We start from the raw sequence: 55,393 nt of genomic DNA on the forward strand, positions 1-55,393 counted from the left end.
CCTCGCGCTCGCGGCCTGCGGTGGCGGTACGACCGCGCGGAACGCCGAATGGGAGGTGCAGGGTGAGCTCGACCATTCGTCGTCGACCGTGCCGATCCGGTTCGAGTACGGGCCGGCCTGCGAGCAGGTCGAGGGGATCGACGTCGAGGAGGACGAGGAGCGGGTGGAGATCACCGTGCGACTGGTCTTCGAGGAGCCGGACGAGGGCTCTGCGTGCGTTGACATCGGAGGCTCGATGTTGACGGATGTGGAGCTCGACCAGCCGCTCGGCGATCGCGAGCTGACCGGCCCCGGCTTCACGGGCTGACTCGCCTCACCCGGAAGGACGACGCCCGACAGATCGCCGGATGTGCGTCGTCATCCTGAGCCCGGACGGACGACACCACGCTCGAACGCCCACACGACGAGCTGCACGCGGTCGCGCGCGCCGGTCTTCGTCATCGCGCGGCTCAGGTGGGACTTCACGGTGCTCGGCTCGAGGAACAGCGCCGTGGCGATCTCGGCGTTCGACGACCCGCGGCACAGCAGCTCGACGATGTCGTGCTCGCGCGGCGTGAGGAGGGCGGCCGCGCCCTCGTCGCGCGCCGCGGGCGAGCGGCGGCGCGAGAACTCGTCGATCACGCGCCGCGTGAGCGACTGGTCGACGAGGCCGTCGCCCGACGCGACCCGCCGGACGGCATCGACGAGGACGTCCGGCTCGGCGTCCTTGAGCAGGAACCCGCTCGCCCCGGCCTCGAGCGCCCCGAACACGTAGTCGTCCAGGTCGAACGTGCTCACCACGAGCACGGGCACCGGGTCGACGACGCCCGGACCGGCGAGCGCGCGCGTCGCCGTGATCCCGTCCCCGCCGGGCATGCGCACGTCCATGCACACGACGTCCGGCCGCTCGCGGCGTGCGACGCGCACGGCGTCGGCCCCGTTCGACGCCTCGCCGACGACCTCGATCCCCTCGCTCTGCAGGATCACCGCGAACCCGGCACGGACGACCGCCTGGTCGTCCACCAGCACCACGCGCGTCACGCGACCTCCTCGTTCTCGACGGCGGGCTCCGGCCGGAGCGTCCCCGGCTCGCGCCCGTCCCGACCCGGGGCGCGCGGGACCACGAGACGCACGAGCCACGCGCCGTCGGGCATGCGGCGTGCCTCGACCGCGCCGCCCAGCATCGCTGCTCGCTCACGCATCCCGACGAGGCCGTGCCCGGGGCGAGCAGGGTCGGGAGCCGGGGTCACGGAGGTCGCCGAGGGGTTGCGCACCGTGAGGGTGAGCTCCGCCGGCGTCCACGCGAACCGCACCGCGACGGGCCGGCCGGGAGCGTGCCGACGCGCGTTGGCGAGCGACTCCTGGAGCACGCGGTAGACCGCGATCTGGGTGCTCGGCGCGGCGTCCCACGGGTCGCCCGTCGTCTCGACCGTCACGGTCGTGCCCGCGGCACGGGCGGTGTCGACGAGCGCGGGAACGTCCGCGAGGGTCGGCTGCGGGTCCTCCCGACGGTCACCGCGATCCGCGTCGTCGCTGCCGCGCAGGATTCCGACGACGAGGCGCAGGTCGTCGAGCGTGTCCTTGCCCTGGGCGCGGATCCAGCGCAGGGATTCCTTGGCGCGCGCCGGGTCGGCGTCGACGAGGCGCTCGGCGGCCGACGCCTGCACGACGATGCCGGACAGGTGGTGCGCGGCGACGTCGTGCAGCTCGCGCGCCATGCGACCCCGTTCTTCGAGCACGGCCTGGGCGGCGAGCGCCTCGCGCTCGCGCTCGGCCCGCTCGACCCGGTCGCGCAGCTGGGCCACGAGCTCGCGCCGGGTGGCGACGTAGGACCCGACGAGCGCGGACCCGAGGTACGCGAGGAGCGCGGAGAGCAGGGTCCCGCCGACCTGCAGGGCGTGCTGCGCGGGGCTCGCGCCGGTCGGGATCCCGAGACCGCCGAGGGCGAAGACGAGGAGCACCTGGACCACGGCCGCGCCCGAGGGGGCGGCGAGCCGCGCCCGCCGGAGCCCGTAGGCGCCGACCGAGTACGCCGCGACGAGGGTCGCGGGCGCCTGGAACTGGACGTACGGGGGCAGGAGCGCCGCGATCGCGACCTGGCCCGCGACGGTCAGGGCCAGGCACGTCAGCGGGGCCTTGCGCCGCAGCGCGAGCGCGAGCGCCTGGACGACCACGAGCGCGAGGACCGCCGCACGGACCGGTGGCGGGACGACGACGGTCCCGGGCCCGAGGCCGAACGTCGTGCCGACGTCGGTCGCGAGCGCCCGCTCGATGCCGAGGAACAGCACGACGGTCACGATCCCCAGAACGGCGCCGAGCACGGCGTCACGCCCGGTGGCGGTGCGCACGCCGACGGCGGCGAGCGCGCGGCGCAGGGCGGCGGTCACGACGAGACCTCCTCGGGGTTGCGGGGACGAGCGGGGGACGAGCGGGGAAAGGGCGGGGACCGCGGCGGGGCGCCGGGCCCGACCACCCTAGGTGACCGGGCCCGACGCCGTCGGACGAGGTGGGGCGACCTCACACGAGGTCACGCCGCTGCAGGCTCACGGCCCCGCCGCCGAGGAGCACGGCCGCCCAGGCCGCGAGGCCCGCGAGGGCGGCGAGTGCACCGAGCGGCGCGGACTGACCGAGGAGCGCGGCGCCGGACTGCCCGGTCGACGCGAGGGCGCCGAGGCCGAGCGGGAGCCACTCGGCCGCCGAGGACTCGCCGCCGGACAGGAGCGTCACCGCGCCGCGCACGATCGGCTCGGCGAGGGCGAGCGCGCCGATCGTCACGACCGCCGCGACCTGGCCGCGCACGAGCGTCCCGAGGCCGAGCCCGAGCCAGCTCAGGAGGACGAGGACGGCGAGACCGCGCACCCAGATCCCGAGCACGTCGAGCGCGCCGAGCGCGAGGCCGGCGCCAGGGGTCGTGACGATCGCGACGAGCAGCCCGGCCGCCCCGAGCACGGCGAGGACGGCGCCGACGGCGAGCGCGACCGTCGCCGTCGCCCCCGCCTTCGCCGCGAGGACGCGCAGGCGGGCGGGCTGGACGAGCGCGGTCGGCACGATGCCGCCCGTGCGGAAGTCGGTGGTCACGGCGAGCACGCCCAGCAGGAGCATGCAGACCGTCGCGACGCCGACCGACCCGGACCCGCCCATCCCGTTGCCGAGCAGGTCCAGCATGCTGCGCTGGAACGCCGGGAGCGAGACGTCCGTGAGCGCGCCGAGGTCGGGAGCGAGCTCGGAGACCATCTCGGGCGGCGCCTGGATCCCGACGGTCGTGCCGCCGCCCAGCGCCTCGGTGCTGCGCAGGATCGTCGGCAGCAGGAGCGTGAACACCTGGACGACGAGCATCCCGGCGACGGCGACGGCCGCGACGATCCACGTCGCGCGGGTCGTGCGGAGCTTGAGCATCTCGGCGCGGTACATCAGCGCACTCCTTCGGTGGTGGCGGTCAGGTCGAGGTAGAAGTCCTCGAGGGACTCCCCGCGCAGCAGGTCGTCGAGCGGTCCGTCGGCGACGACGCGCCCCTGCCCGACGACGACCAGGTCGTCCGCGACCTGGCGCACCTCGGACAGGACGTGGCTCGCGAGCAGGACGGTGCCGCCGTCGTCGGCGAACGCGCGCACGAGGTCGCGCAGCCAGCGCATCCCGGCCGGGTCCAGACCGTTGGCCGGCTCGTCGAGGACGAGCACCTCGGGGTCGCCGAGCAGCGCGGCGGCGATCCCGATGCGCTGGCGCATGCCGAGCGAGTACGTGCGGACGCGCCGGTCGGCGGCGGGCGTCATGCCGACGAGCGCGAGCACCTCGTCGACGCGGCGCGCCGGGAGCCGGCCCGCGGAGGCGAGCACGCGCAGGTGGTCGCGGCCCGTGCGCCCGGGGTGCAGCCCGCCCGCGTCGAGCAGCGCGCCGACCGTGCGCGCCGGGTGCGGCAGGTCGGCGAACACACGGCCGTCGACCGTCGCCGTGCCCGCGGTCGCGGCCGCGAGGCCGAGCAGGACGTGGAGCGTCGTCGACTTTCCGGCGCCGTTCGGGCCGAGCAGCCCGACGACGCGGCCTGGGCGGGCGGTGAACGTCACGTCGTGCACGGCGTCGAACGCGCCGTACGACTTGCGCAGCCCGGTCACCTCGATGGTGGCCATGGCAACCCCTCTCGTGTGGTGTCCCGCACGGCGTTCCGAGCGGATGACTCCAGGCTTCCGTCCGGGACCCTGCCCCGTCTTGCGGCGCAGGACGGAACCGGGCCTGCGACCTCCGTCGGAGGTCGCAGCACCGCGACGGCGTCCGGGGGAGGTGCCGACCGTGCCGTGCCCGCTCCGTCACCCGCGTGCCGCGTCGCGTCGTCCCAGGTGGGGGAGCGGGCGTGACAGACCGCCGCGCGATGGGGCAGTGTGGGTCACCCACCCGACCCGCTCGGTGTGCTGCGTGCTGCGCGGTCCGCCGGTCCCGAGACGCCGGAAGGAGGCGACGTGCGCCGCCGATCAGATCCCCTCGCCAGCACCGCCGACCCGCCGACGACCGGACGGCCCCCGGCCGCCGCGGGCGGGCAACGCTCCTCCCTGCCGTGGATCTCCGTCGCGGCCGGCGCCGGAGCCGTGACGCTCGTCGTGGCCGTCGCCGGGATGGTCGGTGCCGCGACGGGCGGGGGCGAGGCCGTCGTCGTCGCGGGCAGCGCGGCGGAAGGTCACACCGAGACGGAGTCGGGGGTCCCGTCCGTGACACCCCGCCGGGACGAGCCGCGTCCCACCGTGACGCGCATCCCTGCGCCGGGTACGACGCCCGACGGCACCCAGAGCGCGGAGAACGACCGGTCGACCGACGAGCCCGACGGCGCCGCGGCGCCCCCGCCCGGGCCGGTCGCCGCTCCGGGCGTCCCCTCCGCCCCGGCGGCGACCCAACCGGCGCCCGCGCCGTCGAGCCCGACCGCACCCGCCCCCGCCCCGGACCCGTCGCCGACGGACGAGCCGACCGACGCCGCGGACGAGGCGTCCGTGGCGTGGGTGCAGGAGCGCCTGCTCGTGCACGGCGCGACGATCGACGTGACCGGGGTGCTCGACGACGCGACCGTCGCCGCCCTGCGCGCGTTCCAGGAGTCGCACGGCCTGGCGGTGACCGGGACGGTGACGGCCGAGACCGGCGCGGCGCTCGCGGCGGCACCCGGCTCGGGCGGCGAGGAGTCCGGCGAGGACCCGGGCGGGACGGTCCCCGCCGAGCCCACCCCGCCGCCGGCGCCCGCGCCCGACGAGCCGACGTCAGCGCCCGCCCCGACGAGCGCCGCGACCCCCACCGGCGACGCCACCGCGGCCGACTGACGCGGTACGCCCGGACGCCGCGACCGCGACGCTCGTGGCCCGACCGGTGGTCCGGTCGGTAGGGTTCTGGGTCCGACGACGGACGGAGCAGAGGATGACGAGCGCGGCCATCGGCGCGGGTCGTGACGGCGACGTGCGCCGCCGGGGGACGGCTGCCGCGGGAGATCCCGGGCGCGGGTACGCGAAGGGGCGTGCCAAGCGGAACGAGATCCTCCAGGCGGCGATCGGCCTGTTCGGCGAGGTCGGCTTCCACGCGGCGTCGTTGCGCGAGCTCGCCTCGCGCGTCGGCATGTCGCACCCCGGGCTGTTGCACCACTTCCCCACGAAGGTGGCCCTGCTCGAGGCGGTGCTCGAGTACCGGGACGCCGCCGACCAGGACGACCTCGAGCAGGAGCTCGCCCGGGGGACCGACTTCTTCGGTGCCCTCGTGCACCTCGTCGAGCGCAACGCGCTCCGCCGCCCCGTCGTCGAGGTCTTCACCGCCCTCGCTGCTGAGGCGACATCACCGGACCACCCGGCGCACGCGTTCTTCGTCCGCCGCTACGAGTCGACGCTCGCGCGGATCGAGGAGCACCTCGCCCGGTGCGCGCGATCAGGCCGGCTGCGCGCCGACGTCGACCCCGGCGCGGCGGCGCGCCAGCTCGTCGCGCTCATGGACGGGCTCCAGGTCCAGTGGCTGCTCTCGCTCGACAAGCCGAAGGCGCAGCGCGTCGACATGGCGGCCGACCTGCGCGCCTATCTCCGCCTGATCCTCGCTGCCTGACGCGGCCCGTCACCCGCTCCGGCGGGCTCAGCCCAGGAGGTCGACCGGGAGCGGGGTGTCGCTCGCGACGAGGCACAGCCCCGTGCGGTCGCCGTCGCGCCAGGACGCCTCCGTCGGTGACCACACGACGAACGTGACGCCGTCGGGCGCGTCCGGCCCGAGCACGCCGGCCGTGCAGACCCGGGCGACGCGGCGGTCCACGGCCTGCTGGCCCGGCCATATCTCGTCGGCCCCGAAGTCGGTCCGGGCGACGACCTGCGCGCGGTGGTCGTCCGCGCACGGGACGACGCGGACGTCGTTCACCTCGCCGTCGGGCGGGAGCTCGTCGAGGCACAACCCGAGCACGAGCTGGCGTGCCGAGACGGTCCGGGGCGCGTCGACGTCGCCCGCGAGCGGGGTGCGGGCCTTCTCGCCCTGCCACCACACGAACGCGCCGAGGCCCCACCCGACCGTGACCAGCGCGCCCAGCACCATCCCCGCGACCGCGAGCCCGCGGCCCCGCGTGCCGCGCGCCCGCACGCGCGACAGCGCCGCGCCACCGAGGCCGATCCCCACCGGCCCGAGGACGACGCCCGCCGGCACGCTCGCCACGGCGAGCGGCTCGACGCGCGGCGCCTGCGGCTGCCAGCCCGGCGCGTAGTACGTCCCGGCGGCGAACCCCGGGTCCGCGGGGCCCGCGCCGTCCGGCGTCGGTGGGTTCGGCGGAGTCGGCGGCACGGCGCCCGGCGTGGGCGACGACGCGCGCGTCGTGCCCTGGGCGCCCGGTGGTGGCGGCGGGGGCGTCGGCGGTCGGGAACCGGTCGGGCCGCCGGGCGGGGCGAAGAGGTCGTCGGCCATGGTCAGCTCGTCGTCGCGGCGACGACGATGAGCATCGCGAACGCGGTGCAGACCGCGCCGACGACGATGCCGGTGACCGCGAAACCGCGGCCGCGCGTCCCGTCGCGCATCACCTGGTTGAGCGCCACGATCCCGAGCACCAGCCCGACGACGCCGGGGAACCCCGCGCACAGCACGAGGCTCGCGATCGACACGATCATCGACGCCAGCGCGAGCCCGTTGGTGCGCGGCGGCGGCGTGTACCCGTAGACGCCGGGGTACCCCGGCGCTGCGTAGGGCGACCCGTACGGCGCCGGGGCGGCGGGGCCATACGGCGAGGCCGGCGGCCCGAAGCCCGCGGGCGACCCGTACGCGGGCGGCGCGCCCGGCCCGGGCGGCGGGGTGGACGCCGCGTCGGAGGGCAGGTCGTACGGCGTGAGCGGCGGCTGGTGGGGCCGCGGTGCGGCGTAGGGGTCCGACGGCTCGTCGGGCGACCCGTACGGCGGGACGGGGGGCGTGGTCATGCACACACCGTAGCGACGCCGCGCGGGTCAGTCGGCCAGGTCCACGACCACCGGCACGTGGTCGGACGCGCCCTGGCCCTTGCGCTCGTCGCGGTCGATCGTCACGTGTGCGACCCGCTCGCGCGCGGCCGGGGAGAGGTAGGCGAAGTCGATCCGCATGCCCTGGTTCCGCGGGAACCGCAGGCGCTGGTAGTCCCAGTACGTGTACGTGTGCTCGGCCGGGATCGCCTCACGCGTCACCTCGGTGTACCCGGCCGCGCCGAACGCGGCGAACGCGTCGCGCTCGGCCGGGGTCACGTGCGTCTTGCCGGCGAAGTACGCGACGTCCCACACGTCGGTGTCGAGGGGCGCGACGTTCCAGTCGCCGACGAGCGCGACCTGCGCCGTCGGGTCGTCGGCGAGCCTGCCCGCGGCCTGCGCGCGCAGCGCGTCGAGCCACGCCAGCTTGTACGTGTAGTGCGGGTCGCCGACGTGACGCCCGTGCGGGACGTACAGGCTCCACACGCGCACGCCGCCGCACGTCGCGCCGAGCGCGCGGGCCTCGACGCGGCCGTCGAAGGCGGGCTGGCCGGGGAAGGACGTCGCGACGTCGTGCAGGCCGACGCGCGACACGACCGCGACGCCGTTCCACTGGTTCACCCCGACGTGCGCGACCTCGTAGCCCGCCGCCTCGAACGGCGCGACGGGGAACTGCGCGTCGGTGCACTTGGTCTCCTGGAGCGCGAGGACGTCGGTCCCGGACCGCTCCAGGAAGTCGAGGGCCCGGTCGACCCGGGCGCGGACGGAGTTGATGTTCCAGGTCGCGAGGCGCACGGGCCCAGCCTAGGTCGTGGCGCGCCCGCCCCGCCGGGTCGTGCGACGGCCGGCGAACCGTAGGCTGTGGCCATGGCGACAGCACTCATCACCGGCGCGAGCGCCGGCCTGGGCCTGGAGTTCGCGTGGCAGCTCGCCACCGCCCGGCACGACCTCGTGCTCGTCGCGCGCGACGAGGCACGTCTCGAGGACGTCGCCCGGCAGATCCGGGCTGCCGCGGGCGTCCGGGTCCAGGTCCTGCCCGCGGACCTCTCCGCGCCCGACGACGTCGCGCGCGTCGCGGCTCGCCTCGCCTCGACCGGGGGCCCGGACGGGCGTCCCGTCGGGCTGCTCGTCAACAACGCGGGGTTCGCGACGCACCAGCGGTTCGTCGGCGGCGACCTCGGCGTCGAGCTCTCCGCGCTCGACGTCATGGTCCGCGCGGTCATGGTCCTGTCGCACGCGGCAGCCGGTCAGATGACGGCCCGCGGGCGGGGTGCGATCCTCAACGTCGCGTCCGTCGCGGCGCTCACCGCCGGCGGCACGTACGCCGCCGCGAAGGCCTGGGTGCGGTCGTTCACGGAGGGCCTCGCGGTCGAGCTCGCGGGCACCGGCGTCACGGCCACGGTGCTGTGCCCGGGGTTCACCCACACCGAGTTCCACGAGCGCGCGGGCATCGACAAGTCCACGCTGCCCGACGTCGCCTGGCTCGACGCCGACCGTGTCGTCGCCGCGGCGCTCGCGGACGTGCGGCGCGGAGTCGTCATCTCGACGCCGTCGGTGCGCTACCGCGTCGCGTCCGCCGCGCTGCGGGCGATGCCCCGATCCGCCGTCCGCGCCATCGGCCGCTACCGCTGACGCCGGGGACGCACCGCGTGCGCGCGGAGCGTCCCGGCGTGGACTCGGCTCCCGCCGCCGGCGCGGCCCGCTAGGGTGGCCGGCGGTGCGGGGGCACCTGACCCCTGACCGACGAGAGGGGCAGGTCGTGGGTCCAGATGCGGGGTTCGGCCAGATGTCGAGCATGTTCACGTTCGTCCCGTTGTTCATCGGCGCGGTGCTCGTGTTCGTCGTCGTATCCACGGTCGTGCGGCTCGTGCGCGCCGCGACCGGGCGGACGGGCGGTACCAGGGACGCAGGGGCACCCGTCGCTCTCCAGGCCCCGGACCCGGGCTGGCAGCGCACCGCGCGCGACGACTCGCTCGTCGACCGGTTCCGCGGCGGCCCGTTCGACGAGGACGGCTTCGAGCGCGGCGCCGTCGACGTCCTCCGCACGACGGTCGACGGCTACCCGGTCACGGCGTTCACGTACGTATGGCACACCAAGGAGTACGAGACGGTGCACGGCACCGGGGCGACGGGGTCGCGCCGGCGCTCGTACGTCGCGCGGCACGACCTGCCGATCATCGCCGTGGAGACGGCCGGCGCCGGCGTCCTGCCGCGGCTCGACCTCAAGCCGGAGGGGTTCCTCGGACCGATCCTCAATCGCCTGAGCGGGGAGGAGATCGAGATCGGCGACGCCGAGGTCGACCGGGCGTGGTCGATCCGGGGCATCGACGGCGAGCGCACCCGGCAGTTCCTCGGCCCGGACGTACGAGGGCTGCTCATGAGCCCTTCCCTGCGGGGGGAACGCATCCTCCTCAGCGCGAACTACGCGTTCGTGTGGAGCTCCACCGACGTCGCGCGCGTCTCGCGCGACCTCGTCTCCCTCGTCCGGAGCGGCCTGGCGGCCGTGGACGGGACGCAGCGTCCAGCGCCGGGGCGGACGCCGGGCGGGTCCCAGACCCCGGACGCGCCCGACTGGGGCACGCCCGGGGGTCGCTGAGCCAGAGCCCGTGCGCGCGACGCTCCCGCACCGGCCGTCGCGGCCGATACCCTGGCGGTCGTGACCAACGACTCCGCATCGACCCTCTCCCCGACGCCCCGCGAGCAGCTGCTCGACCTCATCCGCGAGCTCGCCGTCGTGCACGGCAGGGTGACGCTGTCCTCGGGCAAGGAGGCGGACTACTACGTCGACCTGCGCCGCGTGACGCTGCACCACCGCGCCGCGCCGCTCATCGGGCACCAGCTGCTCGACCTGCTGGAGGAGCGCGGTCTCGGCACCGCCGAGATCGACGCCGTCGGCGGTCTGACGCTCGGCGCCGACCCCATCGCGACAGCGCTCCTGCACGCCGCGGCGTCGCGCGGGCAGGACCTCGACGCGTTCGTCGTGCGCAAGGCGGCCAAGGCGCACGGCATGCAGCGGCAGATCGAGGGCCCGGACGTCGCGGGCCGCAAGGTCGTCATCGTCGAGGACACGACGACGACCGGCGGGTCGCCGATCACGGCGATCGAGGCCGTGCGCGCAGCGGGCGGCGAGGTCGTCGGCGTCGCGACGATCGTGGACCGCGCGACGGGCGCAGGCGAGAAGATCGAGGCGCTCGGCGTGCCCTACCACTTCCTCTTCAGCCTGGACGACCTCGGCCTGTCCTGACGTCAGACCAGGTCGACGAGGTCTGCGACCGAGTCGACGACCTTGCTCGGCCGGAACGGGAAGCGGTCCACCTCGGAGGCGCGCGTCGACCCCGTCATGACCAGGTAGGTGTACAGGCCCGCCTCGATGCCCGCGACGACGTCGGTGTCCATGCGGTCGCCGACCATCGCCGTCTTCTCGGAGTGCGCGTCGATGCGGTTGAGCGCCGACCGGAACATCATCGGGTTGGGCTTGCCCACGAAGTAGGGCTTGCGGCCCGTCGCCGCGGTGATCATCGCCGCGACTGCCCCGGTCGCCGGCAGCGGGCCCTCCTGGGACGGCCCCGTCGTGTCCGGGTTCGTGCAGATGAAGCGCGAGCCGCCGCGGATGAGCCGGACGGCCTTCGTGATCGCCTCGAACGAGTAGGTGCGCGTCTCGCCGAGCACCACGTAGTCGGGGTCGGACTCCGTGAGCGTGTACCCCGCCTCGTAGAGCGCCGTCGTCAGCCCTGCCTCGCCGATCGCGTACGCGCTGCCACCCGGTACCTGGTCGCGCAGGAACTGCGCGGTCGCGAGCGCCGAGGTCCAGATCGCCTCCTCGGGCACGTCGATGCCCGACGTCGCGAGCCGGGCGCGCAGGTCCCGGGCGGTGAAGATCGAGTTGTTCGTGAGGATGAGGAACGGGCGCCCCTTGTCGCGCAGCGCGCGCACGAACTCCGGCGCGCCGGGGATCGCGCGCCCCTCGTGGACGAGCACGCCGTCCATGTCGGTGAGCCACGACTCGATGGTCCGCTCGGTCACGCTGCGCTCCTTCTCCCGTGGACGATGCCGCTGCCAGCGTACTGGGACCACCGGCTACCCTTCGCGGGTGACGACCACGCCGCCCGACCAGCACGCGCCCGACGAGCACCCCGCCCACCTGTCCCGCCCGCGCACCTCCTGGCGGTCCGCGCCCGCCTCTGCGCTCCGCGGCGGGCTCGTCGGCGCCGCCGAGTCGGTACCGGGCATCTCGGGCGGGACGATCGCACTCGTCGTCGGGCTCTACGACGACCTGATCGACGCCGCCGGACAGCTCCTGCACGCCGGCCGTGAGCTCGTCTCGGGGCTCGTCCGCCGTCGCGGGGTCGGCCCGGCCGTGCGGGCGCTGCGGGCAGTGGACTGGGGCCTCCTCGTCCCGGTGCTCGTCGGCATGGTCGTGGTGCTGCTCCTGTCGTTGCAGCTCGTCGCGCCGCTGCTCGAGTCGCACCCGGTCCCGGTCCGCTCGGTGTTCTTCGGCATGATCGTGGTGTCCGTGGCCGTCCCGCTGCGCCTGATGCCCGGCCGCTTCAGGCCGCTCGACGGCGTCCTGCTCGCGCTCGCGGCCGTCGCGGGCTTCCTGCTGACGAGCCTGCCTCCCGGGCAGGTCGACGACCCGTCCGCGTGGTTCGTCTTCCTCGGCGCCGCCGTCGCGATCAACGCGCTGGTGCTCCCCGGTGTCTCGGGCTCGTTCGTCCTGCTCGCGATGGGTCTCTACGTCCCGGTGCAGGAGGCCGTGTCCGACCGCGACCTGGCGTTCGTCGGGGTCTTCGTGCTCGGTGCGGCCGTCGGGCTCGGCTCGTTCGTCAAGCTCCTCCAGTGGCTCCTGCATCACCGCAGGCAGGCGACCATGGCGGTCCTCGCCGGCCTCATGATCGGGTCGCTGCGGGCCCTGTGGCCCTGGCAGGAGGAGGACGGCACGCTGCTGGCGCCGACCGGGTCCGTCCTCGTCCCCGTGCTGCTCGCGCTCGCCGGGGCGGCGGTCGTCGCCGTCGCGATGCTGTGGGAGGCGCGGGCCGCGCGTCGTACGCCGGTCCGAGCGTGACCCGCGACGACGACCGCGGCGAGGCGCGACCCGTGACGCGCGAGGTCGGGGTAGGGCCCTGGCCGGGCGGACGCGAGGCCTGGCCGCGCGTGCCCGACCCGGCCGGTCCTCCGGGGGCCACGCGTCTCGATCCCCGGTACGACCCGGAGCTGCTCGCCCACGGCGACCGCCGCAACGTCGTCGACGCGTACCGGTACTGGACCGTCGAGGCGGTCGTCGCGGACCTCGACGCCCGGCGCGACCCTGCGCGCTCGCTCCACGTCGCGATCGAGAACTGGGCGCACGACCTCAACATCGGCTCCGTCGTGCGCACGGCGAACGCGTTCAACGCGGCGGGCGTGCACGTCGTCGGCCGGCGGCGCTGGAACCGGCGCGGCGCGATGGTCACCGACCGCTACCTGCACGTGCAGCACCACGCCTCCGTCGCGGAGCTGGCTGCGTGGGCGGCCGGCGCGGGCCTGCCCCTGCTCGGCGTCGACAACCTCCCGGGCTCGGTGCCGATCGAGGGGTACGCGCTCCCGCCGTCGTGCGTGCTGCTGCTCGGCCAGGAGTCGTCCGGCCTGACGCCGGAGGCGGTCGAGGCGTGCGAGGCCGTCCTGCACATCACCCAGCACGGCTCGACCCGCTCGATCAACGCGGGCGCCGCCGGCGCGATCGCGATGCACGCGTGGGCCGCTGAGCACCTCGGGCCGCACGGCACCGCGAGGTAGAGGCGTGGTCGTCCGGAGACCACGGGTCGAACGGCCCTGACGGCCTCGCGGCCATCCGTGCCAGACTTTGCCTGACATCAACCACCCCGCACGACTCCCCAGGAGCTCCGCATGCCCATCGCAACCCCCGAGGTCTACGCCGACATGATCGACCGGGCGAAGGCAGGCAAGTTCGCCTACCCGGCCGTCAACATCACGTCGTCGCAGACCATCACCGCCGCGCTCCAGGGCTTCGCCGAGGCGGAGTCCGACGGCATCATCCAGGTCTCGGTGGGTGGCGCCGAGTACGCGTCGGGCTCGACGGTCAAGGACCGCATCTCCGGCTCGCTCGCCCTCGCGGCGTACGCGGCCGAGGTCGCGAAGAGCTACCCCGTGCAGATCGCGATCCACACGGACCACTGCGTGAAGAAGAACCTCGACTCCTGGGTGCGCCCGCTGCTCCAGATCGAGGCCGAGCAGGTCAAGAACGGTGGCCTGCCGACGTTCCAGTCGCACATGTTCGACGGTTCCGACATCCCCCTGGACGAGAACCTCGTCATCGCGGCGGAGCTCCTCGAGCTCTCGCAGGCGGCCCGCACGATCCTCGAGATCGAGGTCGGCGTCGTCGGCGGCGAGGAGGACGGCCACGAGGCCGAGATCAACGAGAAGCTGTACACGACGGCCGAGGACGGCCTCGCGACGGTCCGCGCGCTCGGCGCCGGCGAGAAGGGTCGCTACCTCACGGCCCTCACGTTCGGCAACGTGCACGGCGTGTACAAGCCGGGCGCCGTCAAGCTGCGCCCGTCGATCCTCGCCGAGATCCAGAAGACCGTCGGCGCGGAGATCGGCAAGGAGAACCCGTTCGACCTCGTGTTCCACGGCGGCTCCGGCTCGACGGCCGAGGAGATCTCCGAGGCGGTCGACAACGGCGTCATCAAGATGAACATCGACACGGACACGCAGTACGCGTTCACCCGTCCCGTCGTCGCCCACATGTTCTCGAACTACGACGGCGTGCTGAAGATCGACGGCGAGGTCGGCAACAAGAAGGCGTACGACCCGCGCGCCTGGGGCAAGCTGGCCGAGGCCGGCATGGCCGCCCGCATCGTCGAGGCGTCGCAGCAGCTGCGCTCGGCGGGCAACAAGCTCCGCTGACGCTCGCGGTCTGAGCCGGCGCCCGGCGTCGGCCCCGCTCGCGCAAAGGCCCGGTCCTGTCGGACCGGGCCTTCGTCGTCTCGTGAGGAGCGCGACGGGCCGCCAGACGGCGGTGTGTCAGCCCGGCGCGGGCGTGCCGTCGCCGGGCCGTTCCTCGATGTCGAAGCCGGGGTCGACGTCGACGATGTCGAGGAGCTCGCCGATGCGGGTGACCTCGAGCAGGAACCGGACGGTCGGTGGCGCGCGCAGGACCCGCACGCGGTGGGGGCCGCGCGACGCGAGCCGTGCGAGGAACGCCACGCCGGACGAGTCCATGAACGTGACGTGGTGCGCGTCGATCTCGACGGGCAGACCGGAGTCCTCCGCCGCGGCGGTCGCCTCCTGCAGGTCGGCGCCCAGGTCGGCGTCGATCTCGCCCGAGAGCACGATGCGAGCGCGCGACGTCCCCACGATGACGTGCACGCTGGCCGGGTCGCCCGCTCGTGCGGGCTCGCCGGCGATGCCGACCGGACGGTCGGCGGCCGAGGATGTTCCTTCGCGCACCGGCTCTCCTTTCCGCGGATCCGGACCGGTTCCGGTCTCGGGAAACACCAATCTACGGTTGAATGTCCAGTCGGGACAGTAACGCGACCGATGCGTGGGAAGCCAGACCGCCCGCGCACGAACTGCCGGAGGTGACGATGGGCGGCTCGCCGGGACTCGGCACCGACCTGCCCCCGCACGTCCAGGAGCTCTGCACGCGTGCGATGGAGGGCGCCGGCGTCGCGATGTTCGTCACCGGTCCGCGGTCGGCCGAGATGCCGATCGTCTGGGTGAACCGCGCGTTCGAGCGGCAGACGGGATTCTCCTCGGCGGAGCTCGTCGGACGCAGCCCGCACGTCCTCGAGGCGCTCCTCACCGAGCCCGTGGACGCGGAGTCGCTGCGGGCGGCGATCGTGGAGGGGCGGATGGTCACGCACACGGTGCGCGCGCTGCGGCGCGACGGCACGCCGGTGTGGACCCAGCTGTCGCTCGCACCCCTGACGGACCAGAGCGGTGAGGTCACCCACTGGGTCGGCGTGCAGGTGGACGTGTCCGAGCACCTCGAGCGCTACGCCGACCAGGTCGCCTCCCTCGCGCACGAGCGGCGCGAGCGGGCCGTGCTCGACGTCGTCGCGCGCACCTCGGACCTCCTGGCCGACCTCGACCAGCCCTACGCGCTGCGCGACATCACGGCACTCCTCACGGGGTACGTCGTCGACTGGGCCGGCTTCTACCTCAACGACGACGGCCTCCGGTTCGCCGAGGGCGTGGACACCGCGGCACCGCCGAGCGGCCGTGGCCAGCGTCACGGCCGGTACACGCCCGGGGCGCACCCGTCCATGGCGGGCGTCCAGGACACCGACGCCCTCGGGGACTCCGCGACGGAGAGCGCGTCGACGTCCCGTGCGCGCCTCGTCGACGTCCCCGACCGGGTGCAGGACGTCCTCGACGGTCGGATCGAAGGGCCGGTGACGCTCGACCTGTCCTCGGCCTACCCCCAGTGGTCCGCCTCGGGCTGGCTCCAGCGCGACCTGCAGCACCGGTTGGGGGGACTCGGGCGACGGCCCGAGGTCGTGACGGTCTCGGCGGTCCCCGGCCGGCGGCGCATCCTCGGGCTCCTCGTCACGGGCGACCCCCCGGGTGCGCCGGTTGGCCCGCTGGGCGCGGAGGCGGAGGGGCGGGACGGGGTCCGCACGCTCCTGCAGATCATCGCGCGACGGGCGGGCGTGGCCATCGACAACGTGCGCCTGTACGCCCGCGAGCACCGGCTGGCGGAGACGTTGCAGCGCGCGATGCTCCCCGAGCAGGCCGACGTGGCCGGGCTCGACGTGTGGACGTACTACGCGCCGAACTCCGAGCACGCGCAGGTGGGCGGTGACTGGTACGACGTCCTGCAGATCGCGCCGGACGTCGTCGGGCTCGTCATCGGGGACGTCGTGGGGCACGACGTCGAGGCGGCGGCCGCGATGGGTCAGCTGCGCTCGGTCGTGCGCTCGTACGCGTACGAGCTGACGACGCCCGGCCCCGTGCTGGAGCGCGTCGACCAGCTCGTGCAGGGCATGCGCATCCCGCGCTCCGCGAGCCTCGTCTACGCCGCCCTCACGCAGCCCGACGCCGAGGAGCCGACCGACTCGTGGCGCATCGAGTACTCGCGCGCCGGGCACCTGCCGCCGCTCCTGCTGCGCGTGGGCACGGTGACCCAGCTCGACGACGCGGGCGGCGCGCTCGTCGGGTTCGGAGGCCGGAGCCGGTCGACCGGCGTCGCGACCCTGCAGCCGGGCGACACGCTCGTGTTCTACACCGACGGGCTGATCGAGCGCCGCGACCGCGCGCTGCGGGTGGGGCTCGACGCCCTCGTCGCGGCGACCGCGGCCGTCACGGCCGTCGACGCGGCGGGCGTGGGCGAGGAGCTGCTGTCACGCCTGGCCGACGCGCCCGAGGACGACGTCGCGCTCGTCGTCGTGCGCATCCCCGATCCGGTGCACGACCCGTCGGCGGTCGTGCTCAGCCCGCGCAGCCGCCGCTGGCTCCTGCCGAGCGAGCCGGCGTCGATCGGGCGCGCGCGGCACGCCGTCGTGCGCACGTGCCAGGCGTGGGGCGTCCAGGACAGCGCGAACGCGGAGCTCGTCGTCTCGGAGCTGGTGGCGAACGGCGTGCTGCACGGGTGGGGCCACCTCGCGCTGCGCCTGTTCGACACGGGCGACGGCATCCGCGTCGAGGTCGAGGACTCCAACCCCGCGCCGCCCGTGCCCACGGACGGTCACGCCAACCGCATGGGCGGGTTCGGCATGCAGATCGTCGAGCGGCTGGCCGACTGGGGCTGGCGCCCGACGGCGTCCGGCAAGCTCGTGTGGGCGACGCTGCGGCCGTCCGCGCGGTAGCGCCGTCTCCGGTCGGCCGGGCCGGGGTCAGGCCGGGGGCTCGATCTTGGCGAAGCCGGACGGCGGCGTCGCGGGCTCGCAACGGTGGTCGGCGTCGATCCGGAACAGCTCGAGCGCGCCGCAGACCTCGAGCACGAAGAGGTCGCGGTCGTCGCAGCCGCGCAGGACCGTCGCGCCGCCGCGCTTGCGACCGGAGTCGGCGAGCGAGATGAGGAACGCCGCACCCGTCGAGTCCATGAACGTCACGCGGCACATGTCGATGACGAGGAGCTGACGGCGCAGGCCCACCACCCGGGCGGCGATCTCGGGGAACTGGTCCCGCTCGGCGAGGTCGAGATCACCCGCGATGACGAGGGTCGTCGTCGCGGGGGACGTGGCGATCTCGATCATGCGGTCGACTCTAATCGGCGCCCGGGTGGGCCGCCCGTCCGGGCCGGGCGTGCGCGCGTCAGCGCAGGGCGCGCACCTCGTCGGCCGAGGTGCCGGAGTCGCGCAGGAACTTCTCGCACCGCTCGGCCTCGTCGACCTCGCCGATGTAGGCGGCGCACTCCGCGAGCGCGAGGAGCGCGCGCAGGAAACCCTGGTTCGGGACGTGGTCGGCGGGGATCGGTCCCTGTCCGCGCCACCCGGCACGGCGCAGCGAGTCGAGGCCGCGGTGGTACCCGGTCCGGGCGAAGGCGTACGCCGTCACGGCGCCCTTCGAGCCGTTCTCGTGGAGGACGTCCTCCGCGAGGTGGGCCCACGCGAGCGAGCTCGACGGGTACCGCCCGGCGATCTCGTACGGGTCGCCGTCGGCGGCGATCTCCTCGCGGGCGGCCGCGAAGGCGTCGGGGAGGCGGACGGGTGCGGGGCCGTCGAGGAGGTTCGCGTGGGAGTCGCTCATGGAACCCATTGTGCCGGAAGGTCAATATCCGTCATCCGACCGGTAAACTCGGCGCCGGTCCCCGGGTGACTGCCGCCCGGGCGACTCCTCGGTCCCGCGGGAGCTGCGCCGTCGGGCACTGCTCCGCCGGTGCCGACGCGCACCCGGCGCGCGCACGACATGACCGGCCCGAGGAACAGGCAGTGCGAAAGTGGGGATTCCATGCCAGGCGTGGTGCTCGTCGGTGCCCAGTGGGGCGATGAGGGCAAGGGCAAGGCGACCGACCTGCTCGGCTCCCGGGTCGACTACGTGGTCAAGTTCAACGGCGGCAACAACGCCGGCCACACGGTCGTCATCGGGGACGAGAAGTACGCGCTCCACCTGCTGCCGTCGGGCATCCTGTCGCCGGGCGTGACGCCGGTCATCGCGAACGGCGTGGTCGTGGACATCGAGGTCCTCTTCCAGGAGCTGGACGACCTGATCTCCCGAGGCGTCGACGTCTCGCGGCTGCTGGTCTCGGGCTCCGCGCACGTCATCGCGGGCTACCACCGCACGACCGACAAGGTGAGCGAGCGGTTCCTCGGCAAGCGCCGCATCGGCACGACCGGGCGCGGCATCGGCCCGGCGTACGCGGACAAGATCAACCGCGTCGGCATCCGCATCTGGGACCTGTTCGACGAGAAGATCCTCGCGGAGAAGATCGAGGGCTCGCTCGACCAGAAGAACCACCTGCTGGTCAAGGTCTACAACCGGCGCGCGATCACGGTCGACGAGACCGTCGCCGAGCTGCTCGAGTACGCCGAGCGCCTCAAGCCGATGGTCGCCGACACGGCGCTCGAGCTGAACAAGGCGCTCGACGCCGGCAAGAACGTCCTGTTCGAGGGCGGCCAGGCGACGATGCTCGACGTCGACCACGGCACGTACCCGTTCGTCACGTCGTCCAACGCGACGGCGGGCGGCGCGCTCACGGGCTCGGGCGTCGGGCCGACGCGCATCAGCTCCGTCATCGGCGTCATCAAGGCCTACACGACGCGCGTGGGCGAGGGCCCGTTCCCGACCGAGCTGTTCGACGCGAACGGCGAGTACCTGCTCAAGCAGGGCGGCGAGTACGGCGTGACGACCGGTCGCGCGCGCCGCTGCGGCTGGTACGACTCGGTCATCGCGCGCTACGCGACGCGCGTCAACGGCATCACGGACATGGTGCTCACCAAGCTCGACATCCTCACCGGGTTCGAGAAGGTGCCGGTGTGCGTCGCGTACGACGTCGACGGCGTCCGCCACGACGAGATGCCCCTCGACCAGACGGCGTTCCACCACGCGAAGCCGATCTACGAGGAGCTCGACGGCTGGTGGGAGGACATCTCCGGCGCCCGCACGTTCGAGGACCTGCCCGTCAACGCGCAGCGCTACGTGCTCGCGCTCGAGGAGATGTCGGGCACGCGGATCTCGGCCATCGGCGTCGGGCCGAGCCGCGACGCGATCATCCCGCGCCACGACCTCATCCACTGAGGTCCCGCGACCTGTCAGCGCCCCACGTGTCCCCGGAACCGTGGGGCGCTGACAACTCTGCGGGCCGGGAACCTGTCAGCGGTGCACGGATCCCTGGGTCGTCGAGACGCTGACAGGTCGCCGAGGGTGTCTCGGTAGACTCGGCGCCCGTGAAGATCCTCGTCGTCGGGACCGGTGCCCGCGAGCACGCCATCGTCCACTCCCTCGCGCACGAGGCCGACCGCACGGGCGCGGACCCGCACGAGCTGCACGCCGCTCCCGGCAACCCCGGGATCGGGGACCTCGCGACTCTGCATCCGGTGAACCAGAACGACGGCGCCGCGGTCGCCGCGCTCGCGACCGGCCTCGGCGTCGACCTCGTCGTCGTCGGACCGGAGGCGCCGCTCGTCGCGGGCGTCGGGGACGCGGTGCGCGAGGCCGGCATCCCGGTGTTCGGGCCGAGCGCCGAGGCCGCCCGCCTCGAGGGCTCCAAGGCCTTCGCGAAGGACGTGATGGCGTCCGCGTCCGTCCCGACGGCGCTCGCGCACGTGTGCACGGACGTCGACGAGGTCGCCGCCGCGGTCGACGCGTTCGGCCCGCCCTACGTCATCAAGGACGACGGACTCGCCGCCGGAAAGGGCGTCGTCGTCACGGAGGACCGCCAGGCGGCGCTCGAGCACGCCGCCGCGTGCTTCGCGTCGCCGCGCGTCGGGCCGGACGGCTCGCCCGAGGACCCGCGCGTCGTCGTCGAGGAGTACCTCGACGGCCCCGAGGTCTCGCTGTTCTGCCTCAGCGACGGCGCGACCGTCGTCCCGCTGGCACCCGCCCAGGACTTCAAGCGCGCCTTCGACGCCGACGCCGGCCCCAACACCGGCGGCATGGGCGCCTACAGCCCGCTCCCGTGGGCGCCCGCGGGCCTGGTCGACGAGGTCGTCTCACGCGTCGCGCAGCCGACCGTCGACGAGATGGCCCGGCGCGGGGCGCCGTTCGTCGGGGTGCTCTACGTCGGGCTCGCGCTGACGAGCCGCGGCACGCGCGTCGTCGAGTTCAACGCGCGGTTCGGCGACCCGGAGACGCAGTCGGTCCTCACGCGCCTCGCGACGCCGCTCTCCGCGGTGATGCTCGCGGCGGCCCAGGGGCGTCTGGCCGAGATCGGCTCCCTGCGCTGGCACGACGACGCGTCGGTCACCGTGGTCGTCGCGGCCCACGGGTACCCGGGCTCGGTGCGCGGCGGCGACCCGATCACGGGCATCGACGCCGCCGAGGACGTCGAGGGCGTGCACGTGCTGCACGCCGGCACGTCGCGTGGAGACGACGGCGCCCTGTTCGCCTCCGGCGGGCGCGTGCTGTCGGTCGTGGCGCGGGGCACGGACCTGGCCGACGCGCGCCGTCGGGCGTACGCCGCGGTCGACCGCATCGTGCTCCCGGGCTCGCACCACCGCACCGACATCGCGGCCAAGGCCGCCGCGGGCGACGTCACGCTCGCGGGCTGACGCCCCGCCGTCGGACCTGACGTGCCGGCACCGCCGAGCACGAGGTTCCCCGCTGCCGAGCACGACGTTGCTGTCGTTCTGCGAGCGTTGACGACAGCAACGTCGTGCTCGGCGCTCCGGCTCCCGCCCCGGCGCCGGGGCGCCGGTCAGGTCAGCCGAGCCGCCACTTCTGGTTCGCGCCGCCGTGGCAGTCCCACAGGATGAGGCGCGCGCCGTCGTTGCTGTTCCAGCCGTCGACGTCGACGCACTTGTTCGCGTTCACCGACACGAGGTCGCCCGCGCCGCTCAGCACGAACTGCTGCGCCGGGTGACCGCTGCAGTTGACGATCTGGATCGTCGCGCCGTTGGCCGTCGACCCCCACGCGACGTCCATGCACTTGCCGCCGACGCGGACGGTGCCGTCGCCGGGGAAGGTCCACTGCTGCGCCGCCGTGTTGTTGCACGTCCAGAGCTGCAGCGCCTTGCCGTCGGAGAAGTCGCTGCCGGGGACGTCGATGCACTTGTCGGCGTAGCCGACGATGGGGCGCGCACCGGACCCGCCGGTCGTGACGAGCGAGAGCCCGTAGACGTCGAGGATCGGTCGCAGCGGCTGGTAGATCGAGTTCCCGCCGTTGCTGCAGTTCCCGCTCCCCCCAGACATGACTCCCTGCGCCTGGTTGCCCGAGATGACCGAGCCGCCCGAGTCACCGCCCTCGGCGCAGGCCGTCATCGTGACGAGCCCGTAGACCGGTCCGTTCGAGTAGTTCACCGTGACGTTCTTCGCCGTGATGGTGCCGCAGCGCCAGCCCGTCGTGGCCCCGGAGCGGCACACGGACGCGCCGACGGGAGCCTCGGCCGAGCCGGCGACGTCGACGGTGCCGCCCGCGTAGTCGTTCACGCGCGGGACGGGGGTGAAGCCGCCGTCGACGCGCACCCACGCGTAGTCGTTGCCAGGGAAGGACGACGCCTGGACGGTGCCCATGCGCGCCCACGACGCCGTGAGGGCCTCCTGTCCGGTCGATCCGCAGTGGCCGGCGGTCACGAACCCACCCTGGACGGCGAACCCGATGGAGCACGCCGCGCCCGACGAGGCGCCCGGGTTCCGGGTGATGTACCGGTCGCCGCCGCGGACGTCCGCCACGGGCTCGTACGGGACCGCGACGACCTCCGTGCGCACGGCAGTCGGGTCGACGCCCGCGCCGGCGACGAACGACTCGGCCGCCTGCGCGTCGACCGTCTGGACGACGACCTCGTTCGTCGTGACGTCGACGTACCAGGCCTGGACGGCGGCCGGGGTCGCGGCGTCGCCCAGTGCCAGCGCCGTGGCGTCGAGCGCGTCGAGGCTGCGGACGACGACGAGGGCCTCAGCCCCCGTCGCCTCGATCGTCGGGAGCAGGGACGCGTCGGTAACCGCGACGACCGGTTCTCCGGCCTCCGCGTCGACCCAGGTTCCGGCGTACGAGGAGCCGAGCTCGGCGCTCAGGGTCTCCTCGATGGTCCCGGTCACGACGTCGAGCGTCAGGCGGTCGTCGATCTCGCCGGGGGCCAGATCGAGGTCTCGAGAGAGGGCCTGCAGCTGGCCGGCCGGCAGGTCGGCCGAGCCCGGGTCGACGACGGCGGCAGTGCCGCTCGCCCCGCTCGTCGCGGTGGTGGCCGTCGCGGCCGGAGCCAGGCCGACGCCGGCGACGACCAGGCCGAGGCCTCCTGCTAGGGCTATCAGGCGGTAGGGCAGCTTTCCGTGGTGCATCGTTGCCTCCTTGGTGCGGAACAGCGACGCCGCACTTGTCGGCGACGTCGCGGACGGGTGGTGCTGATCCGTGCTGATCCGTGCTGCTGCCCCGCGGGGCGGGGCGATCCTGCTCCGTGCCGCAGCGGCCTCTCATCGGTGAGAGAGCGCTCCCATGCAGGTTGTCAGGCACCTTAGCAAAAGCCGGTGAGCTCGTCACGGGCTCGATGTCCACCGACCACGGCGTCCCGCGCTGTCGAGCACGACATGGATGTCGGATACACGGCGGAGACGACCCTCATGTCGTGTTCGGCGGACCCGCTCCTCGGACGGGCTTGCGGGTGTCGCGGCGGGCGATGGGAGACTAGGGCCCGTGACCGACACGCCCCTGGATCCCGCACCGGCGCTCTCGCTCGGCGAGGCGGACGCGTTCGACACCGCCGCGCTCGACCTGCCGGGCTGGCGGCACGTGTACTCCGGCAAGGTACGCGACCTCTACGAGCCCGACCTTCCCTCGGTCGGTGGTGTGCACCCGCTCGGCGACGTCGTGCTCGTCGTCGCGAGCGACCGCGTGAGCGCCTTCGACCACGTGCTGTCGCCGGGGATCCCGGACAAGGGCATCGTCCTCACGCAGCTCAGCCTGTGGTGGTTCGACCAGCTCGCCGACCTCGTGCCGAACCACGTCGTGTCCACCGAGGTCTCGGCGGAGCCGGGCGACGGGCTGGTGCCCGACGTCGTCGCGGGGCGCGCGATGATCTGCCGCCGCCTCGAGATGTTTCCCGTCGAGTGCGTCGTGCGCGGGTACCTGACCGGCTCCGGGCTCGTGGAGTACCGCGCCGGGGGCGAGGTGTGTGGCGTCCCGCTGCCGGACGGGCTCGTGGACGGGTCGCGCCTGCCCGAGCCGATCTTCACGCCAGCCACGAAGGCTGCGGTGGGCGAGCACGACGAGAACGTCTCGTTCGACGTCGTCGCCGCGCAGATCGGCCTCGACGACGCCACGCGGCTGCGCGAGCTCACGCTCGCCGTGTACGCGCGCGCCGAGGCGGTCGCGCGCGAGCGCGGCGTCATCCTCGCGGACACCAAGCTCGAGTTCGGTGTGGACCCGGCGACGGGCCGGACCGTCCTCGGCGACGAGGTGCTCACGCCCGACTCGTCGCGGTTCTGGCCCGCGGACCAGTGGGAGCCGGGTCGCTCGCAACCGAGCTTCGACAAGCAGTACGTGCGCGACTGGCTCGCATCCTCCGCGTCCGGCTGGGACCGAGCGTCGGACGCCCCGCCGCCGTCCCTGCCGAGCGACGTCGTCGCCCGCACGCGCGCCCGCTACCTCGAGGCGTACGAGCGCCTCACGGGCATGCCCCTCGCCTGACCCCGCCAGACCGCCCTGTGGGCGCCGCCGGAGACCGTGCCGGCCGAGCAGCCGGTCACGCCGTGCGCTCGGCCCCGGGGCGGACGTAGGAGTGCCCGCTCGGCGCGGTCCACCGGACCGCGCCGTCGGCGAGCAGCGCGGGGCGCCACCCGTCGCGCCGGCGCACCACGCGGTGGTGCCGGCACAGGGCGACGAGGTTGTCCGCCTCCTGCGCCGCCGCCCATGCGTCGTCGTCCGCGTCGGGGCGCGGTGCAACCACGTGGTCGAGGTCGCAGCGGAACGCGGGGACGCGGCAACCGGGGAAGACGCACGTCTCGTCGCGCGTGAGGACGCGCGCGACGGTCGGGGGCGAGGGCCGCGCCCGGCGTCGAGTCGTCGGTGCCGTGGTGATCGGTGCTAACACTCGAGACCTCCCTGCCTCGGGTCGTCCGGTTCGTGCGAGGGCGGAGAAGGGGCAGGACTCCGCCCTCGCACCGTGCCCGAGCGTGCGTCTCGAACACGTGTTCGACTCTAGCCGCCGCCACCGACATGCGTCGACGATGGCGCTATGAATCGTTGTGCGATATATATCGACCTATGACCACCACGGGCGCGACGCCGCCGTTCCGCATGACCGAGCAGGCGTACCTCGTGCTGCTCGCCCTCAGTGCCGAGCCGCGGCACGGCTACGCGGTGATCCAGGCGGTCCGCGAGCTGTCCGACGGCCGTACCCGGCTCGGCGCCGGCACGCTCTACGGCAACCTCGACCGGCTCGTCGCCGCCGGACTCGTCGAGCCGACGGGCGAGGAGGTGGTCGACGGCCGCCTGCGTCGCTACTACCGCGCGACCGACGACGGGCGCCGCGCGGCACGCGCGGAGACACTGCGCCTCGCGGACCTCGCCGAGCGAGCGCGACGCTCGCTCGCGCGCGGATCCGCGCCAGGGGCCGAGGGTGACCTCGCCGGGAGCGGGGCATGACGGCGCGACGCCCGGCCGACCGCTACGAGCGGTCCGTCCGGTTCTGGCTGCGCACCTACCCGCGTCGGTGGCGCGACCTCCACGGCGAGGAGGCGCTCACCGTCCTGCTCGACCTCGCGGGGCCCGCCGTCCTGCGGGCTTCCGGGCCCGACGGCGCCCGCTCGCCCCGGTGGGTCGGCGCACGGGAGGCGGTGGGGCTCGTGCGCGCGGGGTGGGGGTTGCGGTGGCGCGAGCACCCGCCGCTCGGCCGGTGGCTCCTCTACCGAGTGCTCGACGTGCGCCTGCCCGCGCGGTATTGGTGGTGGGTGGCGGACGACATCCACGGCGCGTTCTACCCCTGGCGCTCCAGGCTGTTCAACGTGATGGTCATGGTCCTGGTCTGGTGCGTGCCGGCCCTCGTCGCATGGGCGCGCCACGGAGAGTGGGACCCCGTCATCGAGCCGTGGACAGCGCTCGCGTTCGTCGGCGTCTTCATCGGCGCAGGATTTCTCTGGCAGCGCCAGAACGTCGAGCGAGCCTGGCGCAAGCACGTGCTCGACGGCAACATCCCCGTGGACCCGCCGCGCGCCGTCGACGCCTGAGCTGCCGCCCTGGCCGAGCGGGACGGACCCGCCGCACGACCACGCGGAGCCTTCGCGGACACGGGACCGGGCGTCACCCGTGCCTGGGTAGAATGGCCGCGGAATCCCGCCGTCGGCTCCCGCTCGTCCGCACCCGGCCGTCCTCGACGCCCGTGACGTGGTCGGGATCCCGGAGCCCCGGCTCTCCCGAAACACTCTCGCCAAGGAGCCCCCGTGGGACGCGTCGTCGTCGAGGTCATGCCCAAGCCCGAGATCCTGGACCCGCAGGGCAAGGCCGTCGTCGGGGCGCTGCCGCGCCTCGGATTCACTCAGTTCACCTCCGTCCGTCAGGGCAAGCGGTTCGAGCTCGAGGTCGACGGTCCGGTGACGCCGGAGATCCTCGCCGCCGCCGAGGAGGCCGCGGTCAAGGTGCTGTCGAACCCGGTGATCGAGGACGTCGTGCGCGTCGCGGACATCGAGACGGATGCGGCCGCCACGATCACCTCGCAGGGTCTCGCCTGATGTCCGGGGCAGCTCTCGCGACCGCCAAGGTCGGCGTCGTCACCTTCCCCGGCACGCTCGACGACCGTGACGCCGCACGCGCGGTGCGTCTCGCCGGCGGCGAGGCCGTCTCGCTGTGGCACGCGGACGCCGACCTGCACGGCGTCGACGCGGTCGTCCTGCCGGGCGGTTTCTCCTACGGCGACTACCTGCGCGCCGGAGCGATCAGCCGCTTCGCGCCGGTCATGGACTCGATCGTCGACGCGGCGAAGGGCGGCCTGCCCGTCCTCGGCATCTGCAACGGGTTCCAGGTCCTCACCGAGGCGCATCTGCTACCCGGGTCCATGATCAAGAACGACCACCTGCACTTCGTCTGCCGTGAGCAGGTGCTCGTCGTCGAGAACGCCGGCACGGCCTGGACGCGCGACTACGCCGCCGGTCAGCGCATCACGATCCCGCTGAAGAACCAGGACGGCCAGTTCGTCGCCGACGACCGCACGCTCGACGAGCTCGAGGGCGAGGGACGCGTCGTCTTCCGCTACGACGGCCACAACCCCAACGGCTCGCGCCGCGGCATCGCGGGCATCAGCAACGCGGCGGGGAACGTCGTCGGGCTCATGCCGCACCCCGAGCACGCCGTGGAGGCGGGCTTCGGCCCGGCGAGCGAGGCCGGCCCGCGTGCGGGCACCGACGGGCTGGGCTTCTTCACGTCGGTGCTGGGCACGCTCGTCGACGCGTGACGGGTTCGGTATGACGAGGTCGGCGTGACGGGCTCGCCGGGGCACGTGCTGCGCGACGCCGTCCGCTCGCCGGGACGGGGCCTCGTCACGGTCGAGGCGGTCGCCGGCGAGGACCCGGACGCGGCGCGACTGCGGGCGCGTCAGCAGGCCGAGATCGCCGTGCGCTACGGCGAGCCGGACGCGGGGACCTTCATGCCCGACGCGACCGTCGCGAACGTCGTCGTGCGGGACGACGGCGCGGCCGTCGCGTTCGTCGCGGTGCGCGACGTCTCGGACACGCCCGACGGCCGGGGCGGGACGCACCCGCCACGGACCGGTGAGGTGAAGCGCCTGTTCGTCGAGCCGGCGTTCCGCGGACGCGGTCACGCGCGCACCGCGATGCGGGCGGCGCACCGCCACGCCCGCGACGTCGGGCTCGAACGGCTCGTCCTCGAGACGGGGACGAAGCAGCCTGAGTCCATCGACCTCTACCTCTCGCTCGGCTACGTCCCGATCGAGTCGTACGGCGTCTACGCCGGTCATCCGCTGTCGCGCTGTTTCGCGCTCGACCTGGACGACGGCATGCACCCGGTCGGTCCCGGGCCGGCGAACGGGGCGCCGGCGGGTGCGACGCCGACCGCCGCGGTCACGGTGCGCCCTGTCTCGTGGGACGACGTCGACGCGCGGGCGCTGCGTCGCGAGATGCACGAGACGTCGTCGGCAGTGCTGTATCCCGAGCTGATCACCGGATTCGAGGCAGCAGGAGGGTTCGGGGTCCTGGACGCGCGCCTTGGCGCCGACGTCGTGACGACGCTCCTCGCCGTCCGCGACGGCGAACCCGTCGGGTGCGCATCGCTCCGGCGACCAGCGCCCGGTGCGCCGCCGGACGCGCTCGAGGTGAAGAAGGTCTTCGTGCGCGAGCAGGCGCGACGCACGGGGACCGCGCGCGCCCTCCTGACGGCGCTCGACGTCGCGGCGCGCGAGCTCGGAACGACCACGCTGCTCCTCGAGACCGGCATCCGTCAGCCCGGCGCGATCGCGCTGTACCGGTCCCTCGGTTACCGCACGGTGGTGCCGTTCCCGCCCTACGACGACGACAACGCCGTCGCGCTCTGCTTCGCGAAGCGCGTGCGCTGACGCCGGAGAGGCGCCGCCGGGCTGGGCGGCGGTGTCCGTTCTGGATAGAGTGTCCGGCGTGATCCCTCTCGCCTCCGGTGCCTACTCGGTCGGCGCGTTCTTGTCGGAGCTCCTGGCGTGGGCGACGGCGGTCGCCTCGCGCGTGCCCGGCCGTGTCGGGGCTCTTGCGGGTGAGGCACGCGAGACCGCGTCCGACTGGGGGCTACCGGTCGCAGAGGTGGGCGACCTGTACTCCGCTCCTCTCCGGCTCGGTCTCGCCGTGGCCGCCGTCGCGCTCCTGAGCGCCGTCGCGGTGCTCGTGCACGAGCTGCGCGAGCGGCGTCGCGCCACGCGCTGAGGTCACCCCGCGGCGACCAGCGGTCGCACCTGGCTCCCGAGGAAACGGACGAACCCGTCGAGGTCCGGTTCGTCGGCCGTCGGCTGGACCGCGACGGCGGTCGCGCCCGCGGCGACGAGCGCCCGGACCGCGTCGGCGATGGTCGCGGCGTCGCCCGCCGCGCCGATTCCCTGGCCTGGCTCCTTGCCCCACAGGGGCACCTCGCGGTCCAGGCGTTCCTGCGCACCCGGGCCGGTCGCGGCGATGAGCGTGGCCTGCACGTCGAACCCGGTCCCCGCACCGCCGTCGCGCGCCGCCTCGGCCGCGGCCCGCACGTCGTCCGACGTGAGCGCGTTCGCGAGGATCAGCCCGTCGCCCAGCTCGCCCGCCAGGGCGAGCGACCGCGGCCCGACGCCGCCCAGCCACAGCGGGACGGGCTCGGTGGGAGGCCAGTCGAGCCGCACGCCGTCGAGCGACACGTACCGGCCGGACGTCGTGACCTCCTCGCCCGCGAGCAGGCGCCGCAGCGCCGTGGCGTGCTCGCGCAGCAACGTCAGGGGTGAGTCGACCTGGACCCCCGCCTGACCCATCCAGTACTGGACGCCGTGCCCGACGCCGGGCACGAATCTTCCCGGGAACATGCGCGCGAGCGTCGCGACCTCCATCGCGGTGATCGCCGTGCTGCGCAGGGGTGCCGGCATGAGGCCGAGGCCGACGCGCAGGCGGTCCGTCCACGCCAGCGCCGCGGCCGCCGAGGCGAGGCCGCTCTGCTTGAAGCAGTCCTCCCACACCCAGAGGTCGTCGAGACCGGCCTCCTCGGCGGTCACGGCGAGCCGCCGCAGGCTCTCCGGCGGATGGGCGGGGACGAACGCGATGCCGAGCCGGGTGTCGAGTCGTGGTGTCGTCATGCACCCATCGTGTCGCGGGCCACCGACACTCAGCGGGCGGTGTGCGGCGGCCGAGACGTCCCGCGTCGTGGGCGCGCGGCGACGCCGTCGGCACGGGCCAGGAACGCGAGCTGGGCCGCGACCGACTGCCGCGCCGCGCCCAGGACGGACGGGTCGACGTCGGCGTAGACGTGCTCGACGACCCGCTCCACCGCGGACGGCGCGTCCGGCGTCAGCCCGAGCGCCGAGAGCGCCGCACGGACCTGGCCCAGACGCTCGAGACGGTGCTCGCGGTACGCGCGGACCCGCGCGGCGAGGTCGTCGACCACCGGCCCGTGGCCGGGGAGCCCGGTCGTCGGTCCGGGGGCCCGAGCGGCGACGGCCTCGATCGCGTCAAGGCTCGCGAGGTACGCACCGAGCGACCCGTCCGGAGCCGCGATGACCGTCGTCCCGGTCCCGAGGACCGTGTCCCCGGTGAGCACCGTCGCGACCGCGCCGTCGTCGGGCAGCACGAGGCACACGGAGTCCGCGGTGTGCCCGGGCGTGGCGAGGACGTCGATCCGCAGCCCGGACGCGTGGACTGTCTCGCCGTCGTGCAGCGGTGCAGCGCCGTGGCAGTGCGCCGGGTCGACGCCGCGGACGGGCGCGCCGGTGCGTTCGCGCAGCCCGGGGGAGCCTGCGGTGTGGTCGGCGTGGCGGTGGGTGACGAGGACGAGCTCGATCGGTCCGGCGGCGGCGAGCGCGTCGAGGTGCGCCGCGTCGTCCGGGCCGGGGTCCACGACGACGCACGTCTCCGAGCCGGGCGCGCGCAGCACGTACGACCGCGTGCCGTCGAGCGTCATGGGACCGGGGTTGTCCGCGCGCAGCACGGACGCGCACCGGGTGACGGGTGTCGGGGTGGTCATGTCACACGACCTGGATGGGGCCGGGGTACCGAGCGAGAACACCGTCGTGGGTGACGAGAGTGTGCCCCGTCGTCAGGGCCTGGGCGACGAGCAGCCGGTCGAAAGGATCGCCGTGGATGTGGGGGAGTGCTCTCACGGCGGCGGCGGCGATCCCGTCGACGGCCAGCTCGACGAAGCCGATGTCGAGGGCAGCCTTCCGCGCCTCGATCGGGTCCACGGTGAAATCCGGTCTGCCGAGCGAGGTCTTGATGGCGATCTCCCAGATGTTCACCGCGCTGAACCAGACGTCGCTCTCCGGGTCGCCGAGCTCGTCCAGGGCGCCGCTTGGCAGGTGTTGAGGCTCGTACAACGCCCGGAGCAACAGGTGTGTGTCCAGAAGGATCGTCACTCGGAGCCCTCGAACATCGCGATGATCTCTTCCTGCGCCCAGGTGTCGAAGTCGGGTGGGATCGTCGTGCGGCCGGCGAGGATGCCGAGGCGGCGCCGCGGTCGGGGACCGGACGTCGCGGCGGTGAGTCGGGCGACCGGCTTCCCCGCGCGGGCGATGACGATCTCCTCGCCCGCCTCGACCTCGGCGAGCAGGCGCGACAGGTGGGTCTTGGCCTCATGGACGTTGACGGTCTTCACGATGCCTCCGCGCGGACGAGATCGGCCTGGACCAAGTGGACTAAGCGAGGCTAGTCCCTCTGGTCCGGGCAGGGAAGGGTCGCGGGGAAGCGGCGTCGCGTCAGGTGCGGTGCCGCAGGACCGCCGGTCGACCCTCGTCCTCCCACTGCGCGAACCGGGCCGCGATGAGCGGCCCGACGAGGTCGTACGTCTCCCACGTGTCCGGGACGCGATAGACGTCCTCGGGCTCACCGTCGTCGGGGCTCAGGGCGTCGACGTAGTCCTCGAGGTAGAGGCCGCCGTCGTCCTCGGCGGTGTCGTCGTCGCCGCCCGCGTAGTACGCGGTCGCGAACGCAGCGGCGACGTCGTCGAGGTCCTGGTCGACGAGCTTGCCGTCGCACTGCTCCACGACGAACGCGCCGGGCGTCGTCGCGCGCTCGCGCAGCGCGGCGATCTCGTCCGCGGCGTCGTCGGCGAGCTCGTCGGACGCGTGGCCGGCGAGCAGCGCCCACGCGAGGAACATCCCGATGTGCGTCGCACCGGCCTCCGGACCCGCTTCGGGCGGGTACCCCTCGCCGTCGGAGTGCCAGGACGCGTCGTCGTACTTCGTGGTCATGGCCGCGACGCTACCGCCTCCCGCCGACCACGACGTCGCCCCGCGTCGAGCACGACGTCGCCGTCGCAACGACGCTGTTGGCGACAGCAACGTCGTGCTCGGCGGAGCGACGGTCAGGCGGCCAGCGCACCCGCGAGGAGCTCGAGCGTGCGGGCGCGGCCCGGCGTCGCGTCGAGCGGCTCGTCCTCGCGCGACGCGGCGACGGGGACGATCATCACCTCGTCGACGCCGTGGCGCTCGGCGAGCCGACGGACCTCTGCCGCCGCGGCGTCGGGCGTGCCGACGGCCCAGCGGCGGACGCTGTCGTCGACCATCTCTCCGGCCGTCCCGCCGAGCGGCGCGGCCTGCGCCTCCTCGACGGTCTCGAGGGCCGTGAGCGGCTGGCCCATGCGCAGGCGAGCCATCATGCGTGCCTGGGGCAGCGCGAGGGCGCGCGCCTCCTCGTCCGTCTCGGCGACGACGGCGTTGAGCGTGAGGAACGTGCGCGGCTCGGGGAACGCCTCGCTGGGGCGGTACCCCTCGCGGTAGAGCGCGAGGATCTCGTCGATGCCCTGGCCCGAGAAGTGGTTGGCGAACACGTACGGCAGCCCCAGCTCTGCCGCGAGGCGCGCGGAGTAGTCGCTCGAGCCGAGCAGCCACGTCGTCGGTGCGCCGTCCGCCGCGGGCGTCGCGTGCACGTCGTAGACCTGGCCGCTCGTGAGGCGCAGCGTCGCGCCCTGGGGGCTCATGAGCGCGAGGATGTCGGTCACGTGCTGGGGGAAACGGTCGACGTCGGCCGTCGGCCCTGTGATGCGCAGGAGCTGAGTCACGACCGGGTCCGAGCCGGGTGCCCGGCCGAGGCCGAGGTCGATCCGTCCCGGCGCGATCGCCTCGAGCGCGGCGAACTGCTCGGCGACGACGAGCGGCGCGTGGTTGGGCAGCATCACTCCGCCCGACCCGACGCGGATGCGGTCGGTCACGGACGCGGCGGCGGCGATCATGACGGGCGGTGTCGACGCGGCGACCGCGGGCATGTTGTGGTGCTCGGCGAACCAGTAGCGCTCGAACCCGAGTCGGTCCGCGAGGCGGACGAGGTCGAGCGAGGCCCGCACGGCCTGGGCGGTGGACTGGCCCGACCGCACGGGCACGAGGTCGAGGACGGACAGGCGGGGGGACGCCGCGGCGTCGGGCAGGGTGCTCATCACAGGCGACAACCCCGGTCTCCGGCCCGACTATTCCGACACCGGGGTGTCTCGGATGGCGCCGAGCGGCCGGGCGGTGCATCGTCACGGGAAGAGGCCGGTGCGTGGCGGCGACGTGACGCGCCGGTAGACCCTGGGGCGAGGGGAGCGGGGTGTGGACGAGGAGATCAACTTCCACGCCGACGTGGTGCTGTACTTCGACTTCGACGGCGTGCCGATCGACGAACGCACGTGGCACGAGCTGCACGCCGACGACCGGTCCGTCGTCGGGCTCGACGTCGTCGGCGGCTGGTCGGTCTACACGCGATGGGTGGGGTACGACCGGTCCGAGGGCCGCATCCCGCTCATGTACTCGACGCGCGTGGAGCCCGGCGGGCTGTTCAGCTCGGCCTACACGCGTGACGGCGCGGAGGTGCTGCACCGCCACGTGGTGGGCGAGCTGTTCCGGGGCGAGCCGGCGACGCGAGCGCTGTTCGACGTCACGCCGTGGGAGTACCCGGGCTTCGAGTGAGGGGGCCGGCACCTCGGCCGGCACCGAGCGGCTCGCGCAGGCCGCTCGCCCTCGCCACCGGGTTCCCGACGGCGGTCCGCACCGCGTCCTCGCTGCCCACCACGCGCACCGTCCCTTGCGCGCGCGTCACGGCGGTGTACAGCAGCTCGCGCGTGAGCAGCGGTGACGTCGCGGGCGGCAGGATCAGCGTGACGCGCTCGAACTGGCTGCCCTGCGCGCGATGCACCGTCATCGCGTGCACCGTCTCCACGGGCGGCAGGCGGTGGGTCCGGACGCGGAGCGGGGCGCGCGGGTCGCCGAACACGGCGACCACCCCCGCGCCGCCGGCGTCCGCGACGAGCACGCCCGTGTCGCCGTTGTAGAGCCCGACCTCGGCGTCGTTCGTCGTGACGAGCAGCGGGCGGCCCGCCACCCACGGCGAGTCCGTCGCGTGGTGCCCGGTCGCCTCCTCGACCCACGCCTCGACCTGGGCCGCCCAGCGACCCCGGCCCGCCGGCCCGCGCCGGTGCGCGACCATGACGCGGTGCTGGGCCAGCGCGGCGAGCGCGCCCGTGGCGTCACCGTCGCGGGCGGCCGCGACGAGCCTGCTCCCCGCCTCGACGGCGTCGCGGCGGATCGCTGCGAGCGCGGTCTGGTCCGGCTCGTCGTCGGGGCACTCGAAGAACTCCACCGACGCGTGCCCGGCGCGCAGCACCTCGAGCACGCGCGCGGCATCCCCCGCACGGATCGCCGCGGCGAGCGGCAGGATCTCGGAGTCCCCGGCCTGGCGGTGGACCTCGCGCAGCCGGACGACACCGTTGCCCAGCGCGGACCGGTCGTCGAGCTCGCCGGAACCCGGCTCGCCGTCCCCTGCCGCGCCCGCGCCGCCCGTCCGGGCCTCGTCGTGCGTCCGGGCCGCGTCACCGGTCCCGGCCTCGTACCCCGGGCGGTCGGCGAGCACCGCCTCGGCCGCGGCGCGGGCCGCCTCGCTCGCCTCGGTGACGGGCGCGCGGTGCACGAGGTCACCGAGCACCGCGCCGGCCTCGACGGACGCGAGCTGGTCCGGGTCTCCGACGAGCACGAGCCGGGCGTCGGGACGCAGCGCCTCCAGCAGGCGGGCCATGAGCGGCAGGGCGACCATCGACGTCTCGTCCACCACGACGACGTCGTGCGGCAGGTGGTGCTGCGCGTCGTGCCGGAACCGTGTGCTGCTGCCCGGCTTGTAGCCGAGCAGCCGGTGGAGCGTGGTCGCGACGGGCGTGCCGACGCGCGCGCGGTCGGCCGGGTCGTCGAACCCCGCGACGACGTCGCGCACCGCCTCCTGCAGGCGGGCGGCGGCCTTCCCCGTCGGGGCGGCGAGCGCGACGCGCAGGCCCGGTGCCGCGCCGCGGTCCGGATCGGGGGCGTTCCCCGGTCCGACGGCGTCGTGCAGGACCGCGAGCAGGCGGGCGACGGTCGTCGTCTTGCCCGTTCCCGGCCCGCCCGTGAGGACGGTGAACGGGCGGTGCACGGCGTGCGCGGCGGCGAGGCGCTGACGTGCGTCGCGCTCGGACGGGAAGAGGCGCGAGAGCGCGGCGTCGAGCCGTGCGCCGTCCACGGGCAGGTCGGGGGACGCGAGCCGGCCGTCGACGTCGTGGCGCACCGCGAGCTCGTCGCGCCAGTACCGGTCGAGGTAGAGCATCCCGCCCACCCAGCGCGCAGGCCGGTCGCCGGGACCGTCGACCCCGCTCGCGACGAGCGGGCTCGCCGCGACGGCGCCCGCCCACTCCACGGCCTCGGGCCAGGGCAGGCCCTCGGCGTCCGCGCGTGCGGCCTCCTCGTCCTCCGGGAGACGCAGCACGCCGAGGTCGTCGAGCTCGACGCACACCGACCCGCTGCGCACGGCGCGCACAGCCAGAGCCACGGCGAGCAGGACGCGCTCGTCCTGCTCGCCCGTGAGCCGCCCGAGGCGCAGCGCGACCCGCAGGTCGGTCGCGGAGACGACGCGCGCCGCGTTGAACGCGGCGAGCCACGCGGGGACGCCGACGGCGAGGCGAGGGTCGCCCTCGTCCACGGGCGTCGGGACCGGGTCGGCTGTGGTGGCGGCGGTGGCGGTCATGCGCGACCTCCGTCGAGCAGGGCGGAAAGGGCGACGACGAGTCCCGGCGGGGGCGACCAGGCGACGACGCCGTAGGGGGCGCCGTCGGGCCCGACGGGCGTGTCCGGCCCGGCCATGCCGCGCACGAACAGGTACGCGCCGCCCGCGAGGTCGCGGTCGGGGTCGTAGCCGGGCACGCGCCAGCGCAGGTACCGGTGCAGCGCGACGAGGTACAGCACGAGCTGCAGCGGGTAGTGCGACGCGAGCATCGCGTCGCGCGTCGCCTCGGGGTGGTAGTCCCCGACCGCCAGCGGCAGGCCGGGCGGGCCGACCCGGTTCGTCTTGTAGTCGACCACGAGGTACCGACGGCGGCCCGCGGGGTCGGGGCGGCCGTCCAGACCCGTGGCAGGCACCCGCAGGACCGCGTCGATCGAGCCCGTGAGATAGCCGCGCAGCGGCACCCCGTCGGTCGGCGAGCCGGCCGCCCGGCCCGCGTCGGACTCGTCGGCGAGCGCGGCGAGCAGGTCGGGGTAGCGCGCGAACGCGTCGTCGGCGGGCAGGTGGGCGCGCAGGACGCCCGCGAGGTCGCGCAGCGTCGACGGGCGGACGCCCGTGGTCTCGTCACCTCCGGCGAGCGGGAGCTCGAACTCGAGCTCGGGCAGGCGGTCGCGCGGGTGGACGTCGGCGAGCGCGAGCCCGCCGGCGATCGGCCCGAGCGGGGTGCGCAGGGACAGGCCGAGCGCCGCGGCGAGCGCGACGGGTTCCACGCCCGGGACCCGGACGGTCGCCGCCTGGGCGCAGCGCGCCCGCACCTCGGCGTCGAGGTCGTCCGCCGCCGTGTCGACGTACTCGAGGATCTCGTGGACCAGGGTGCCGAACGCGGTGCCGCCCGGCTGCCCCTCGTACGGGGAGGGCACGTCCGCACCGGGCCGGGTGGCGGGCGTGGCCGACGGCCCGGCGACGGCGTCCGCGGTGCCGGACTCCTCCGTCCCGGCCGTCTCCTCCGGCTCGTCCTGGATCCCCGGGTCCTCGGGCTCGCTCTCGACCCCGTCGACCGGCCCGTGGTGCGCGGCCGCGGTGAGCGCGGAGTATGACGCGCGGCGCCACTCACGGTCGGGCAGATGGATGGCGGCCGCGAGCGCGAGGTCGGTCACGCTCCGCGAGCCCGGGGTCCAGCGTTCCCCCTTCGGCCTGGCGTCGACCTGCTCGACGACGACGGTCCCGCCTGAGCGCGCGGCGACGGCCTCGAACGCGGACCGGACGGCGTCGTCGCGCATCGCGTCGGGCCGGGCGTGGCGTCCGGGTTCCCCGCCGAGCATCCGGTCGGCGAGCAGCAGCCGGGTCAGGGGCCCGGACCCGGTGCTGCGCTTGGTCGGGGTCCAGTGCACGACCACCTGGTGGCGCGCACGCGTCAGCGCGACGTAGAGGAGCCGCAGGTCCTCGCCGAGCTCCTCGTCGCGCGAGCGCGCCCGCGCGTCCACGAACCCGGGGGACCCGACGCCGCCGAGGTGCAGCACGCGACGGCCGTGGTCGTCGTGGAACGCGAACAGCTCCTGGTCGTCGGGCTCGAACCGCTCCCAGCCGAACGGCACGTACACGACGCCGAACTCCAGGCCCTTGGCTCCGTGCACGGTGACGACCTGCACGGCCGCGGCATCCGTCTCCAGGCGCCGTGTCCGCTCGTCGGTGAACACGCTGCCCACCTCGGCGATGCGCGCGCGCAGCCAGGCCGTGAGCGCGGCCGTGCCGAGGCCCTCGGTCGCGGCCGCCTCGTGCAGCGCCTGGGTGACGTGCCGCAGGTCGGTGAGGTAGCGCTCGCCGTCGGCCCGTGCCATGACGCGAGCGGTGGCCCCGCGCCGTGCCGCGACCTCGGCCACCGCCGCCACGCCGCGGTCCGCGAGGAGCCGCGCCCACGCGCGGACCGTGTCGCCCAGCTCGTCGTGGTCGGCGTCGTCGGCGGTCGCGAGGCGCTGCGCGTCCCAGCCGACGAACGGCGTGAGCGCGAGCGCGGTCGCGCGGCGGTGCAGGCCCGGCTGCTCCAGCGCCGCGAGGAGCGTGAGCCAGTCCTGCGCGGCCGCCGAGCCGAACACGCTCGACGGTCCGGACACGACCGCCGGGACCTCGAGCGCGACGAGCGCGGACCGGACCGCCTCCGCCTGGGCGTTCGTGCGGGTGAGCACGGCGACGTCCCGCGGCTCGAGCCCGCGCCAGCGCGCCTTCCCGTGCACGTCCTCGCGCACGCGGTCCCCGCCGGTCGCCGTCCCCAGCCGGCCCGCGACGTCGGCGGCGACGTCCTTCGCGAGCAGCGCCCGCGCGTCGGGCGCCGAGGGCGCGGACGAGCCGCCGAGCCGGTACGCGCGCCGCGTGACCTGGCGCAGCCGGACCGGGGCGCCGCCCGCGAGCCGCGCCTCGGGGTTCGCCGCGTCCACCGGGCGCACGACGATGCGCGGGTCGCCGAGCGCCGTCTCGCCCAGGAGCGCGTGCAGCCCGGCGAGCAGCGGGGCGTCGCTGCGCCAGCTCGTGCTGAGGGTCGCGGTGTCCTCGGAGTCCTCCACCGCGCGCAGGTACGTCACGACGTCGGCGCCGCGGAACGCGTAGATCGCCTGCTTGGGGTCGCCGATGAGGACGAGCGTGCGGTGACCGTGGAACGCCGTGCGCAGGATCTCCCACTGCTCGGGGTCGGTGTCCTGGAACTCGTCGACCATGACGACCCGGAACCGCGACCGGACCCGCTGCGCCGCCGTCTCGCCGTGCTCCGGGTCGGTGAGGGCTTGGCGCAGGAGGACGAGCAGGTCGTCGTAGTCGAGCAGGTGCATCGCGCGCTTGCGCGCCGCCACCTCGCGGCGCGCCGCGACCGCCACCTCGTACCGCGCCGCGGCCACGGACCCCTCGGCGGCGTCCGACGGCGCGACGACCGCGCCGTGGTCGCTCACCGCGGCGCGCGCGACGTCGCGCACGTCCCTCGGCGAGAGGATCGGCTCGGACTGGTCGGCGAAGAGTCGGACGTACAGGTCGTCGGTGACCTCCTCGACGAGGTCCGCGACGTCGGGCAGGAAGCTGGTCGCGAGATCGACGTCGGCGGCCGTGCCGAGCGCCGTGAGCATCTGCTGGCAGAAGCCGTGCGTCGTCGTGATGGTCGCGGCGTCGAGCTGGGACAGCGCGACCCGCAGCCGCTCGCGCCGGCGGTCGAGCTCGTCGTCGTCCACGGCGGCGAGGAACGCGACGAGGGGGTCGGGGTCGTCCGCCGGGGCGGGTCCGCGCAGCGCGCGCTCGGCCGTGACGAGCCGGCCCCGGACCCGGTCGCGCAGCTCGGACGTCGCCGCCCGGCCGAACGTGACGAGCATGATCTCCGGTAGTGCGGCGACCCCTTCGGCGACGTACCGCGTCGTCAGCGTCGCGATGGTGTGCGTCTTGCCCGTGCCGGCGCTCGCCTCGAGCACGACCGTCCCGGTCGGGAGGTCGCCGAACGGGTCGAACCGACGCGGCGCCGTCTTCTCGCCCGGGCCGCGACCGCCCGGGGTCGACGCGCCGGGCGCCGTCGACGGCACGGCCCCTGCCGGGTGCGTGGACGTCGGGCCGCTCATCGGGCACCTCGCAGCTCGTTCTCCAGCAGGGGTTCCCACACGCGGCGCGCGAGCGTGCCGAACCGGGACGGGTCGTCGGGGAAGCGGCCGAGGTCGGCCGTGGTGGCGTGGCCCTTGAGGTCCTCCAGCGCCAGGTCTCGGCCCCAGGCGAGGACGACGTACGGGTCCTTGCGCTCGAAGCCCTTGTTCCACGCCCACCCGGCGCGCATCAGGGCGTCGCGCGCGTCGGTGGTGCGCCGCTCCTCGGCGTAGCGCAGGGAGACCTCCGGGAGCAGGGGGAGCGGCTCACGGGCCGCCTCGTCGCGCAGCGCGACGAGGTCCGCCAGGATCGTCCGGGCCGCGTCGGGCGACGGCGGCGTGAGCGTCGACCAGGCGACGCCCGGACCGCGGGGCGAGCGCCCGACCGCGACGGCGTCCCACGGCCGGTCGGGGTCGCCGACCGTGAGCGCGAGGGCCTGCACCCAGCCGCGGAGCCGATGCTTGGGCCCGAGCCGCGAGTACTCCGTGCGCACGACGCGTGCGCCGTGCACGCCGGGCACGGTCCCGACGACGGTGCGGCCGTCGGGGAGCACAGCTCGCACGTCGACCGTCTCGGCGGAGCTCAGCACGTCAGCGCTCACGGCACGCCCCGCGGCCGTGTCGGCCTCGCGAGCGGCCTCCACGGCGACGACGCGCAGCGGCCCGACGGACCGGATCACCTCCTGCAGCGCGGAGCGGCCGAGCTCGCGCGGCGGGACCTGGCCGCGCCGCCACTCGGCCTGCATCGCGCGGCCCGGGTCGACGCCGGCCAGCGCGGCGCGCAGCACGCGGTCGCCCACGCCCCAGCCCGCGAGGCCGGTGAGCGCGAGCGGGAGGCGGTCCTCCACGTCCTCCTCGTCCAGGACGAGCCCGACGTCGAGCGTGTGCTGCGCGAACCAGCGCGGCGCGTTCTCGAGCAGACGGACCAGGTCGTCGAGCTCGACGTCGCGGCGGTCGTCCAGGGCTGTCGAGGTCGCCTCGCCCGTCGGCTCCTCCGTCCGCGCGCTGCCCGTCGCGGCGCGGGCGGCGTCCGGTACGGCGAGCGGTGCGGCGACGAGCGTGCCGACGCGGTGACGCTCGCCGCGCGCGGCCCGCGCCCCGTCGAACGCCGCGCCGTCGTGGCTGAACGCCCCGGGGACACCGAGAGCACCCGGCGTGAAGTTGCGCTCGTCCACGGTCTGCAGCGGGTGGCGCACGACGACGTGCTCCCGCACCGCCCGCCCGTCCGGCGTGCTTGCCACGCGCTCGAGCGCGTCGAGCAGCTCCGCGACCGGGACCGCCGGGGGCCGGGCGGCACCGGTGCGCTCGTCGGCGCCCGTGTGCACGACGACGAGGTGGTCGCCGGCCGCGGCGACGGCGTCGAGGAAGATCTGCCGGTCCTCGCTGCGCGCGTCGCGCTCACCGATCTCGGGGTGGCGGGCGAGCAGGTCGTCGCCCGCGGGCGCCGCCGTCCGGGGGAACACGCCGTCGTCCATGCCGAGGAGGCACACGACCCGGTGCGGGACCGAGCGCATGGGCTCGAGCGAGCACACCGTGAGGGCACCCGTGCGGAACCCGGCGCGCGTCGGACGGCCCGCGAGCCGGTCGTCGAGCAGGGCGCGCACGTCCGCGAGCCGCAGCGCGACCCCGCCGTGCGCCGAGCCCGCCGCGCGGACGTCTCCGAGGATGCGTCGCGCCGAGCCGATCTGCCACGCCTCCGTGGGCGGCGCCTCGGCGAGCAGCGTCAGCGCGCGGTCGAGCGTGTCGAGCCAGTGCGCGAGCGGGTGCGTCCCGTCGAGGGCGCGCAGCACCTCCGTGAGCCGGGCGACGAGCTCCGCGAGCCGGCCCGCGAGGTCGACGTCCGTGGACCCGACGTCGTCCAGAGGCAGCGCCGGCCCGACGAACCGCGCGTCCTCGTCGGCCATCGCCGCGCCGAGCAGGATGCGGTCGAGCGCGGCGTCCCACGTGCCCTGGCGCACGTGGGCGTCGATGCCGAACCGGGTCCGGCGCGAACCGTCATCGCCCCAGTGCACGCCCGCCTCGACGGCCCACTGCCGGAGCCGGTCCACGTCGTCGTCCGAGAAGCGGAACCGACGGCGCACCGGGGCGCTCGCCGCGAGGTCGAGCACCTCGGACGCGGTGACGCGGCCGTCGGCGAGGCGCAGCAGCGTCGCGAGCAGGGCCAGGACGGGGTTCGTCGAACCCGCGCCACGGTCGGCGAGGCTGACGCGCAGCCGCTGCCCGGGGTGCGCGTCGTCGCCGAGCTCGGGGACCGCGCCGAACGTCGCCGTGACGAGCGGGGCGAACGTCTCGACGTCCGGGCACAGCACGATGACGTCCCTGGCCTCGAGCGTGGGGTCCGCGGAGAACAGGCCGACGAGCGTCTCCCGCAGCACCTCGACCTGCCGCGCCCGGCCGTGGCACGCGAGCACCTGGACGGACCGGTCGCCGGGGTCCAGCTCGTGCGCGCCGTCGGGCGAGTCGGTCCGCAGCGCGGACTGCAGGGCTCCCAGCAGCGTCGGCGGGGGCGCCGGGGCCTCGTGGCGGACCTCCGCCGCGCCGGCGAGGCGCAGCTGCAGCTCCACCGAGTCGCGAGCGGTGGACGCGAGGAACGGGTGGCGCGCGAACGTGGGCAGGTCGGCGCGCCGGACGCCGTCCGCGTCGTCGGTGAGGTCACCGCGCGCGGAGGCGCCGCCGTCGTACGCGGCCACCGTCTCCCACAGGGCCGGCGACGGGTGCACGAGCCACAGGTGCACGTCGCGGTGCTCGGCGAGCGCGCGCAGGACGCGCAACTCGTCCTCGGGGAGGCGCGTCGGCCCGAACACGGACAACCGGGGTGGGAGATCCACGACCGCGGGGTCCGCGCGTAGCGCGGCCACGGCCTCGGCGACCCGTCGTGCCGGATCGGCACCCGGCACGCGCTCGACCAGCAGCCGCCACAGCTCGGGCTGCCACGCGAGGTCGTCGGGCGCGGACCCTCGCTGCGTGGCGTCCGCCGCGGCGGACGGAGCGGACCATGCGAGCACGACCTCGGGCCGCTGCCGCGCGTAGTCGACGAGCAGGTCCGCGAGCCGACGCGCGAGCGTCAGCCGGCGTCCCCGGCGCACCTCGTCGCCGGGTTCTCCCACGTAGCGCGCGAGCGGCGCGGCCCACCGTTCGCCGAGGTGCGCGTCGAGCACCTCCAGAACGAACCAGGCGAGGCGCTCGGGCCGCCATGGGTCGTCGTCGGGGTCCACACCCGTGACGTCGGCGACGACCTGCTCGACGACGCGGCGCGGACCGCGGAAGTCGACGTTCGCGCAGATCCCCGACGCACCGCCGTCAGCCCCCAGATGGTGCGAGAGGCGCTGCGCGAGCCACCGCTCCACACCGCGCATGGGGACCGCGACGATGTCGGGCGTGAACGGATCCTCCGGCGCCTCGGCGAGCACGGCGGCGAGCGGCGCGACGAGCGCCTCCGCGCGCTCGGACCGGTGCACGTGCAGCAACGAGGACCCCCATCGACCAGGAACGGGCGCCGACCGGTCGGCCGTGCGCTACGAGGAGGCTACGAGGTGCGTCCGACACGGGCGAAACGCCGTCCACAGTCGAGCGACGGACGACTAGCATCGCCGGATGGTCGAGGCGCTGCGTGCACTTCGTCCCGCGGAGCGGGCAGTGCTCGAGCGTATGTGCGCCGGTGGGTGGGACGGCGCCGCCACGGCGCGGGGCCAGGCGGCCCTTGCGTCGTACGCGGGTCGCTCCCACGCGGGCGAGGACCTCTGCTTCACGCTGCACGTGCCCGACGGCGTCGCGCTCCTCCCTCCGCACGGCGGCGGACCGGTCGCGACTCTCTCGGTCGTCGATGGCGAGGACGTGGTAGGGATCGCCGAGCTCTGGGTGGAGGACGGACGGCTGCGCTCCGTGGAGATGTCATGGTGGGTCGAACCCGAGCCGCGGTGCTTGCCGACAGCAGACCGGCTCCGAGAGGACGCGACGTGGCAGTGAGGCCACCAGCCGGTGCCTGGTACACGGCCGTCGACGGCGCGAGCCCGGAGACGGTCAGTGCGCTGTGCCGGGGTGCGCTGCTGGTCCTGCGGGACCGGATCACGACCCTTCAGATCGACGTGTACTCGGACGAGCCGTGGCCGCCGGACGTGGTCGACGCGGTGCGGGGCCTGGACGAGATCCGGTACGCCCAGCAGGGTCCACGCGCCCGACGCCGGGGGCGGGAACCGGGCATCTCGGTCGTGCTCGACCCGCGTGACGACCACCAGGTCGGGCTGGCGCTCGCCGTCGCGCCGTTCACGATCTGCGGGACCGGCTATGAGGCGGAGTGGCGGATGCTCTGGGACGTCAACGACACCGGCACGTCGCTGGGCTTTTTCCTGCTTCCCGCCGAGCTGGCTGCCGTCCGTGATTACGTGGACGAGCATGGCGGGCGGTCCGACGACGTCGTCCCTTCGACGACACGAGGAGGCGAGGGTGCGGGGTCCCGAGGAATCGCGTGGTGGCGTGCTCGTCGCTCGTCATCCGGCTGAGGCGACGAACACCCACTCACGCCCGGGCCGGTCGGGCGCGTCGCGGACGTCCTCGACCTCGAACCCGCACGCCGCGAGCGACGCCTCGACCTCATCCCGCTCGCGGAACCGCAGCGTCGAGTCGGAGTGCAGCGCCGTGCCGTCGGGCAGGACGGTCGTGGTGTGGAAGGACACGAACGGGAGCGACACGTCGGTGACGTCGGTCCAGGACTCGACCGGACCGACGTCGGGCACGTCCACGCGGACGAACGTCGCCTCGCGCGTCCAGCCCTCCCACGCCCGACGCGCGGGCACGCGCGTCTCGAGCACCAGCCGCCCTCCGGGGACGAGCGCCGTGTGCACGCCGCGCAGGGTCGCGGTCCACGCCTCGTCGGTGAGGAAGACCTGCGCGACGTTCGCCGTCATCGTCGCGAGGTCGACCTGGAGCGGGGGCAGCGTCGTCGCGTCGCCGTGCAGCCAGCGCACGCGGTCCGCGCCGGGCTTGGTGCGCGCGACGTCGAGCGACGCGCCCGCCGGGTCGACACCGACCACGTCGATCCCGCGCGGCGCGAGCAGGCACGCGAACGTCCCGGTGCCGCACCCGACGTCGAGCACGCTGCGCGCGCCGAGCTCGTCCACGATCGCGGCGTACACGTCGAGGTCGCTGCGGTCCGGGTCGAGCGGGTCGTACAGGGCGGCGAGGCGGGGGTCGTCGAAGATCGCGTCGGGCACCCGCCGACCGTAGGCAGCACGCGCCCGAGGTTCCACGTCTTTCCCGGAGCACAGGCGACGAACATGCGCATGGCGCACGCCGAGCATGCGGTTGGGGCTTGACCTGACGTCGGGACTAGCCACAACCACATGTTCGACGAGTTCCCGTCAGTCAGCGAGGGTCCACGGCTGCCAGCGGCCGTCCGGGAGGGCGGCGAGCCGTCGCCGCGCCGGGTGCCGGATGGCGCGCGGCAGCCGGCTGCGTCTCTCGCCGCTGGTGTATCCGCCGTCGGAAAGGTCGAGCATGTGCCCGACCCATGATTCGCGCAGGTCGGGCAGCGCGCGGCGCACGGACTCCGAGAACCGGCCCGCAGCGACACCGAGGACGAGATCCTCGAGCCGCTCGGCCGCGCCGGTCGCGGTGTCGTCGCACGCGTCGCACCCGCACGAGGGGAACGCGTCCTCGTGCAGCACGCCGGCGCGTACGACGACGCTCGGGTAGCCGGTGACGACGAGGGTGACCGGGGCGGCGTCGTCCGACAGCGGCGTCACGCGCACCGCGCGTACGTCACCGGGATCGACGTTGCGGACTCCCGCGAGCACGGGGTGCGCGGGATCGGCAGGGGAGTGCGACGACAGGTCGAGGCCCCGCAGGTCGACGTCCTCGACCGCGACGGCGTACGTCGCCACGAGGTGCCGGACGAGCGCGTCCGCGACGTCGACGAGCGGCGCGAACCGCTCCGGGTGGGAGTCGACGGAGTACGTGTCCTCCGGCGGCCCGTCGAGCTGCGCCCAGCGTTCGCCGTACTCGAACGGGTTCCCGGCATCGTCGTGGAAGACCTGACGCGGGATCTGCGGGCGGACGTAGGCGGTCATGCCGTCAGGCTAGGGCGACCGGCCGACGAGTTGTCAGCAGATGGCCGCATCATGCCGCTGCGAGGCGCTGACAACGTGAGTGCGCCGCGAGTTGTCAGCAGATGGTCGCGCTCGGGCGCGTCGAGGTGCTGACAACTCGAACGGTCAGGCGTTCAGCGCCTGCTCGACGTCCTCGATCAGGTCGAGCGGGTCCTCGAGGCCCACCGACAGGCGCACGGTCGTCTCTGCGATCCCGACGGCGGCCCGACCCTCCGGCCCGAGCTTGCGGTGCGTCGTGGTCGCCGGGTGGGTGACCATGGACTTCGCGTCGCCGAGGTTGTTGGAGATGTCGACGACCTGGAGCGCGTCGAGGAACGTGAAGGCGCGCTTCTTCGCCGTCTCGGCGTCGGTGCCCTCCGGGACCGCGAGGTCGAACGTCACGACCGTCCCGCCGCCGGTCTGCTGCGACATCGCGAGCTCTCGCTGCGGGTGCGACGCGAGGAACGGGTAGCGCACCCGTCCGACGCCGGGCAGCTGCTCCAGCGCCTCGGCAACGCGCTCCGCGTTCGCGTTCTGCGCGGCGACGCGGACGGGCAGCGTCTCCAGGCCCTTGAGCAGCACCCACGCGTTGAAGGCCGAGAGCGTCGGGCCGGTGTTGCGGATGAACGTCTGCACCGGCCCGCCGATGTACTCCTCGGTCCCGAGGATCGCCCCGCCGAGCACGCGGCCCTGGCCGTCGATGTGCTTGGTCGCCGAGTACACGACGACGTCCGCGCCGAGCTCGAGCGGCTTCTGCAGCAGCGGGGTCGCGAACACGTTGTCCAGCACGACGACGGCGCCGGCGGCGTGGGCCAGCTCGCTCACGCGCCGTGCGTCGACGATGTCCTGCATGGGGTTGGACGGCGTCTCGAAGAACACGACGTCCGCGGGCGTGGACAGCGCCTCCTCCCACTGCGAGAGCACGTGCCCGTCGACGTAGTCCGTCCGCACGCCCCACTTGGCGAAGATCTCGTCGAAGATGACGACGCTCGACCCGAACAGCGCGCGCGCCGCGACGATGCGCGAGCCGGACTGCACCAGCGCCGCCAGCGAGGTGAACACCGCCGACATGCCCGACGCCGTCGCGTAGCACGCCTCCGCGCCCTCGAGGAGGCGCAGGCGCTCCTCGAACGCGCGCACCGTCGGGTTGCCGTAGCGCGAGTAGACGAACCGGTCGAGCTCGCCCTTGAACGCGGCCTCCGCGTCGGACGCGCGGTCGTACGTGTACCCCTGCGTGAGGAACAGCGCCTCGGAGGTCTCCTGGAACTCGGTGCGGTGGTGGCCACCGCGCACCGCGAGCGTCGCGGCGCGGGCGTTCGCGGGCAGCGGCTTGCGCCCGGAGCCCCCGGGGACGCCCCGCCCGACGCCGGCCCCCGCGCTCATCGTGCGCCCTCGCCGTCTGCGGTGGCCGAGCCGGTCGAGCCCTCGGTGGCGGGCGGGTACGACGTCGTCGGCAGTCCACGGACCTTCCAGCCCTCGACGTCCCGCAGGCCCGAGAAGCCCTGTGCCCCCTCGAAGCCCTCGAGCACGTTGTACGACGGACCGAGTCCCACCGCCGTGGCCGCGCGCGCGGCGCCGATCGAGCGCTGGCCCGAGCGACACAGGAACACGACGGGGCGCTCGTCGCCGGGCTGCAGGCCCGCGTCGACGAGCTGGTCGAGGAACCGCGGGTTGGGCCCGGCGGGCGTGACCCACTCGTCGAACAGGACCTCGCGGCCCAGCGCCGCGGCGTCGGGCACGCCGATGGTGCGCCACTCGCCCTCCGTGCGGACGTCGACGAGCACCGCGCGCTCGTCCGTGAGCAGCAGGTCCCACGCCTGCTCGGGGGTGATGTCGCCGGCGTACCCGGCGGCGGGTCGGGCGTCGGGCAGCGCCGAGGCACGTGCCGACGTGGGCTGGGACTGGTCGCTCATGCGTCCTCCTCCATCGATCGTGGCAGTAGCACCCTCGCCCGGCCGTCTCGCGACGGACCGGGGGGTTGCTGCGGCGTCGACGTGCCACGTCACTCGGCCGCTCCGGATGGTTGCTCGGGATGTTACGCCACACGTCCGACGCGCGGAACGCCCGTCTCGGTGAGCGGTGCGGCGGTATGGCCGACGGCGGACCGGCCGCGCTAGCGTGGCCGCGGTCGGGAGAGGGCCCCGGCGGGCAGGGGGAGACGATGAAGGTCGGGCGGCGCCGCGCGGTGAGCGCGGTCGTGGTCGGCGGCGTGGTCGTGGCAGGCGTCGTCCTGCTGTGGACGGCGCCCGACGCGGAGGACGCGCCGCATAACGTGGCCGAGGTGCACGTCGTCGGGGACGACGCCCCTCGTGGGTCGGGAGAGCGGCCGCCGGTCGTCTCGGTCCCGCCCGAGGGCGCCGTGGTCCGCCCCGACGGCCAGGCACTCGTCCCGCTCCCGCCCGGCGAACCGGAGTTCTCTGACCTGCACACGGGCGAGTCGGTCGACCTGTCCGAGCTCACCGTCGGGGGCTACGAGGGCTGGTGGAGCGGTGACGGCCACGGCGAGGAGTGTGACTCCTACGCCGACGCCCACCCCGCGGTCGTCCTCGTGAGCACGCGGACGGGCGCCGTCGTCGAGGCGTACACGGACGGCGCGCGGCTCCAGCGCCCGCCGACCACCCCGCCGGGCGACCCGGCGGAGTGGCCCGCGAACTCCGTCGTCGTGCTCGACGCGGGGACGGGCGAGGTGCTCGAGTCGTTCGAGGTCGACGAGAGCGGGTGGCGCACCGACCTGCCGTACGTGCACTGCGTCCCGCCATCCGAGACGCCCTGACCACCGGTTGACACGTCCCGTGCCGCGCGCACATCCTGGGACACAGGTCATGAGTGCCAGCGTGAAACCCCGGTTTGCTGGCCGGCAACCCTCCTCTCGCGGCGGGGTGCCCCGGGTGACGACCAGGCCGCACGCCGACCGGCGCGCGGCAAGCGCGGGGAGCACCCTCCCCGGACTGCCCTCGGAGGACCGTGCCATGACTGCTCTCGCCGACGTCTCGTGTCCGACGGACGCCGCACCGGATCGCGCCGAGGCGCCCGACCTCGCGGCGCTCGGCGACGTCCCCGCACTGCTGCCCGTCGTCGGCGCGGACACGCTCGTCCCGCTCGTCGACGGCCGCAGCGTCCCGTACGCGAACCTCGACGTCGCGGCCTCGGCGCCGGCGCTGCGCGCAGTCGCCGACCGGGTCACCGAGGTCCTGCCGCTCTACGCGAGCGTGCACCGCGGCGCGGGCTACCTGTCGCAGGTCTCGACGGCGCTCTACGAGGCCTCGCGCCGCACGGTCGGCGCTTTCGTCGGCGCGCGCGAGGACGACGTCACGGTCGTCACGCGCAACACGACCGACTCGCTCAACCTGCTCGCGGGCTGCGTGCCCGCGAACGCGGACGGGACGCCCGGTCGCGTCCTGGTCCTCGACGTCGAGCACCACGCGAACCTCCTGCCGTGGCAGCGCACGGGCGGCGCGACGGTCCTCGCGGGCGGGTCGTCCGTCGCGGAGACGCTGTCCGGCCTGCGCACCGAGCTCGCACGCTTCCCGTACGCCCTGGTCGCCGTGACCGGTGCGTCGAACGTGACTGGCGAGTCGCTGCCCGTCGCGGAGGTCGTGCGGGCCGCGCACGACGCCGGGGCGCGCGTCGTGCTCGACGGCGCCCAGCTCGTCCCGCACCGCGGGTTCTCCCTCGCGGCCTCGGGCGTCGACTACGTCGCCTTCTCCGGCCACAAGACCTACGCGCCGTTCGGGTCGGGGGCGCTCGTCGGTCGTCGGGACTGGCTCGACGCGGGCACGCCGTACCTCGCCGGGGGCGGCGCGGTGCGCCAGGTCGGCGTGACGGAGACGGTGTGGCAGACGGCGCCCGCCCGCCACGAGGCCGGGTCGCCCAACGTCGTGGGCGCGGTCGCGCTCGCGGCGGCGTGCGACGCGCTCGCGGCGCTCGACCCGGCCGAGCTCCATGTGCACGAGGCGACGCTGCGCGCGGCGCTCGTCGCCGGGCTGGAGGCGCTCCCCGGGGTGCGCGTCGTCCGCGTGTGGGACGACGCCGTCGACCCGGTGGGCGTCGTGACGTTCTCCGTCGAGGGCCACGACCCGGGCCTCGTCGCCGCGTACCTGTCAGCCGAGCACGGCATCGGCGTGCGCGACGGCCGGTTCTGCGCGCACCCGCTCCTGGCGCGTCTCGGGTACGACGCCGGCGCGATCCGCGCGTCGGTGGGTGTCGGGACGACGGGTGCGGACGTCGTCCGCCTCGTCGAGGCCGTGCGGGCCTACGTCGAGCAGGGACCGGCGACGCGGTACGAGGTCGTCGACGGCTGCTGGACCGTCGCCGACGACCCGCGTCCGGTCCCCGCCGGCTCGGGTCTCGAGGGTCTCTTCGCGACCGCCGCGGCGGGCTTCCTCGCCGACGCCGCAGGCTGTGGCCCCGCCGTCTGACAGGTCTCGGTCCTGAGTTCACCGAGCCGTCGACGAGCGTTGTCCACCACGTCGCCGAACCCTCTTGGCGGCGTCGTCCGCGTGTGCTCTGATATGCGCTGTGCTGCACGACGTCGTCCTCACGGGCCACGGATTCCGGCTGGAACCGCTCGCCCTGGAGCACGCTGAGACACTGGCCGGCCTCGTCGACGAGGCGATGTGGTCAGGCATGAGCGTCCCCATGCCCTACGGGGTCGCGGGGATGGCCGAGCTGGTCGCTGCGACGCGTTCGGCACCCGACCTGACGGGCTTCGTCGTGCGCACCCTCGGCGCCGACGGGACGCCGGGCGCGATCCTCGGCAGCACCGCCTTCCGCGACCTGTCGCTCGTGGACCGCCGGGTCGAGGTCGGCCGCACGTTCTACGCGCGCTCGACGTGGGGGAGCCTCGTCAACCTCGTGACCAAGTGGCTGCTCCTGCGGCACGCGTTCGAGACCTGGGACGTGCACCGCGTCGGGTTCCGTGTCGACACGCGCAACGAGCGCTCGCTGGGCGCCATGCGCCGGCTCGGCGCGTACGAGGAGGGCGTGATGCGCGGCCACCGCACCGCCCCCGACGGCACGCGTGCCGACTCCGTCATGTTCTCGGTCCTCGCGCCGGAGTGGCCGACCGTGGAGGTGGGACTCCTGACGCGGATCACCACGCCGCGCGTCGTGCCCGTGCTGGCCACGGCGAGCCCACCCGAGAGGATCCCGCTCGCCGCGTCGTGACCGGCCGGTCGTCCGCGGATCCGACCGCCTGCGCCCGGACACGCCGCGAGGGCCCCGCCGGAGCGGAGCCCTCGCGAACGTGTTGCGGCAGGACTACTTGTCGAACGCGTCCTTGACGTCGTCGCCCGCCTGCTTGACGTTGGCCTTCGCCTGCTCGCCCTTGCCTTCGGCTTCCAGGCCCGGGTCGTCCTTCGCCTTGCCGGCACCTTCCTTGACCTTGCCCTTCGCCTCTTCGGCAGCGTGCTCGATCTTGTCTCCGAGACCCATGGGGTCCTCCTTTCGTCCGGTCCTGCGACCGTAGGCACGGCGTGCGCGACTCGCACGCGGGGACGACGAGCGCCGTGTGGTGGGATGTCTCCGTGCTGCACGACACCACCCTCGAAGGCTTCGGCGTCCGGCTCGAACCGCTCGCCGAGCACCACGCCCCCGCACTCGACGCGATCGTCGACGACGGCATCTGGGCAGGCATGTCGAGCCCGACGCCGCGCGGCACGGAGGCGATGACGGCGTACGTCCGCGACGCGGTCGCTGCGCCGGGTCGGCTCGCGTTCGCGGTCGTCGGGTCCGGCACCGTGCCCGACGGCGCGGCCTCGGTCCGTGGCACGACGTCGCTCTACGAGTGGGTCCGGTCCCAGGGACGCGTCGAGCTCGGGTCGACCTTCTACGCGCGCGAGTGGTGGGGCGGGGTCACGAACCCGGCGTGCAAGTACCTGCTCCTGCGGCACGCGTTCGAGGAGCTCGGCGTCGCGCGCGTCGCGCTGCGGGCCGACGCGCGCAACAGTCGGTCGATCGCCGCCATCACGCGGCTCGGCGCCGTGCCCGAGGGCGTGCTCCGCAGCCACCGCGTCGCGCCCGACGGGTCGCGCCAGGACACCGCGTACTTCTCGGTCCTGGTCGACGAGTGGCCGACCGTCGCCGACGGCCTCCTGGCCCGCCTGGCCTGACGGGTCGGCTCGCCGAGAACGAGCCTGCGCGGCGTCGATCACGAGGTTGACGTCGTCGTCCGCCGGAGAACGGCGTCAACCTCGTGGTCGGCGGTGGGGTCCTCAGGCGCGCGGAGTGACCTGACCCGAGAGGTGCAGGCGGCCCTTGCCGTCCCACGCCTGGTAGGTGACGCCCGTGGCCGGGTCGCCCGCGCCGTCGGGCACGGCGGCGGGCACGTGCGCGACGGCGTCGCGCACCCCGGCCGGCGCGTCTCCCGCCGGGCGCAGCGCGACGTCGACCGTGCTCGGCAGGAGGACGGGCTTGGCGAACGACACGGTCCAGTCGTAGGTGTCGCCGCTACCCGGGCCCGCCTCGGCGAGCGCCCGGGCGGCGGTGTACATGCCGTGCGCGATGGCGCGCGGGAACCCGAACGCCTTGGCGCCGAGCGCCGACGTGTGGATGGGGTTGCGGTCGCCGGAGACCGCCGCATACACGCGACCGGTCGCCGCGCCGAGGGTCCAGCGCGCGGTGGGCAGCGGCGGGACGAACGTGTCAGACGCTGGTGACGCCGGGGCGTCCTGCGGTGCGGACACGTCCGGGAGCGAGACGCCCTTCGCCAGGTAGGTCGACACGCCGCGGTACGCGAGCGTCGTCGCCGCCAGCCCGCTGCCCGCCGACCGCTCGTCGTCCGTGCGCTCGACCGAGATCTCCGTGACCAGGTCGACCTGGACCCCGCGCCGGTGCGGGCGCGGTCCCTGGGCCCAGGCGCGCACCTCGAGGGAGTCCCCGAGCCGCACGGGGCGCAGCACGGAGACCGAGTTCGCGAGGTGCACCATGCCGAGCAGCGGCAGCGGGAAGTCGGCGCGCACCATCACGGCGGTGGCGAGGGGGAACCCGAGCACGTGCAGGTAGCCGGCGGGAAGCACCTCCGACGGCGCCTCGCCCACGAGCTCGGCGTATCGGGCGAGGTGCTCGGCGCTGCCGACGCGGCCCGGACGCGCGGCGTCCCCCGTCGGCACCCCTGCGACGCGGTACGCGACGTCCGGAAGTCTCAGGTCGTGGCGGCCGCCCCGGACCGGGAGCCGGTGGGCGGCGGCGATCCGGCCGGACGCCGCCAGCCCGCGGACGTACAGCCCGCCGAGGCCGGGGACAGCGGGCAGCGTCTCGACGCGCGCCGTCGGTGCGATCGCGTCCGCCGAGGTAGAGCCATGGTCTGCCGAGGTAGAGCCCTGGTCCGCCGAGGTAGAGCCCTGGTCCGGCACGGTCCCGGTCACCGGCCCACCAGGCTCTGCCCGCACACGCGCAGCACCTGGCCGGTGACCCCCGACGCCGCGGGCGAGGCGAGGAACGCGATCGCCTCGGCCACGTCGACGGGCTGACCGCCCTGCTGCAGTGATGCCACCCGCCGCGCCACCTCGCGCTGCACGAACGGGATCGACGCCGTCATGTCCGTCTCGATGAACCCGGGCGCGACGGCGTTCGCCGTGCCGCCCGGGCCGCCGGACTCCGCGAGCAGGCGCGCGAACGCGCGCGTGTGGCCGATGACGCCCGCCTTCGAGAACGCGTAGTTCGCCTGGCCGCGGTTGCCCGCGATCCCGCTCGTCGATGCGAGCGACACGATCCGGGGCTCGGAGGAGAAGCCGTTCGCGCCGAGCAGGTACTCCGTGATGCGGAGCTGCGCGGCGAGGTTCACGGCGATCACCGCGTCCCACTTGTCCGCCGACATGTTCGCGAGCAGCTTGTCGCGCAGGATCCCGGCGTTGTGCACCAGGATGTCGAGACCGCCGTGCCGTGCGCGGGCGTGCTCGAGGATGCGCGCGCCCGCGTCGTCGGCGGTCACGTCGAGCTGGAGCGCCGTGCCCTTGATCTCGTTCGCGACCTGCGCGAGCGCCTCGCCCGCCGCCGGGACGTCGACGACGACGACCTTCGCGCCGTCGCGCGCGAGCGTGCGTGCGACCTGAGCGCCGATGCCGCGTGCCGCGCCCGTGACGACCGCGACCTTGCCGGCGAGGGGACGGTCCGTGACCTGGTCGGGTCCGGCGGCGGGGGCGGCGCCGACCCCGAGGAGCTGGCCGTCGACGAAGGCGGACTTCGCCGAGAGGAAGAAGCGGAGGGTCGCGAGGACGCTCGGGCTGTCGACGGGTGCGCCGTCGATCACCTGGATGCCGTTGCCCGTGGAGCCGTAGCGCAGCTCCTTGGCGACGGAGCGCAGGAAGCCGTCGACGCCCTCGCGAGCCGCCGCCAGGGCGGGGGAGTCGCCGTCGGCCGGGGCGCGCGAGATGGTCACGACGCGCCCGTTCCCCGCCAGACGGCGCAGGTCGGCGGAGAGGGCCAGGACAGGCGCCGAGGCGTCCTCGGGGCGCTCGATGCCGCTGAGCACGACGACGATCGCGCCCCACCGCACGGAGTCGTCCGGGGTCTGGCGGACGTCGAGGTCCCAGGCGAGCAGGGCCTCGGCGACGCGGTCGGCGTCGTCGCGCACGCTCGGCGTGCCGCCGAGCACGAGCACGGGTCCGACGGTCAGCGGATCGCCCGCGCGGTACCGGCGCAGCACCGCGGGGCGGGGCAGGCCGAGCTTCTTGGCGAGCGACTTGGTGAAGCCGGAGTTGACGGCCTTGACGTAGGAGTCGGTCACGGGTGGTTCCTCTCGGGTCGTCGGTCGGGCCGTCAGACGGCGGAGGTCGGGTCGGCAGGGACCGACTCGAGGATCGCGGCGACGCCGAGACCCCCCGCGGCGCACACGGAGATCAGTGCGCGGGCGGGCCGGCCGGTCTCCGCGCTCCGGGCTGCGAGCAGCTTGGCCGCCGTCGCGACGATGCGCCCGCCGGTCGCGGCGAACGGGTGGCCCGCGGCGAGCGACGAGCCGTTGACGTTGAGGCGCGAGCGGTCGATCGACCCGAGTGCGCCGTCGAGTCCGAGCTCGGTGCGGCAGTACTCCTCGTCCTCCCACGCCTTGAGCGTGGTCAGGACGGTCGAGGCGAACGCCTCGTGGATCTCGTAGAGGTCGAAGTCCCCGAGCGCGAGGCCGTTGCGCGCGAGCAGGCGCGGCACGGCGTGGGCGGGAGCCATGAGCAGGCCCTCGTGGCCGTGCACGAAGTCGACGGCGGCGGTCTCGGCGTCGACGACGCGCGCGAGCAGCGGCAGGTCGCGCGCCTGGGCCCACTCGCGCGAGCCGAGCAGGACCGTCGACGCGCCGTCCGTGAGCGGGGTCGAGTTGCCCGCGGTCATCGTGGGCTCGGCGCCCGGGGCGCCGTCCGACGCGCCCGCGAGCCGCTTGCCGTACACCGGCTTGAGCGCGGCGAGCTTCTCCATCGACGAGTCGGCGCGCAGGTTGTCGTCGCGGACGAGGCCGCGGAACGGGGTGACCAGGTCGTCGAAGAACCCGGCGTCCCACGCGGCGGCGAGGTGCTCGTGGCTCGCGAGGGCGAGCTCGTCCTGCGCCTCGCGCGTGATGCCCCAGCGCGCCGTCGTGATCGCCTGGTGCTCGCCCATGGACAGTCCGGTGCGCGGCTCGTCGGTCGCCGGCGTGAGGGGCGCGAGGTCGGAGGGGCGCACCTTCGCGAACGCCTTGACCCGCTGGCCGAGCGTCTTCGCGTGGCTCGCGTCGAGCAGTGCCCGGCGCAGCCCCTCGCTGACGGCGATCGGCGCGTCCGAGACGGTGTCGGAGCCACCGGCGACGCCCGACTCGACCTGCCCGAGACGGATCTTGTTCGCGACGGCGATCGTCGCCTCGAGGCCCGTCGCGCACGCCTGCTGCAGGTCGTACGCGGGCGTCTGCGGCGAGAGCGACGAGCCGAGGACCGACTCGCGCACGAGGTTGAAGTCGCGCGAGTGCTTGAGCACCGCGCCGCCCACGACCTCGCCGAGGCGTTCGCCCTGGAGGCCGAACCGCGCGACGAGGCCCTCGAGCGCGGCCGTGAACATCTCCTGGTTGCTCGACCGGGCGTACTTCTTGCCCGCGCGGGCGAAGGGGATGCGGTTGCCCCCGATCACCCAGGCGTCGCGGGGCGACGCGGCCCGCCGGGTCTGCTCGGTGGTCTGCCCTGTGCTCTGGTCAGGGGTCTGCTCGGGGTCCGGGCGGGGGCTGTTCCTGACGGCCACTGTGCCTCACTTCCTGTCCGCACTCGCTGCGCTGCGTCGGTCCGGCTCGCGGGGAGTGCCGCGCGGGGGTCCGCGGGGTGCGTGCCGGTCGGGGTGTCCAATACCAAGAGTACCTGATACTCTCAGTTTCGTGAGTCGGGTCACAGGGTCGACCCCTGCCTCGACGCAGGACTCGTGACGACATCGAGGTCGGGCGCAACGGAGGACAACGTGAACGCAAGCCTGAGCGGGGCCGACGCGCGGCCGGACACTCGAGGGCGGGTGCAGTCCGTGGACGGACGGTCGACGCGCTGGGACGAGCACCGCGCGGCACGACGTGCCGAGCTCATCCGGGCGGCGAGCAAGGCCGTGCACCGGGGCGGTCCCGGCGTCTCCATGGACGAGATCGCGGCGGCGTCCGGCACGTCGAAGTCGATCATCTACCGCTACTTCGACGACAAGACGGGCC

General features: G+C 74.7%; 58 protein-coding genes and 2 riboswitches (2 of these 60 cut by a window edge). Of the genes, 28 read left to right on the top strand and 30 right to left on the bottom strand.

Annotation, left to right across the window (positions count from 1 at the left end; translation table 11 throughout):
• Both AC4H2H_RS04685 and AC4H2H_RS04690 read left to right on the top strand, forming a co-directional pair.
• Positions 1-66: the 3' portion of a YqjF family protein gene (locus AC4H2H_RS04685; RefSeq protein ID WP_494369653.1), read on the top strand. Its footprint begins 903 nt before the window's first position; the window shows 66 of its 969 coding nt (coding positions 904-969); its start codon lies beyond the left edge, outside the window; it ends in the stop codon at positions 64-66.
• Positions 67-88: 22 nt separating this feature from the next.
• On the top strand, positions 89-307 hold the full coding sequence (locus tag AC4H2H_RS04690) for a hypothetical protein (RefSeq protein WP_494369654.1): 219 nt from the start codon (positions 89-91) through the stop codon (positions 305-307).
• A gap of 50 nt (positions 308-357) precedes the next feature.
• Here AC4H2H_RS04690 and AC4H2H_RS04695 read toward each other — a convergent pair whose 3' ends face one another.
• The 4 genes from AC4H2H_RS04695 to AC4H2H_RS04710 form a co-directional block, all read right to left on the bottom strand.
• On the bottom strand, positions 358-1,020 hold the full coding sequence (locus AC4H2H_RS04695) for a response regulator transcription factor (RefSeq protein WP_494369655.1): 663 nt from the start codon (positions 1,018-1,020) through the stop codon (positions 358-360).
• On the bottom strand, positions 1,017-2,366 hold the full coding sequence (locus AC4H2H_RS04700; protein ID WP_494369656.1) for a sensor histidine kinase: 1,350 nt from the start codon (positions 2,364-2,366) through the stop codon (positions 1,017-1,019). Before AC4H2H_RS04700 ends, AC4H2H_RS04695 begins: the two co-directional genes overlap by 4 nt.
• A gap of 130 nt (positions 2,367-2,496) precedes the next feature.
• On the bottom strand, positions 2,497-3,390 hold the full coding sequence (locus tag AC4H2H_RS04705) for a hypothetical protein (protein WP_494369657.1): 894 nt from the start codon (positions 3,388-3,390) through the stop codon (positions 2,497-2,499).
• Positions 3,390-4,103, bottom strand: a complete 714-nt coding sequence (locus AC4H2H_RS04710) for an ABC transporter ATP-binding protein (RefSeq protein ID WP_494369658.1) — start codon at positions 4,101-4,103, stop codon at positions 3,390-3,392. The genes AC4H2H_RS04705 and AC4H2H_RS04710 overlap by 1 nt, the downstream gene beginning before the upstream one ends.
• Before the next feature lie 327 nt (positions 4,104-4,430).
• On the opposite strand from AC4H2H_RS04710, the gene AC4H2H_RS04715 reads away from it, so the two are divergent.
• Together AC4H2H_RS04715 and AC4H2H_RS04720 are read left to right on the top strand one after the other, a co-directional pair.
• Entirely contained in the window at positions 4,431-5,273 is an 843-nt protein-coding gene (locus AC4H2H_RS04715) for a peptidoglycan-binding domain-containing protein (RefSeq protein WP_494369659.1), read from the top strand.
• A 94-nt stretch (positions 5,274-5,367) separates the two neighbouring features.
• Entirely contained in the window at positions 5,368-6,036 is a 669-nt protein-coding gene (locus AC4H2H_RS04720; protein ID WP_494369660.1) for a TetR/AcrR family transcriptional regulator, read from the top strand.
• A gap of 27 nt (positions 6,037-6,063) precedes the next feature.
• Here the strand turns inward: AC4H2H_RS04720 and AC4H2H_RS04725 are convergent, their stop codons facing one another.
• The 3 genes from AC4H2H_RS04725 to AC4H2H_RS04735 are packed head-to-tail and all read right to left on the bottom strand — an operon-like array spanning position 6,064 to position 8,189.
• On the bottom strand, positions 6,064-6,873 hold the full coding sequence (locus tag AC4H2H_RS04725) for a DUF4190 domain-containing protein (RefSeq protein WP_494369661.1): 810 nt from the start codon (positions 6,871-6,873) through the stop codon (positions 6,064-6,066).
• A gap of 2 nt (positions 6,874-6,875) precedes the next feature.
• Entirely contained in the window at positions 6,876-7,376 is a 501-nt protein-coding gene (locus tag AC4H2H_RS04730) for a DUF4190 domain-containing protein (RefSeq protein WP_494369662.1), read from the bottom strand.
• A 27-nt stretch (positions 7,377-7,403) separates the two neighbouring features.
• Complete coding sequence (locus AC4H2H_RS04735; protein WP_494369663.1) at positions 7,404-8,189, bottom strand: exodeoxyribonuclease III; 786 nt, start codon at positions 8,187-8,189, stop codon at positions 7,404-7,406.
• A gap of 72 nt (positions 8,190-8,261) precedes the next feature.
• Between AC4H2H_RS04735 and AC4H2H_RS04740 the strand changes: the two genes are divergently transcribed.
• From AC4H2H_RS04740 to pyrE, 3 genes are all read left to right on the top strand, one after another.
• On the top strand, positions 8,262-9,026 hold the full coding sequence (locus AC4H2H_RS04740) for an SDR family NAD(P)-dependent oxidoreductase (RefSeq protein WP_494369664.1): 765 nt from the start codon (positions 8,262-8,264) through the stop codon (positions 9,024-9,026).
• Between the two features lie 154 nt (positions 9,027-9,180).
• Entirely contained in the window at positions 9,181-9,990 is an 810-nt protein-coding gene (locus AC4H2H_RS04745; protein ID WP_494369665.1) for a hypothetical protein, read from the top strand.
• 60 nt (positions 9,991-10,050) lie between these two features.
• Entirely contained in the window at positions 10,051-10,638 is a 588-nt protein-coding gene (gene pyrE, locus AC4H2H_RS04750) for an orotate phosphoribosyltransferase (protein WP_494369666.1), read from the top strand.
• Between the two features lie 2 nt (positions 10,639-10,640).
• Here pyrE and AC4H2H_RS04755 read toward each other — a convergent pair whose 3' ends face one another.
• A complete protein-coding gene (locus tag AC4H2H_RS04755) occupies positions 10,641-11,381 on the bottom strand; it encodes an HAD-IIA family hydrolase (RefSeq protein WP_494369766.1) in 741 nt (246 codons plus the stop codon).
• A gap of 103 nt (positions 11,382-11,484) precedes the next feature.
• Here AC4H2H_RS04755 and AC4H2H_RS04760 point away from each other — a divergent pair, with 103 nt between their 5' ends.
• From AC4H2H_RS04760 to fbaA, 3 genes are all read left to right on the top strand, one after another.
• Entirely contained in the window at positions 11,485-12,456 is a 972-nt protein-coding gene (locus AC4H2H_RS04760; protein ID WP_494369667.1) for a DUF368 domain-containing protein, read from the top strand.
• Complete coding sequence (locus tag AC4H2H_RS04765) at positions 12,453-13,166, top strand: TrmH family RNA methyltransferase (protein WP_494369668.1); 714 nt, start codon at positions 12,453-12,455, stop codon at positions 13,164-13,166. The genes AC4H2H_RS04760 and AC4H2H_RS04765 overlap by 4 nt, the downstream gene beginning before the upstream one ends.
• Positions 13,167-13,277: 111 nt before the next feature.
• A complete protein-coding gene (gene fbaA, locus AC4H2H_RS04770) occupies positions 13,278-14,300 on the top strand; it encodes a class II fructose-bisphosphate aldolase (RefSeq protein WP_494369669.1) in 1,023 nt (340 codons plus the stop codon).
• A 117-nt stretch (positions 14,301-14,417) separates the two neighbouring features.
• Here fbaA and AC4H2H_RS04775 read toward each other — a convergent pair whose 3' ends face one another.
• Positions 14,418-14,843, bottom strand: a complete 426-nt coding sequence (locus tag AC4H2H_RS04775) for an STAS domain-containing protein (protein WP_494369670.1) — start codon at positions 14,841-14,843, stop codon at positions 14,418-14,420.
• Between the two features lie 137 nt (positions 14,844-14,980).
• Here AC4H2H_RS04775 and AC4H2H_RS04780 point away from each other — a divergent pair, with 137 nt between their 5' ends.
• Positions 14,981-17,203, top strand: a complete 2,223-nt coding sequence (locus AC4H2H_RS04780) for an ATP-binding SpoIIE family protein phosphatase (RefSeq protein ID WP_494369671.1) — start codon at positions 14,981-14,983, stop codon at positions 17,201-17,203.
• 27 nt (positions 17,204-17,230) lie between these two features.
• On the opposite strand, the gene AC4H2H_RS04785 is transcribed toward AC4H2H_RS04780, so the two are convergent.
• Positions 17,231-17,593 (bottom strand): STAS domain-containing protein, encoded by a 363-nt coding sequence (locus AC4H2H_RS04785; RefSeq protein ID WP_494369672.1) that lies wholly within the window; start codon positions 17,591-17,593, stop codon positions 17,231-17,233.
• Between the two features lie 58 nt (positions 17,594-17,651).
• On the bottom strand, positions 17,652-18,095 hold the full coding sequence (locus AC4H2H_RS04790) for a DUF3151 domain-containing protein (RefSeq protein ID WP_494369673.1): 444 nt from the start codon (positions 18,093-18,095) through the stop codon (positions 17,652-17,654).
• 192 nt (positions 18,096-18,287) lie between these two features.
• On the opposite strand from AC4H2H_RS04790, the gene AC4H2H_RS04795 reads away from it, so the two are divergent.
• Together AC4H2H_RS04795 and purD are read left to right on the top strand one after the other, a co-directional pair.
• Positions 18,288-19,574: an adenylosuccinate synthase gene (locus AC4H2H_RS04795; RefSeq protein ID WP_494369674.1), complete on the top strand. Its 1,287-nt coding sequence runs from the start codon at positions 18,288-18,290 to the stop codon at positions 19,572-19,574.
• Between the two features lie 149 nt (positions 19,575-19,723).
• A complete protein-coding gene (purD, locus tag AC4H2H_RS04800; protein ID WP_494369675.1) occupies positions 19,724-21,046 on the top strand; it encodes a phosphoribosylamine--glycine ligase in 1,323 nt (440 codons plus the stop codon).
• A gap of 151 nt (positions 21,047-21,197) precedes the next feature.
• On the opposite strand, the gene AC4H2H_RS04805 is transcribed toward purD, so the two are convergent.
• Positions 21,198-22,772 carry a ricin-type beta-trefoil lectin domain protein gene (locus tag AC4H2H_RS04805; RefSeq protein ID WP_494369676.1) on the bottom strand — a complete coding sequence of 525 codons (1,575 nt, stop codon included), beginning with the start codon at positions 22,770-22,772 and terminating at the stop codon, positions 21,198-21,200.
• Between the two features lie 352 nt (positions 22,773-23,124).
• Here AC4H2H_RS04805 and AC4H2H_RS04810 point away from each other — a divergent pair, with 352 nt between their 5' ends.
• Positions 23,125-24,117, top strand: coding sequence for a phosphoribosylaminoimidazolesuccinocarboxamide synthase (locus AC4H2H_RS04810; RefSeq protein WP_494369677.1), 993 nt, complete (start codon positions 23,125-23,127; stop codon positions 24,115-24,117).
• Positions 24,118-24,172: 55 nt separating this feature from the next.
• On the opposite strand, the gene AC4H2H_RS04815 is transcribed toward AC4H2H_RS04810, so the two are convergent.
• The gene (locus tag AC4H2H_RS04815) at positions 24,173-24,520 is read right to left on the bottom strand and encodes a hypothetical protein (protein WP_494369678.1); all 348 of its coding nucleotides are present in this window, start codon (positions 24,518-24,520) and stop codon (positions 24,173-24,175) included.
• A gap of 173 nt (positions 24,521-24,693) precedes the next feature.
• On the opposite strand from AC4H2H_RS04815, the gene AC4H2H_RS04820 reads away from it, so the two are divergent.
• The 6 genes from AC4H2H_RS04820 to AC4H2H_RS04845 all read left to right on the top strand — a co-directional run bounded on the left by AC4H2H_RS04820 (position 24,694) and on the right by AC4H2H_RS04845 (position 28,328).
• Entirely contained in the window at positions 24,694-25,074 is a 381-nt protein-coding gene (locus tag AC4H2H_RS04820; RefSeq protein ID WP_494369679.1) for a PadR family transcriptional regulator, read from the top strand.
• Positions 25,071-25,655 carry a hypothetical protein gene (locus AC4H2H_RS04825; RefSeq protein WP_494369680.1) on the top strand — a complete coding sequence of 195 codons (585 nt, stop codon included), beginning with the start codon at positions 25,071-25,073 and terminating at the stop codon, positions 25,653-25,655. The genes AC4H2H_RS04820 and AC4H2H_RS04825 overlap by 4 nt, the downstream gene beginning before the upstream one ends.
• A gap of 213 nt (positions 25,656-25,868) precedes the next feature.
• Complete coding sequence (gene purS / locus AC4H2H_RS04830; RefSeq protein WP_483775378.1) at positions 25,869-26,156, top strand: phosphoribosylformylglycinamidine synthase subunit PurS; 288 nt, start codon at positions 25,869-25,871, stop codon at positions 26,154-26,156.
• The gene (gene purQ / locus AC4H2H_RS04835) at positions 26,156-26,875 is read left to right on the top strand and encodes a phosphoribosylformylglycinamidine synthase subunit PurQ (protein WP_494369681.1); all 720 of its coding nucleotides are present in this window, start codon (positions 26,156-26,158) and stop codon (positions 26,873-26,875) included. Before purS ends, purQ begins: the two co-directional genes overlap by 1 nt.
• A 24-nt stretch (positions 26,876-26,899) precedes the next feature.
• Positions 26,900-27,991, top strand: a complete 1,092-nt coding sequence (locus AC4H2H_RS04840; RefSeq protein WP_494369682.1) for a GNAT family N-acetyltransferase — start codon at positions 26,900-26,902, stop codon at positions 27,989-27,991.
• Positions 27,992-28,049: 58 nt separating this feature from the next.
• Positions 28,050-28,328 (top strand): hypothetical protein, encoded by a 279-nt coding sequence (locus AC4H2H_RS04845; protein ID WP_494369683.1) that lies wholly within the window; start codon positions 28,050-28,052, stop codon positions 28,326-28,328.
• Between the two features lie 2 nt (positions 28,329-28,330).
• Here the strand turns inward: AC4H2H_RS04845 and AC4H2H_RS04850 are convergent, their stop codons facing one another.
• The 6 genes from AC4H2H_RS04850 to AC4H2H_RS04875 form a co-directional block, all read right to left on the bottom strand.
• Positions 28,331-29,215, bottom strand: coding sequence for an LLM class flavin-dependent oxidoreductase (locus AC4H2H_RS04850; protein ID WP_494369684.1), 885 nt, complete (start codon positions 29,213-29,215; stop codon positions 28,331-28,333).
• 29 nt (positions 29,216-29,244) lie between these two features.
• Positions 29,245-30,099 (bottom strand): MBL fold metallo-hydrolase, encoded by an 855-nt coding sequence (locus tag AC4H2H_RS04855; RefSeq protein ID WP_494369685.1) that lies wholly within the window; start codon positions 30,097-30,099, stop codon positions 29,245-29,247.
• A gap of 1 nt (position 30,100) precedes the next feature.
• Positions 30,101-30,487 carry a type II toxin-antitoxin system VapC family toxin gene (locus tag AC4H2H_RS04860; protein ID WP_494369686.1) on the bottom strand — a complete coding sequence of 129 codons (387 nt, stop codon included), beginning with the start codon at positions 30,485-30,487 and terminating at the stop codon, positions 30,101-30,103.
• Positions 30,484-30,726: a type II toxin-antitoxin system Phd/YefM family antitoxin gene (locus tag AC4H2H_RS04865; RefSeq protein ID WP_494369687.1), complete on the bottom strand. Its 243-nt coding sequence runs from the start codon at positions 30,724-30,726 to the stop codon at positions 30,484-30,486. Before AC4H2H_RS04865 ends, AC4H2H_RS04860 begins: the two co-directional genes overlap by 4 nt.
• 100 nt (positions 30,727-30,826) lie before the next feature.
• The gene (locus AC4H2H_RS04870; RefSeq protein ID WP_494369688.1) at positions 30,827-31,321 is read right to left on the bottom strand and encodes a DUF7832 domain-containing protein; all 495 of its coding nucleotides are present in this window, start codon (positions 31,319-31,321) and stop codon (positions 30,827-30,829) included.
• Between the two features lie 113 nt (positions 31,322-31,434).
• Complete coding sequence (locus AC4H2H_RS04875; protein ID WP_494369689.1) at positions 31,435-32,502, bottom strand: LLM class flavin-dependent oxidoreductase; 1,068 nt, start codon at positions 32,500-32,502, stop codon at positions 31,435-31,437.
• A gap of 154 nt (positions 32,503-32,656) precedes the next feature.
• Between AC4H2H_RS04875 and AC4H2H_RS04880 the strand changes: the two genes are divergently transcribed.
• Positions 32,657-33,013 carry a hypothetical protein gene (locus AC4H2H_RS04880; protein WP_494369690.1) on the top strand — a complete coding sequence of 119 codons (357 nt, stop codon included), beginning with the start codon at positions 32,657-32,659 and terminating at the stop codon, positions 33,011-33,013.
• Here AC4H2H_RS04880 and AC4H2H_RS04885 read toward each other — a convergent pair.
• From AC4H2H_RS04885 to recC, 3 genes are read right to left on the bottom strand one after another with little or no spacing between them, the layout of a single operon-like run.
• Positions 32,982-35,090, bottom strand: a complete 2,109-nt coding sequence (locus tag AC4H2H_RS04885; protein ID WP_494369691.1) for an AAA family ATPase — start codon at positions 35,088-35,090, stop codon at positions 32,982-32,984. The two genes, AC4H2H_RS04880 and AC4H2H_RS04885, sit on opposite strands and share 32 nt — an antisense overlap.
• A complete protein-coding gene (locus AC4H2H_RS04890) occupies positions 35,087-38,653 on the bottom strand; it encodes a UvrD-helicase domain-containing protein (protein WP_494369692.1) in 3,567 nt (1,188 codons plus the stop codon). Before AC4H2H_RS04890 ends, AC4H2H_RS04885 begins: the two co-directional genes overlap by 4 nt.
• Positions 38,650-42,129: an exodeoxyribonuclease V subunit gamma gene (recC, locus tag AC4H2H_RS04895; RefSeq protein ID WP_494369767.1), complete on the bottom strand. Its 3,480-nt coding sequence runs from the start codon at positions 42,127-42,129 to the stop codon at positions 38,650-38,652. Before recC ends, AC4H2H_RS04890 begins: the two co-directional genes overlap by 4 nt.
• Positions 42,130-42,265: 136 nt before the next feature.
• Between recC and AC4H2H_RS04900 the strand changes: the two genes are divergently transcribed.
• Together AC4H2H_RS04900 and AC4H2H_RS04905 are read left to right on the top strand one after the other, a co-directional pair.
• The gene (locus AC4H2H_RS04900; protein ID WP_494369693.1) at positions 42,266-42,637 is read left to right on the top strand and encodes a hypothetical protein; all 372 of its coding nucleotides are present in this window, start codon (positions 42,266-42,268) and stop codon (positions 42,635-42,637) included.
• On the top strand, positions 42,628-43,170 hold the full coding sequence (locus AC4H2H_RS04905) for a hypothetical protein (protein ID WP_494369694.1): 543 nt from the start codon (positions 42,628-42,630) through the stop codon (positions 43,168-43,170). Before AC4H2H_RS04900 ends, AC4H2H_RS04905 begins: the two co-directional genes overlap by 10 nt.
• Here the strand turns inward: AC4H2H_RS04905 and AC4H2H_RS04910 are convergent.
• From AC4H2H_RS04910 to AC4H2H_RS04925, 4 genes are all read right to left on the bottom strand, one after another.
• Positions 43,159-43,881 carry a class I SAM-dependent methyltransferase gene (locus AC4H2H_RS04910; protein WP_494369695.1) on the bottom strand — a complete coding sequence of 241 codons (723 nt, stop codon included), beginning with the start codon at positions 43,879-43,881 and terminating at the stop codon, positions 43,159-43,161. The genes AC4H2H_RS04905 and AC4H2H_RS04910 overlap by 12 nt on opposite strands.
• 147 nt (positions 43,882-44,028) lie before the next feature.
• On the bottom strand, positions 44,029-44,736 hold the full coding sequence (locus tag AC4H2H_RS04915) for a DUF6226 family protein (RefSeq protein WP_494369696.1): 708 nt from the start codon (positions 44,734-44,736) through the stop codon (positions 44,029-44,031).
• Positions 44,737-44,880: 144 nt separating this feature from the next.
• Positions 44,881-46,137, bottom strand: a complete 1,257-nt coding sequence (locus AC4H2H_RS04920; RefSeq protein ID WP_494369697.1) for an O-succinylhomoserine sulfhydrylase — start codon at positions 46,135-46,137, stop codon at positions 44,881-44,883.
• Positions 46,134-46,667 carry a rhodanese-like domain-containing protein gene (locus tag AC4H2H_RS04925; protein WP_494369698.1) on the bottom strand — a complete coding sequence of 178 codons (534 nt, stop codon included), beginning with the start codon at positions 46,665-46,667 and terminating at the stop codon, positions 46,134-46,136. The genes AC4H2H_RS04920 and AC4H2H_RS04925 overlap by 4 nt, the downstream gene beginning before the upstream one ends.
• Positions 46,668-46,674: 7 nt before the next feature.
• Positions 46,675-46,780, bottom strand: a riboswitch (SAM riboswitch).
• Positions 46,781-46,915: 135 nt separating this feature from the next.
• On the opposite strand from AC4H2H_RS04925, the gene AC4H2H_RS04930 reads away from it, so the two are divergent.
• From AC4H2H_RS04930 to AC4H2H_RS04940, 3 genes are all read left to right on the top strand, one after another.
• Positions 46,916-47,527: a hypothetical protein gene (locus tag AC4H2H_RS04930; protein WP_494369699.1), complete on the top strand. Its 612-nt coding sequence runs from the start codon at positions 46,916-46,918 to the stop codon at positions 47,525-47,527.
• Positions 47,528-47,572: 45 nt separating this feature from the next.
• A riboswitch (SAM riboswitch) is annotated at positions 47,573-47,688 on the top strand.
• 35 nt (positions 47,689-47,723) lie between these two features.
• Positions 47,724-49,172 carry an aminotransferase class V-fold PLP-dependent enzyme gene (locus tag AC4H2H_RS04935; protein WP_494369700.1) on the top strand — a complete coding sequence of 483 codons (1,449 nt, stop codon included), beginning with the start codon at positions 47,724-47,726 and terminating at the stop codon, positions 49,170-49,172.
• A gap of 100 nt (positions 49,173-49,272) precedes the next feature.
• On the top strand, positions 49,273-49,920 hold the full coding sequence (locus tag AC4H2H_RS04940) for a GNAT family N-acetyltransferase (protein ID WP_494369701.1): 648 nt from the start codon (positions 49,273-49,275) through the stop codon (positions 49,918-49,920).
• 93 nt (positions 49,921-50,013) lie between these two features.
• Here the strand turns inward: AC4H2H_RS04940 and AC4H2H_RS04945 are convergent, their stop codons facing one another.
• Positions 50,014-50,187 (bottom strand): CsbD family protein, encoded by a 174-nt coding sequence (locus tag AC4H2H_RS04945; RefSeq protein ID WP_494369702.1) that lies wholly within the window; start codon positions 50,185-50,187, stop codon positions 50,014-50,016.
• A gap of 41 nt (positions 50,188-50,228) precedes the next feature.
• Here AC4H2H_RS04945 and AC4H2H_RS04950 point away from each other — a divergent pair, with 41 nt between their 5' ends.
• Entirely contained in the window at positions 50,229-50,864 is a 636-nt protein-coding gene (locus AC4H2H_RS04950) for a GNAT family N-acetyltransferase (protein WP_494369703.1), read from the top strand.
• 102 nt (positions 50,865-50,966) lie between these two features.
• On the opposite strand, the gene AC4H2H_RS04955 is transcribed toward AC4H2H_RS04950, so the two are convergent.
• The 3 genes from AC4H2H_RS04955 to AC4H2H_RS04965 are packed head-to-tail and all read right to left on the bottom strand — an operon-like array spanning position 50,967 to position 54,945.
• Positions 50,967-52,118 (bottom strand): MaoC family dehydratase, encoded by a 1,152-nt coding sequence (locus tag AC4H2H_RS04955; protein ID WP_494369704.1) that lies wholly within the window; start codon positions 52,116-52,118, stop codon positions 50,967-50,969.
• Positions 52,115-53,479: a 3-oxoacyl-ACP reductase gene (locus AC4H2H_RS04960; protein WP_494369705.1), complete on the bottom strand. Its 1,365-nt coding sequence runs from the start codon at positions 53,477-53,479 to the stop codon at positions 52,115-52,117. The genes AC4H2H_RS04955 and AC4H2H_RS04960 overlap by 4 nt, the downstream gene beginning before the upstream one ends.
• Positions 53,480-53,511: 32 nt before the next feature.
• Complete coding sequence (locus tag AC4H2H_RS04965; RefSeq protein WP_494369706.1) at positions 53,512-54,945, bottom strand: acetyl-CoA C-acetyltransferase; 1,434 nt, start codon at positions 54,943-54,945, stop codon at positions 53,512-53,514.
• Positions 54,946-55,155: 210 nt separating this feature from the next.
• Here AC4H2H_RS04965 and AC4H2H_RS04970 point away from each other — a divergent pair, with 210 nt between their 5' ends.
• Positions 55,156-55,393, top strand: the beginning of a protein-coding gene (locus tag AC4H2H_RS04970) for a TetR/AcrR family transcriptional regulator (protein WP_494369707.1). Its footprint extends 536 nt past the window's final position; only the first 238 of its 774 coding nucleotides appear in the window; it begins with the start codon at positions 55,156-55,158; the stop codon falls past the right edge of the window.

The organism is Cellulosimicrobium sp. BMG9.22 (assembly GCF_059159975.1).

Coding starts and splice junctions, on each gene's coding strand:
- AC4H2H_RS04820 (WP_494369679.1), top strand. CDS start 24,694: ATGACCACCACGGGCGCGACGCCGCCGTTCCGCATGACCGAGCAGGCG.
- AC4H2H_RS04855 (WP_494369685.1), bottom strand. CDS start 30,099: ATGACCACCCCGACACCCGTCACCCGGTGCGCGTCCGTGCTGCGCGCG.
- AC4H2H_RS04725 (WP_494369661.1), bottom strand. CDS start 6,873: ATGGCCGACGACCTCTTCGCCCCGCCCGGCGGCCCGACCGGTTCCCGA.
- AC4H2H_RS04920 (WP_494369697.1), bottom strand. CDS start 46,137: ATGAGCGCGGGGGCCGGCGTCGGGCGGGGCGTCCCCGGGGGCTCCGGG.
- AC4H2H_RS04850 (WP_494369684.1), bottom strand. CDS start 29,215: ATGACGACACCACGACTCGACACCCGGCTCGGCATCGCGTTCGTCCCC.
- AC4H2H_RS04900 (WP_494369693.1), top strand. CDS start 42,266: ATGGTCGAGGCGCTGCGTGCACTTCGTCCCGCGGAGCGGGCAGTGCTC.
- AC4H2H_RS04740 (WP_494369664.1), top strand. CDS start 8,262: ATGGCGACAGCACTCATCACCGGCGCGAGCGCCGGCCTGGGCCTGGAG.
- AC4H2H_RS04795 (WP_494369674.1), top strand. CDS start 18,288: ATGCCAGGCGTGGTGCTCGTCGGTGCCCAGTGGGGCGATGAGGGCAAG.
- AC4H2H_RS04875 (WP_494369689.1), bottom strand. CDS start 32,502: ATGAGCACCCTGCCCGACGCCGCGGCGTCCCCCCGCCTGTCCGTCCTC.
- AC4H2H_RS04745 (WP_494369665.1), top strand. CDS start 9,181: ATGTCGAGCATGTTCACGTTCGTCCCGTTGTTCATCGGCGCGGTGCTC.
- AC4H2H_RS04915 (WP_494369696.1), bottom strand. CDS start 44,736: ATGACCGCCTACGTCCGCCCGCAGATCCCGCGTCAGGTCTTCCACGAC.
- AC4H2H_RS04790 (WP_494369673.1), bottom strand. CDS start 18,095: ATGGGTTCCATGAGCGACTCCCACGCGAACCTCCTCGACGGCCCCGCA.
- purQ (WP_494369681.1), top strand. CDS start 26,156: ATGTCCGGGGCAGCTCTCGCGACCGCCAAGGTCGGCGTCGTCACCTTC.
- AC4H2H_RS04825 (WP_494369680.1), top strand. CDS start 25,071: ATGACGGCGCGACGCCCGGCCGACCGCTACGAGCGGTCCGTCCGGTTC.
- AC4H2H_RS04935 (WP_494369700.1), top strand. CDS start 47,724: ATGACTGCTCTCGCCGACGTCTCGTGTCCGACGGACGCCGCACCGGAT.
- AC4H2H_RS04755 (WP_494369766.1), bottom strand. CDS start 11,381: ATGGACGGCGTGCTCGTCCACGAGGGGCGCGCGATCCCCGGCGCGCCG.
- AC4H2H_RS04730 (WP_494369662.1), bottom strand. CDS start 7,376: ATGACCACGCCCCCCGTCCCGCCGTACGGGTCGCCCGACGAGCCGTCG.
- fbaA (WP_494369669.1), top strand. CDS start 13,278: ATGCCCATCGCAACCCCCGAGGTCTACGCCGACATGATCGACCGGGCG.
- AC4H2H_RS04710 (WP_494369658.1), bottom strand. CDS start 4,103: ATGGCCACCATCGAGGTGACCGGGCTGCGCAAGTCGTACGGCGCGTTC.
- AC4H2H_RS04925 (WP_494369698.1), bottom strand. CDS start 46,667: ATGAGCGACCAGTCCCAGCCCACGTCGGCACGTGCCTCGGCGCTGCCC.
- AC4H2H_RS04890 (WP_494369692.1), bottom strand. CDS start 38,653: ATGAGCGGCCCGACGTCCACGCACCCGGCAGGGGCCGTGCCGTCGACG.
- AC4H2H_RS04870 (WP_494369688.1), bottom strand. CDS start 31,321: ATGACCACGAAGTACGACGACGCGTCCTGGCACTCCGACGGCGAGGGG.
- AC4H2H_RS04945 (WP_494369702.1), bottom strand. CDS start 50,187: ATGGGTCTCGGAGACAAGATCGAGCACGCTGCCGAAGAGGCGAAGGGC.
- AC4H2H_RS04805 (WP_494369676.1), bottom strand. CDS start 22,772: ATGCACCACGGAAAGCTGCCCTACCGCCTGATAGCCCTAGCAGGAGGC.
- AC4H2H_RS04720 (WP_494369660.1), top strand. CDS start 5,368: ATGACGAGCGCGGCCATCGGCGCGGGTCGTGACGGCGACGTGCGCCGC.
- AC4H2H_RS04785 (WP_494369672.1), bottom strand. CDS start 17,593: ATGATCGAGATCGCCACGTCCCCCGCGACGACGACCCTCGTCATCGCG.
- AC4H2H_RS04930 (WP_494369699.1), top strand. CDS start 46,916: ATGAAGGTCGGGCGGCGCCGCGCGGTGAGCGCGGTCGTGGTCGGCGGC.
- AC4H2H_RS04705 (WP_494369657.1), bottom strand. CDS start 3,390: ATGTACCGCGCCGAGATGCTCAAGCTCCGCACGACCCGCGCGACGTGG.
- AC4H2H_RS04885 (WP_494369691.1), bottom strand. CDS start 35,090: ATGACCGCCACCGCCGCCACCACAGCCGACCCGGTCCCGACGCCCGTG.
- AC4H2H_RS04780 (WP_494369671.1), top strand. CDS start 14,981: ATGGGCGGCTCGCCGGGACTCGGCACCGACCTGCCCCCGCACGTCCAG.